This is a genomic window from Nostoc sp. (genome assembly GCF_036917435.1).
Taxonomy (GTDB): domain Bacteria; phylum Cyanobacteriota; class Cyanobacteriia; order Cyanobacteriales; family Nostocaceae; genus Nostoc.
In genome coordinates, this window is record NZ_JBALDM010000012.1 from 173,015 (window position 1) to 230,685 (window position 57,671).

A 57,671-nucleotide genomic window follows, 5' to 3' on the forward strand; every position below is an offset into this window, starting at 1 on the left:
TCGGCAAGCAGATTGTTGTGCTGTGTGTTTTCTGCCTCATTTAAAACCTGTACTTTCATTGCTGCTAATTCAGCATCCACATTAGTAGATTCCAAGGAAGTGAACTGTGTTTCCAAGTCGTCGCTACCGAGTTGGGCGATTGCAACTGAATGAGCTTCTAGTTGCAAAACTTTTTCTTCCATCCGCTCAAAGGCGCTCAGACTGCTGGTAGCAGAAACTCCGCCGAGCATTTCTTGGAGGCGAGAAGATGCTTCAGCAGAACGGGCGCGAGCAATATACATATCTTTTTTTGTTTTCGCTTCGGAAATTTTTAACTCTAGCGATCGCATATCCTTTTTTAGCCTAGCGACTATATCGTTTTGCTGCTCTATCTGGGAAAAGAGGGCTGTAGTGGTTTCTTTGTAAGCTTGGCGCTTAGTCAAAGCTTCGCGTGCTAGAGGTTCATTGCCTTGTTGCAGGGCTAATTGGGCGCGGCGATACCATTCTTCTGTTTGAGAGTTGGCAGCTGCTGCCTGTCGTTCAGTACGTTTTTGGGTTGCGATCGCTTGTGCTACACCTTGCCGCAACCGCACCAGATTTTCCTGCATCTCCAGGACAGTTTGCTCTAGAATCTTTTCTGGATCTTCTGCACCTGCGATCGAACTATTGAGATTAGCGCGAATCACCCGCAGAATACGGCTGATTAATTGCATATCGGCTCTCCATTCACTAAACTCAGTAATGAGTGCTGAGTGCTGAGTCCTGAGTGCTGAGTATAAGATTTTTTGTCATCGGATAGTTATGCAGTGGTGAATGCTCAGTTAGAGTCCTGAGTATAAGAAAGATTTTTTGTCGTCAGGTCGTAAACAAGCAAGATTTTGCCTCTATTACTTCAGCATTCAGCACTGTTATCTTATGATATCGTAGATTTTTGCAACTCATGGCTGCTGAACTCGTGCGTTAATTCCCTTTCCCTGTAACAGTTGCATCTGTTTTTGTACTTGCTCTTTAGTCTTAAAAGCACCGAGATAAATCAATTCTTTGTTAGGTGATAAATAAGCATCGGGAATTACTTGCCGTGCTGAAGCATAAGCTGCACCTTTATTATCTATCACTACATGATAGAAGCCATCTGTTCCTGGTTTGATTTCTGCATTCAGCTTTGGTGAGGTTGCAATTGGTTTAGGTGAGGTTTTTACCGTTGAAGTCGGAGGCAAATTCAAAAGAGGTAAGGGCTGTACAGTTGGTACTGGTGCTAAAGCGATCGGATTTGTCGGTTTTTGGGCTGTGTTGGGGACAGGCAATACCGCTTGAGGATTTACGGGATTTCGTGGAACAACTGGATTAGGCGCTACTGAGAGGCTTGGCTGGACTTTGGGGTTTAAACCAACTAAATCATTAGGATCTCTGACATCAGGAAACTCTTGGGCAGCTAGATTGGGATATTTGGGTATAGATGTGCTTGGTGGCTCGATCTGAGGTTGGACATTACTCCCAACTTCTTGAGTATTTTCTGGTGCGGGAGGTGAGTTTCCGTTAAACAACTTGCCTAAATTCCATTGCGGTAAGCCTTTGGGATTGAATACTACATAACCCAAGGTAAGACTTGCCAGTAATAGTAGCAACATCGAGCCGATACCCAAAGGTGATAACAGACTGTCACTAGAATTGCTTGGTCTTTTGGTTTCTGGTTGTTCTTCTGTCAGACTTCGCAGCAGTGCTTCACTAGATTCTAAATAGTCATCTGGGTGTTTAGGGGTGTCATCTGGCTGCAAAAGATTTTCACTCTTAGTATTTTTAACAATTGCTGCCACGATGCTGCTACTAAAGTTGGGTGGCGGCGGTGGAAGTTGAGTTTGTGTTTTAGCAGCGTCGGGGGTGGAGGGAACATTGAGATTATTTAGTTCTTCAGTATTTACCGTAGCTGACGCTGGATTTATCTCAGGATTCACAACTACAGAAGGTGCTGGCGGTACGTCAATTTTTGCTGTAGCTGGCGCTGGGGTTCCCTGATTTATAGGTACTGATACGGGCGGCACGTTAGTTTTGATGTCCGTTACTGATGACTGAGTTGTGCCCGATGTTGTGGGAATGGCAGTCAAAGACTGGGCTTGATTGCTCATGTAACTCGCAACACGGCGCTGATTCGATGAGCCTAAGCCATTTCGCGTGCGTCGGTATCGAGCTAACTCTTGATCTAGCGGTACTTCTAAACTCGCTAGTGCTGCTGCTAGTGCTGGTTTCAACCCAGTTGTTTTAGACGATTGAGTGCTGGAATCGTTTAGGGGGTTTTGAGTCATTGCCTCAAGCGTAGATTGTTGGAATTAACTTTATATTTGTGACAATAGTAGCGAAAATTATTTAAATAGATTGGGGATTGGGCATGGGGCATTGGGCATTGGGCATGGTTATTCTCCTTGTCTCCCCCACTCCAAACAGACGCGATGAATCGCGTCTCTACTCCTACCTTTTGTACAGACGCGATTCATCGCGTCTCCTCACTCAGAATGATGTCGTTGAAATCAATTAATGATATTTTGGGCGTTCTAGAAAAGCAGGCTAAATGGCAGGAACAACCATTTCAATGCTTACTCAAGTGTTGGACAGAACTCGTTGGGCCAGTAGTTGCCGCAAATACTCGACCATTGGCGATTCAACGCGATGTTTTGTCGGTAGCAACTTCTAGTGCTGCTTGGGCGCAAAACTTGACTTTTGGCCGCACGTCTCTGCTTTTAAAGTTGAATAAAAAGCTACCAACGCCTTTGGTTGATATTCGTTTCTCTACTGCTGGCTGGCAGATTCCATCTGTGGAGAGAAAACAGCAACAAACGGTTTCGCCCCACGAGCATCCCAGTTACCTTGGTGATGAAATTAGCCGCCCTGATGTTATACCCACCAAGGATGTAAATGCTGCTTTTGGACATTGGACGAAGATTATGCGATCGCGATCGCATGGCTTACCCCTTTGTCCTCAATGTGAATCTCCCACCCCACCCGGCGAACTCCAGCGCTGGGGAGTCTGTTCTATCTGTGCTGCTAAACAGTTTTAAAGAGAGTCAGTCTTGCTCTAAACATTGAAAGCAAAATAGTTTAGCGATTATTTCGTTGAGCAGAATTTATCGTCAAGTAATTTGCTGCTGCCATATAATAAAGTTCTAATTCTTGAGAAAAAATATTGTTTTACGGCTAAAACATGTCGAGTGTGGTGCTAAAAGCAGACTATTTATCTGGAATTATATGCCTTAAGCTATCCTTAATGAGGAAGTTAAAAGGCTAAATAAATCAAAAGCTTTAGTTTTAATCTTGATCCCTAATAAGTTTTAGCCAAAATCTATAGGTAAGCACTCTCTAAAATATTTAAAAATATAACAAGATTATAAAAATATCCTAAAGTTTACTTTTTCGTCGGGATCGCTGAAAGCTATAGAGAATAATGGCTTTTTGGCTTTTATCCGTCTTTATGTATAGAAGCAAAATAGAAGGGTGAAGTTCAGCCAGAAACGGCACTAAAGATGAATCCAAATGAAACCTATTAAATTTTTTGCATCTGCCTGTAAATATTGCCGTCATTACCAGCCAGAGGGTCGCCGTGGTGGAACGTGCCAGCAGTTGGGAGCGCCAGTTCAAGCAACTTGGAAGGCTTGTTCTTTGGCGCTCCCACCCTTTGCGCCTTCTTGGGAAACCTTGGAAGATGCTTGGACTTTGCCAGATGCAGCACCAGTTTTAGCTTGTTCTCATTCCCTAGCCTCAGATTTAGATAATGCTGCTCTTATCCCTGTAGAAGAAATAACCGCCTCTATATATTCTGAAGAGGCCAAGACTGAAGCAGTGTTTATTTAGTTATCCATTATTACTGAACCGATTTTGTAGTTTGCTTAAGATAAGATTTGTTTTTAAGATATTTAGTGCTTTAAATTTGACATGTATAAAAATCGCACCTCAAAAAAGGGTGCGATTTTTGCAATTCTAAGGTAGCCAAGGAAAAGAGCGAAAATCTGGTGGACGCTTTTCGAGAAAGGCTTGTTTGCCTTCAGACCCTTCTTCTGTCATGTAATAAAGGAGAGTGGCATTACCAGCTAGCTCTTGTAAACCAGCTTGTCCGTCACAATCAGCATTAAAGGCGGCTTTGAGACACCGAATTGCGATCGGACTTTTTTCTAAAATCTCTTGCGCCCATTGAATACCTTCCGCTTCTAGTTGTTCTATTGGGACGACACAATTAATTAAACCCATTTCTAGAGCTTGTTGTGCATCATATTGGCGGCAGAGAAACCAAATTTCTCTAGCTTTTTTTTGTCCCACAATGCGGGCGAGATAGCTGGCTCCAAAACCACCGTCGAAACTACCGACTTTGGGGCCAGTCTGTCCGAAAATGGCATTATCGGCAGCGATGGTAAGGTCGCAAATTAACTGTAGGACGTGTCCACCACCGATCGCATATCCAGCGACTAAAGCAATCACCACTTTCGGCATGGAACGAATCAGGCGTTGTAAGTCCAGCACATTCAAGCGAGGGATGCCAGTCTCATCCACATAACCCGCATGTCCGCGCACACTTTGATCGCCACCAGAACAGAAGGCATATTTGCCATCAGTGTGCGGGCCATAACCTGTAAATAGGACAACACCAATGGTAGTATCTTCACGAGCATTACAGAAAGCGTCATAGAGTTCAAAGACCGTTTCAGGACGGAAAGCATTGCGTTTGTGGGGACGATTGATGGTAATTTTTGCAATGCCATCAGTTTTTTGATACAGGATATCTTCGTAGGTTTTGGCTGTTTGCCAGTTAATTTGCATTGGTATGAAGTGCGCTGTTGTGCTTGAGAATTTTATCGCGGACGTAGGGACATGCGATACCTACGGTGGGCTACGCCTACGCTAAAATTTGTGTCTCAAGACTTTACAATCTGGTAATTGTCTGGGTGTTGAGAAATAAAAATGCGACGTGACACCATTTTTTATAAATTATTTAAGCAATTTCCCGGTTTGCTGTTTGAATTAGTAGATGAACCACCTCCAGAAGCGGAAAACTACCAGTTTGAATCAGTTGAAGTCAAGGAAACGGCGTTTCGGATTGATGGAGTGTTTTTACCTCCTGCTGATGCAGTTTCCAAAACCGTCTTTTTTGCAGAAGTACAGTTTCAGAAGGACGAAGACTTATATCACCGCTTCTTTAGCGAATTGTTTTTGTTTCTCTATCGCCACTCAATCCGTTACGATGACTGGTTTGGAGTCATAATTTTTGGCGATCGCAGCCTGGAACCTTCTTCCGCTTCGATTCACCGCGCTTTGTTAGAAAGTGGCCAAGTCAGGCGGGTTTATCTGGATGAGTTGGGAGATTTGCGAGAACAACCTTTGGGATTAGGTTTAATGTTGCTGACAAATGTTACTTCGGAAACGGAAGCAGTTGAAGGGGCGCGGTTTTTGTTGGAGCAAGCACGGCAACAATCGGAGCAAGCGATAATTGATTTAGTGACGACGATTATTGTCTACAAGTTTTCTAACCTGAGTCGAGAGGAGATTGCAACGATGTTGGGACTGAATTTGGAAGAACCACGGGCTATTCGGGAAGCGAAGGAAGAAGGAGAAAGAAAGGTCATCTTCCGACAATTAAAACGGCGCGTGGGTAATATTCCTGATGCGCTTGTGTCACAGATTCAAGGGTTATCGGTGGAACAGTTGGAAGCTTTAGGTGATGCTTTGTTAGATTTCTCTACTCTTGCTGATTTGCAAAGCTGGTTACAAGGTCAAGCAACAGGGTAAATTTCACGTAGAGAAAAAGGGCGATACCTGCGGTGGGCTACGCCTACGCACCCGGTAAAATTCTCATAGCCACAAACCTTTGATGAATGTAAAGCTGTAAGACACGCGCGGCTATCAGGAATCGGTGGAAGAAAGAGTGCGATCGCTCCTTATCCGACAATTAAATCGGCGATTTGGTGAAATTGCTGAGGAACTTTGAAAGCGTCAGCTTTGGAGTTTTTTATAGAGTTATGTGTTTTATACTTAAAAGATTGTATCGATTATGATAATGGAGATTGTAATTTGAATTCATTCAGTAGCTACAAAGTAACTGCATCTAAGTGGATTACCATATTTGACTCACCATTCTATCCAGATTCTTTAGATGAAGCTAAAATGCTCTATGAGAAAGTTTTGGAGCGTTTCATAGAATTGGTAGACGAAGCAACCAACTCGGCAAATTTACTTGAAATTATTACAAAAGAGCCTGATCCTTTACGTATTCAACTTCTTAGAGTATTTCGGAGGTATGTATCACCAGATACGACAGTAGAAATGACCAAGAAAAAACGTGATATTCCCACTATAATTAACGATTTTGGTGATAGATTTCGTAGCTTGGAAGAAGTTAGAAAAAATTTGCAAAGTCGTCCTGTACCCGATGAAACTCTTATGGCTCTTCTTTTAGAACAGAGTAAACGGGGGCAAAAAGGCTATGACTTGACAGAAGCGTTTTTCTTATGGTTTGACAGAGTATTTGGTAAAAGCTATATAATTCGGGGGCCAGTTCGTGCTGGAAAAGATGTAATGCTTGATAAGGTTTTAGATAATTGGGAAACTCAAACTCCAGCAGATATTTTTATATCTGGATTAGATGGAACCCCCTTAGTAGTTGGATTTGCTCGTTATGACTCTGATAGAGGAGGTTCTCAAGAAGATGATCGGACTGGTGGAAATCGAGATAAAGCAACTGATATTCTCAGATATGCTGATACATATAAAGTGGCTTTAAAAGTATTTTTTTTGAATGATGGCCCAGGATTACTACTAGGATCTATGTGGAATGATTATGCTCGTCTAGAAAGTTATGGTAGTGGCAAAATAATGGTATGCACTCTGAAAATGCTTGATGAGAGATTTACACAAGATTGGCTTGAAAGTTGAGTTTGCTATCCCAATCATGTATTACAGTATCAGAGATAAACTCTAATTCTGGTGTTTCTTCAATATATAAATCTAGACCACTTCGTAAAATTCTATTTATACTTATTAAGCACTTTTGTTTATGTTTGGCGGAACTATTTCCGTTAATGAAGTCACCCATTGCTTCTGTCCCTTTAACTAAACGCTGAACTATTGTAGTTATAGCAAGTTGGGAATTATCAATAGCTATCCATTTTCTACCTAAATCTTCAGCTATAGCAGCAGTAGTACCACTTCCAGCGAATGCATCTAAGACAATATCTCCTTCATTAGATGAGGCTAGAATTATTCGTTTTATCATATCTGGATTTTTTTCTGTTGGATAGCCAGTAATTTTTATATTTTGATTGTGGGCATCCTTGAAATCAAGCCAAATATCTTGGACTGAAATACCCTGACTATTATCTAAATAAACTTTTCTTCTTGGGTTTCCTGTTGGTGACCAGTAAATTTCTCCACGTGCATCCATTTCGTCTAAAGTTTTTGGAGTATATTGCCAGTGTTTACCAAGAGGAGGTAGCATTCCTTTCCAGGGTTGACCTGTTGCACCTTTTCTTACACCTGGTGCATGAACAGGAACTTTCTTATAAACTCTTCCAGTCTCCTTTTCAACATATTGATATTCTTTCTTTGCATTAGTTTCAGTCCAAGGGTTAAAAGGCTGATTCCATATATAATTATCTGTTTTTGTGTAAAATAGAATGTAATCAGAGGTGTTTCCATACTGTTTACGTGTATAGTTTTTTGGGTTACATTTTTTTCTTGTAATCAAATTGCGAAAGTTTTTAGAACCAAAAATTTCATCCATTATAATTTTGACAGCAAAAGCCATCTTGTCATCTAAATGTATATAAATAGAACCTTCATCTGATAAAAGTTCTCTTAGTAAAACCAGTCGTTGACGTAAAAACTCTAAATATTCTGCACCTTCTATTAGGTCGTGATAAGCATGGTCTCTTTGACGAGACTCAAAACTACTCCCTGTTGCATAGGGGGGGTCAATATAAATTAAACTAACTTTACCAGCGACAGTATCATCGTTCAAGAACGAACTAAGAACTCTTAAATTTTCTCCATATATTAATTTGTTTCTTGGATGTTCATCTACACTTATTATCCGGTGTAGCTTGGCTATCGGAATTTTTAATATATCTTCTATAGGAATTTTACCTTCATATTCCAGACGAAAAGGCATTACATTTTCTTTTTTATTTTTACGACTATTTCTACTAGGTATTCCTGTTGCCATCTGAGTCAATATTTTCTTCTGTTTGTTTTCTACTGTTATTCCTTTTGTAGGAACTCATCTAAGTCTTTTTTTCTGATCCGCCAAATTCTTGGCCCCACTTTTGTAGCTTTAAGATTGTTTGATGATATCCATCTTTGTACAGTTCTTTGGTGAACACGAAGAAGTTCAGCTACTTCAATAGTTGTTAAAAACGAAATATCTTCTTCACTCTCATTATTGTTATGTTCTACATTTTGTCGCATTTGTCGCTAAAATCGCTAGAGTCGTTATTGTACTACTAATTATAATATTTTGCAAGTTTCAGCATCACTAGTACTTGAAACGCTTATATAAATCACTTTTAATTTTGACACCATAAACATTTCGCAAACTTAATACCTTGCATCTCGCTATTTAGTAATATTTAACGGCAGAGTTAAATTACAATATCTGCGGCAAACTTCTGTAAATTATCTTGTCGCCACTTAGCATCTTTTTTCCGATTCGTCTGCAACTCTAAAACCCTAATTCCTGTAGTTGGTAGTGGGTTTAATCTTCTCTGCAACTGCTGCCAAGAAGTAATCAATTCATGCTGCACATTATAAGTAGCGCACAACTGAGCAAAATTAATATCCTGGGGAGTGCCAAAAAACTCTTCAAATGGTGGGTCAAATTTGGCGATGGGTAACATTTCAAAAATACCACCGCCATTGTTATTGATTAATACAATTGTGAGATGCCCAACAAATTTATTGCGGATTAAAAAACCATTGGTGTCATGTAACAGAGCTAAATCTCCCGTTAACATCACACTACTTTGCTGGCGATGGGCAATTCCTAAAGCTGTGGATAATGTGCCATCAATACCATTTGCACCCCGGTTAAAGTGCGATCGCACTCCTAAATTATTCGGTTTCCAGAAATATTCTACATCCCGCACAGGCATACTGTTGCCAATGAAGAGAGGCGTTCCCGGCGGTAAAATCTGAGAAATTAACCAAGCTGCTTTACTCTCAATTATTTCATCTATTTTCCCCATCGTCTGGTCAACAGCTAACCTAACCTGAGCTTCCGCATCACACCATTTCTTTACATAGTCTGAGGATAAAGATAAATTTCTCTCTTCTACCTTGATGTCTTCTACTGATATCCGTAAATGCGTTGTTCTTCCATGCAAAGGGTCGAGGTTTTGGTCGCTCTTGTCAATTACCCAGCGTCGCGGTTGCGTTGCATCTATCCAAGTACGCAATTCTTTACTCGTAGGCATTTCACCCACATGAATCACCATTTCGGGCGCTAGCAGCTTTGCTAATTCCTGATTTCGCAAAATCAAGTCATAAGTGGAAATCAAATAAGCGTTGAGTTCGGCATAATTCCTCACTGGGGAAAGTCCCTCAGCTAGAACTGGCCATTTGAGAGTTTGGGAAAGGTGCGCGATCGCTCTACAATACTCTTCTGGTTGCGACGGTTGGGCAACACCTGCAATAATAATGCCGCGATCGCATTCTTTCCATTCTTTGGGGATGGGGCATGGGGCATAGGGCATGGGGCATGGGTTTGTTATCCCTGCAAAAAAGTTTTCTGGGTGAAACTGCGATCGCAAATAACTCAAGTCAATTCCATCAGGAAGAGGCGCTAAGGGATCGCGAAAGGGAATATTCAAATGTACTGGCCCCTTTGTAGGAGTTTGCGTTCTTTCCCAGCTATGAATTACTGTTTGTCGCAGATAAGCTAGCATTCCCATGTCAGGGGAGGGTAAGGCTAACTCTGTTTGCCAATTTGGGTAGTTTCCATATAATCTCAACTGGTCTATAGTTTGGCCTGAGTGACAATCTCGCAATTCTGGCGGTCTATCGGTGGTTAATATCAATAGTGGTACGTGACTATATGAGGCTTCGATGACTGCTGAATAAAAATTTGCTCCTGCTGTACCAGAGGTACAAAGTAATACTACAGCGCGTCCGGTTGCTTGAGCTTGTCCCAAAGCGAAAAAGGCGGCGGAGCGTTCATCGAGAATGGAAATCGCTTCAATCTCAGGTACTTGTTGAGCAAAGGCTACTGCTAAAGGTGTAGAGCGCGATCCGGGGCAAACGATCGCACAAGTCAATCCCAATCGCTTTAGCGTCTCTGTTAAAATGTAAGCCCAAAGTTGATTAACATTCCTAAAGGCGATCGGCATTAAATCAAACATAGCTATAAAACAATCTGAAATTTTAGATTTTGTCTAGGGAAATTTAATTTAAAATCCATCTGGGAAAGTTTGGTGAAAATAAGTCCGAGGGGAGGGAAGCCGATCCTCGATACTTTGGAACCACCTTTGCGTAAGGATGGCTTGTAAACCAACCTTTCCCTAATGCGGTGATGGAACTCAACACCGCCACGCGAGTTTGGAGGAAAGAAAATCTCCAAACAAACTTGCTCCACTTTCTACAAAATGCCCAATTTGCTTTCAAACTTTTATGGACTGTATTCATTTAACCGGAATTCGCGGCTATGGCTACACTGGGTATTTACCAGAAGAACAGGTGCTAGGACAATGGTTTGAGGTAGATGTGAGGTTATGGTTGGATATCTCTAGAGCGGCCAAGACTGACGCGATCGAAGACACTTTAGATTATCGCAGCGTCATTGGCTTGATACAACATCTGGTCAAAACGTCTAAGTTTGCTTTGGTGGAGAAATTGGTAGCAACGATCGCAGATTCTATTCTCCAAGAATGCGATTTTGTAACAAAAGTCCAAGTCACTCTGACCAAACCTGCCGCACCTATTCCAGACTTTGGTGGCAAAATTAGCATCGAACTGACCAAAACTAAGTCCAATCTCTAAAGCATAAAACGTGGTTTTTATCTCAATATCTATAAGCTAGTAAAAAAAGGGGTTTATATGGAGCGTGGAAGTATCTTACAAAAGAATATTTCCTGCCATTGCCCCCAGCAAACCCTTGTTGTTAAAAAACTAGAACATCATGTAATTTGCAAATGAGCATTTAATTTGCATATTTTCAGTTCGCATAATTTTTGATTAATACTTAATCAAAAGCAATCAATAGTTCTAAAATGATATCCTCTAAATCTTCTGTGTATAGAGAATGCTTAGAGGATGTTTGAAAAGTTGTTGGTTCTATATAAAAAACTTGTATATCTTACCAAAGAAGACAGTTTCAAACGAGAGTTTATACTCCATCTGAGGCATAAACTATTTTTAGATAAAGGTATATTAAACTCTTTAATTCCAGATAATAATTAATTTTTAGTAATATTATAGTGAGTGGATACTATCATGCTATATACAACAAACTACAATTAAAATTTTCAACTAACTTGAAAACATTATTAAACAGAATTCAGGAGTCAGGAGTCAGAATTCAGCAATGAATTCTGTACGAGTGGCGGATGAATAACTGGGTTTAAGATCCCCACCCTTCGGGAATTAAAAATTAAAAATGTAAAATTAAAAACTGGAAATCAATTTTTAATTATCAATTTTTAATTGAAGCGAAGCGACAGTGGCGGGTCTGAATCCCCGACTGATTGATTCTGACTCCTGTACGCGAATAGCGGGGCGTTTAGCCCATTCTGACTTCTTCTTCAATCTTGCTTAATTTTTGTATAAATACTATACTTAATATTTATTTTCTTCAGGAAAATTATTGCATCTCCTTAAAAATCACTTTTTGATTGCTGGTAATTATATGGTAATCTACATTCTATGTTAATGGCATGATATTAACTGCATAAAGTAATCACAATTAGCTTTGACAAGCGCAGAACTTATGGGAGGTTAATAATATGATGCTATTTGCTCATGAGTAGGTATTTATATCAAGAAATACTACAGAGCAGTAAAAGATTGTTTATGATAAAATTAGAACTTTTATATAGAGTTGACACTAACAACAAAAATCTGAACCTTAGCAAACAGGTTGTTTCACCATGTTCGCCCGCAAAATCCTAGTTGTTGAGGATGAAAAAATCATAGCCTCAAATATTAGAAAGAGTTTACAAAAATTAGGCTATTCCGTTTCAGAAATTACTCAGTCTGGTGAAGAAGCAATAAAAAAGGTAGCAGAAACTCATCCAAATTTAGTATTAATTGATATCTGCCTAGCTGGTGAAATTAACGGTGTACACGTAGCAGATATTATCCAGAATCACTTTCATGTGCCTGTAGTATATATAACAGAGTGTTCCGAATGTAAAACATTATATAAAAATCAGCTAAGTGAGCCTTTTAATTACATAGTCAAACCATTTATTGAAAGTGATTTACAGTTTGCAGTTGAAATGGCTTTGTACAAACATCAGAGCAAAAAGATATTATACGAAGAAAAACAGAGGCTGGCAGCAATTATTAACAGTATGGGCTGTGCAGTGATTGTGACTTATGCAAATGGTTGTATTCAAATGATGAATTCTACAGCAGAACTAATCACTGGCTGGAAGCAAAGTGAAGCGTTAGGCAAAGATTTAATAGAAGTCGTTAAGTTAGTTGACAAAGATGTAGAAGAAACAATTGCAAATTTAGCCACAAATGTAATCGGAGCAGGTAAAATTTTAGATTTACCAGAAAACAGCACACTGATTACCAAAGACGGGAAAGAGATAGCGATTGGGGATAATCTTGCACCTATCCGCGATCGCAATGGTAATATTACTGGTGCAGTTTTAGTTTTTCAAGATATCACCAAACGTAAACAGACAGAGGCACAACTGATTCGTAATGCTTTCTACGATGGGCTGACAGCATTACCAAATCGTGTTTTATTTCTAGATCGGCTCAGACAAACAATTGAGCGTAGCAAACGCAGAAGCGATTATTATTTTGCAGTTTTATTTTTGGATTTAGATGGCTTCAAAGAGATTAACGATCGCTTTGGGCATGGAATAGGGGATGATTTTTTAGTAGCGATCGCTAGACGTTTAGAGTCGTGTTTACGCGGTGGCGATACCGTAGCACGATTTGGTGGTGATGAGTTTACTGTTCTTTTAGAGGATATTAAAGATATTACTGACGCTACCAATGTTGCTAAACGGATTCAAGAATCGTTGCGATCGCCACTTAATCTGAATGGATATGAGTTATCTACAACAGCTAGCATTGGTATTACTTGGAATTTTAGTAGTTATGAGGAGCCTGCAACTCTCCTACGGGATGCTGATATTGCCATGTACCGAGCTAAACGGCAGGGAAAAGCTACTTATGCCATATTTAGTTAATTAGTCTTTTCTGCTACCACTTAAATCAAATTACCACAATTTTCTTTACAAATTGTTAAAAGAGTCTCAAGACCCTAAATTTATTTATGCTCAAGAGAAAAATATTTATTTTGAGATATCCGATTCTGCCCACTTAAACTTATACAAAATCCAATAGTATAATTCACTTTTTGTAACTTTTTGTAACAAACTCAAACTTTATATACTTATCTTATACATCTTCAACTTGGTAATACATCATCTCAAACAGATACCTGTAATGCTACATACAGCTTAAGAGCTTACTTATAAATACTTACTAAGGAACGTAGATTAAATAAAGTGTAAAAGTAGGGTGTGAAAGCGTTGCGTAACGCACCATTCTCCGTTCCATCAGAATTAAGTTTGCATTCCTAAGCTAAAACACATCTAATTTGCATATTAAAATTTTATCAGTGTCTTGCATCTTGCCCGCCCTGATGATGCAAGTTAAATGCCGATTAGCTTATCTCAAATTACCAATTCAGATCAATACGCCTAAGCGGTGTTAACTAAGTTAACTCTTTAAGGATTTAAGGAAGGGTCGAGTCAAGATTCGGTCACGGCTAATTATGATGGGTAAAAATGATTTGTCATTAGGACTTATGCAAAACTACACGTGGTAAGGGCAATTCATGAATTGCCCCTAGCGAAAATCAAGGTTTGAGATATTTTTTGCGTAAGTCCTCATCATATTAAAGATTAGGAAAATCAATCTCACACTAATTAAGGAAGTCACTGAATTTTCCAAAGATGTTCAACATAAAAAAAGAGAAAGAACTAGAGTTACTGATAATTAGGGGATTCTGCCCAAATTGCCACTCAGTTCATTTGAAATATACCGAATACATAAGAAATATTTCCTTTGAATTTAGTTGTTCTACATGTAAATGGAAAGCTGAGTATAGATCAGAAGATTTGAGAGAAGCATCAAATAATTGGTTTTCAGGCAAAAACTAAATCGCTAATCATAACAATAAAAATTAACACTATTGTTCCTCTTTGCACTTATTACTTTGTTCTAAGGAGTCCAATACATCGTGCTAAACAATTTTGAGGCTGTATATGCTGAAGCGGATAAACTTTATTTACAGCAAGAAGCTATTAAGCGATACATACTGCTTAAAAAGTTGAAACAATCTGAACTCACTTTAGATGACAAACTCTTTATAAAAAACTTTCAGTCTGCATTGGATTTTTAGTTGGGCTTTGGACAAAAAAGATTGGTTGGCATAAATTAGGCAGTGTAGTTGTCAAAGATATACCTGAGAATGTTGTCGCTGCTGGCAATCCCCGCCGCGTCATTCGGTATTTATCCTAGAATTTAAAACTTGTACCCTCTGGCAATCCAATAGAGCCAGTCTGCGATCGCATCTTGAGTTTCAGTGTCAGCATCAATGGCTACTACTTCAGATAACTTTGCAGAATATACATCATCATCCTTACCATTAATATAAGCCACTTCAACAAACATATCTTTTAAGCACTCATCATCTGGGGCCATTCCCAGCACTTCAACTTGTTTCTCCTCGATAGAGCCTGATTTGCGTCCCTTCTTAGTCCATTTAGCCATAAAGGGAAAATTGAGAGTCTCTTCTAGGTAGTAATACCAACCCATAGCCCGGTCTTCTTTGTCTTCGGCATCTACAATGATCTCTGTTTTAATGCGATGCTCTCGGTTTTCGTCGGCTTCAACATTAGGCATAAGATAACGCTTTACGTGTATAACATTTCGATAATATTACCAAAGTCTTGGCTAGGAATAATTTTTATAGAATATACAGGACTTATACCATTTCTTTATGAGGTTGCGCCAAATTTCCTCGGCTTCCTTCCTTCTTTCTTTGTGTCCTTTGCGCCCTTTGCGGTTCGTTCCTTATATAGTTAATTGGTATTACGCATAAGAACTTTCGCAACCCCCTTAAAAAGTTGGCTATTTATGGGCTACGGTGTACATAGAAGTAGAAAAATTCTCTACCCACATTTTTGTCGCCCTCTCAACTGTCAGACTCAGCAATATCTCCTGCTCATTTAGTCCACTTAAGTGGACTTCAGCTATGAGACGCAGTGCGAGATTAATTAATAAAGATATGGCTGCCGCAAGATTTGTGTGTATACCGTAGATTTTTAAGGAAGGTTAAAGAGAGTCTAGGTTTCAGTTTCCAGTGCGTAAGTACTAGTATGTTTAAGTTATACCTTGATGTACTGATTCAATATTTTAGCCCTAACGTGTGACTACTGACTATATGTATTGATGTGACGTTGGGTTAAATTAAGGCAACGCAAAATATAGAATTTAATCAATGCTCATTAAGTAATAATCATGAGATTACTTAATTTCTTAATCATCAACGAACTTCTGGAGACATCTGTAATTCTAACAAGTAAGACTATGAAGATTTTTCATAATATCATAAAACGAATTATCCGAACCTGGTATTACTTACAAAAATTTTCCAATTCACTCGAACTATTCAATTTGTAAAAATGACATAATAAATACACAATATTGACATTACTTTAATTAAATATCAAAATAAGATAAAAGTCGGAAATCATATAGCAATTAATTTTTCTCATTTAATCCAGATGCTAGATAGCCGTTGGATAATATTTCTATACAGAAATATTAATACAATTCTGATCGGCAATTTCCGTAATTCCAATAATATCTGGTGCTATGAAAATAAGAAATCTTCTTCACCGCTTAAAGTTAGGTCTGCATAATAAGTGGTGGTTGTTGAATTACAAATTCCGAGAAATACTGATTCAACTACAGTTCTACTGGCTTCTATATCAAGGTAGTCAACAACTAAATATTAACCAGAAATCGGTAATTGTATTTTCTCCTCACCAAGATGATGAAGCACTAGGTTGTGGGGGTCTGATTGCACTCAAGCGAGAACAAGGAATACCGATTAAAGTTGTTTTTGTTACAGATGGAGGAGGTTCTCATCGAGGTCATACTAAGATTACCCGTTCAGAAATTGTTCAAATTCGTAGGGAAGAAGCACTAGCAGCTTTGAAAATTTTAGGTGTGGAATCAACAGATATTCACTTTCTTGATAAATGTGATGGTGCATTATCTAAAATGACAGAAACTGAACAACAACAAACCATTGAAGAGATGGCGCAATTGTTAGGTAGTTTTCAACCAGAAGAAGTGTACGTCACTCATAAACAGGATCGCAGTACAGATCATGAAATTACTTATCAATTAGTTAAAGCTGCTATTACTAAAGCAGAAGTGACAGTAGAACTATGGCAATATGCTATCTGGTTGCTTTGGAAGTCTTTATTGTTTAGCAGTCTCAAGTTTGATGAATTGGTAGGCGCTCATCGAGTTGCAATTCATCAAGTGCAATCTAAGAAAAAGCAGGCTATTGAAATCTACCGTTCTCAATATTTACCTATAGATGCTGAATCTAGTGCCGTACTTCCCCCTGGTTTCCTCTGGCGGTTTTTCTTGCCTTATGAGGTTTTTTTCAAATCAGACTCTGACCAGGAGTGAAAAAAGCTTTTTATCTTGTTTTTAGACTAAAATCCTGTACCTCACGAAGAAGCAATCTGTTGTATTAACTAATTGGATAATTTCACCTTTTCAAGATTTTACTCTCAAATTATACAAATATGAGTCAACAAAAATTCTGCTTTTGTACTTTAGCATTAGGCAAAGTGTATCGGGCGCTAGCTGCTTTGTTAGCAAAAGACCTAGAACTCTATTCACCTAACACTGCTTTTATAATTCTCACCGATCAGCCTCAAGAATTTAGCAAATATCCTCAAGTTTTAGCATTTGAGCATCAGCAGCAGGGTGTTAAGTGTTACCACGACAAGAGATTTGCCATTGCTAAAGCATTATCTCTATTTAATTCATGTATATTCATTGATTCAGATATGCGAATCTTGGCACCAGTTCCAGAAGATATGGAATGGCTTTTAGAGCCAGGAATAAGTGCTAGGGCTTGTATGGATATGCCGAAAAAATTTGCCAAAGCTTTGGGAACAACCAACAAAAAATTTGCTAGAGAAATTGAAGTCATTAAAAAAGCAGCACAATTTTTAAATTTAGAGCCAGAATGTGAAAATGTTATCTTTGTCCATGAATATTTATTTTCTGTCACTAAGTCAACAGGAAAAGAAATTGAATTTTTAGAAACATGGTCAATCCTTGCCAAATATTTTGAGCAAAATGGAGTTTATGAAGGCGAAGGTAATGCCATTGCTTTAGCTGCCTATAAAGCAGGGCTGCCAGTGAGATGGAGCGAGATGTCAGGTATTTCCTTTTTCAATAACAAAATTGAACTGGTTAAAATTCAAAAGGGACAGTCAAAGATGGATGAAATGTTGACTTATTTTGAAGAACACCAAAGAATTGCACATCCTAAACGCTCTATTCTGGAGAAAATTGTCTTTAAGCTTACCAATGCCATGATGCATCTTTATAGAGCAATCAAGTACAGAGTGGAATGGCACGAACAAAAGCTATAAATTATGCATAATAAGCAAACGGCAGAATTGAAACTGTGACTGTATGGAGCGTTTTAACTGATGGTTTCATCCATAGGAATCATATTTGATTTTTGAAAAAAATTAGGTATTGTAGCGTGCGTTACGAACTGCGTTCTAACACACCCTACGTATCTTTTCGGTTGGTTGAGTTATTGCTTGAAAAAACCGCTTGTCATTGACAAACGGTTTTCTAGTTATTCCCCTTAAAAGGGAATTTATTTGTTGCGCGAAGATACTAGGTTATTTATTAGCATCTTGGCGCGAAATTTTTCAGAGATTAAACAAGTCTCAAATCAGGATAATTTGCCAGTACATCATCAGATGTCAGGGTATCATTTTCAGCTTGCGGAGTCCAAAGTACTTCAATTGCCAAAAGTTTTTCGCTAGGGATACTACCAATTTGGCGCAAAGCTTGACGCAAATCATCAGCACTGTTAATTGCTGTAGGGATTTCAAACTTGCCTAATGTCGCGGCTAGCAAGGTGACGATAATATATTCACCAGGGCCTTCAGTAAATAGGCGGGTGGGATTGTCTAGTTCACCTGTCGGGGGTAAAGCTTCTTTGGCAAGGGCTGATTTTAGCTGGTTGTTGACGTTAGAAAGAGTTTCTTCGCTAAACTTGCTACGTTCTGCCAGTGACAGCCTATTAAACTGACTTTCAGCTGAATTTAAACTGGCTTGTTGAGTGCCACCACCTGCATATACAAAGTATTCGGGATGGCGGAGTAAAGCTAGGCTGGCTTCTTGCAAAATTTCTGCTCTGCCCTCTGGGGTGTTAGTATCAGCAGTTTCGGCAATGTGGTTGAGTTCATTTTGCAATTCGCGGGCTTGAGCTAACAAACCTACTTGCAAACGTGTTACAGAAACAGGAGAGTTGCTGCTGTAATCTGCTTCTGGAGTTTCACCGCTAGAGGCGCGGCGGAAAGTTTGCACTAAGAAATTAGCGATCGCAAAGAAGATTAAGATGCTGAATAGACCACCAAATCCTCCCCCAATACCCCAAAAAGGAATTAGGAAGGGAAAGCCAAAACCGCCACCAAAACCACCGCCAGGGTAGTATCCGCCTCCACCAGGAGGTGCATAAGTGCGCGGTGCATAGGTGCGGCTAGAAGGCGCTCTAAATGAGCCACCACCGATACGGCCCCCACTACGGGCTGCTAATGCGCCATCGGCGTGACTAAGAACCAAAGCTAATACCAGGCTTAGGGCTAAGAAGGTTTTTAACAGTGGTTTGATGATTTGTTGTAGTTTTTTACGCATAGTACAATCGCTTGGAAAACAGAATTTTTTATGATTTCTCCCCATACTGGTAGGAGTTTTGCGGTATGTTGCTAACGCCAGTCCGTAACAAGCAAGCGAGTTTGTAGCATTCACTTGATAAAGGCTACATATTCAATCTACCGCGTCTTATCTGGCGTAGGCAGCGATCGCATGGGGGATTTCTCGACTGGGGAACCGTACCTTAAGATATGTTCACAATTACAGAAATTTGCGAACGGGCAATTGTTGCTACGTTTTAGACTAGGCACTTCTAGACTACAGTCTTGGATTATACAGATTATTCCAATTTTTCATGATTATTTTGATTAATTTTTTAATACTTCACCCTACTGGTTTGGTTAGAAGATGAGATGATATTTCATAGACTTTAGTATTTAAATTTACATAATATAAATTATGTACTTATAGAACAAAAGACTTTAAATTGAGTATAATCCTTGCTATAAGGACTAATCAGACATCGATACCCATAAAATACTTATTCAATTTTTTGGCGTTTTGGCACAATGGAATATCCTAGATAAGATATTCTATTAAATGTAAGTAAATGTCGTAATTTTCACAACAGTTCTTCACTGAGTAATTTGACTACAAGTGCTAGATTTTATTGTTCATTATGCACAGAAATTTTCAATTAGTGAGCAATTTGCAGCAAAAATAAAATCAACACTATAAAAATAATCTTCCCGGCTAATCTCCTGAAATAAGCTTCAAATTTGTCTACCACATTCGTTTTAAAAGAAATAAAATGATAATTATGGCCTTCAAAGTAATCGTAATTGTAAATAAATTAAAAATTATTTGAAGTAAATTTATTAATTTGATTATGGAACATATTTCTCAACTAACAGCCAAAATTAGAGATAAAGCTGCATACCCAGATATCCTAGTCATCAGCCGGATATTCCGGCCGAAAGAAGCTGTAATTGGGGAATATATTTACAATCGCTGTCTTCAAGATCCAGAACGAGTTATTGTCCTGGCGGCTAGTTGCTCAGGAGATAAAGTATTTGATGAAGGTCAACAGTTTCCCGTGTATCGCTGGTCTTATCCTAGATATGGGCGTAGTGGCTTTGTGGGAAGTATTCTGAAGCCTTTTGTCAATATCGTCTGCTCATTTGTCCTAGCAATCAAACTCTATTTTCGTTATCACTACCGTTATATAGAGTGGGGCCACGGCTATGACTTTCCTTCACTGTTGCTATTGAGCTATTTTTTACCTATTCGCTTTTTTATCTATCTGCACGGGAATGATTTTCTTTGTACTTTACACAATCCCGTGTTGCGATCGCTATTTAAATTAACACTTCATAGAGCCGAAGGTATTGTTTGTAACAGTTCTTATACACAAGACTATCTGAGAACGGCTTTCCGATTAGATACTCCTACCCATGTCATTAACCCAGTAATTAGACCAGAAAAATTTGCTAATAATGTAGAGAGTCCCAGCAGCCTTGATGATTTACGTGTTCGTGTGCGTCAGGCGTACAACATTCCCGATTCATCAATAGTTATTCTTTCTATCGGAAGGTTAGTAAAACATAAAGGTTTCGACCGAGTAATTGATAATATTCCACTATTGCTAACTTTTGGGGTGGATGTCCACTATATAATCTGCGGTGAAGGGAGACATGAATCAGAACTGAAATCTTTGGCGCATCGTTTGCGGGTAGATAAGCGCGTCCACTTTGCCGGATATGTGCCTGAGCGAGAATTAGCAGGTTATTATGCAGCTTGTGATATATTTGCCATGCTGACTTTATTGGATACGAAACCTAACAATATGGAAGGTTTTGGTATGGTTTATTTAGAAGCTAGTTACTTCGGTAAGCCGATAATTGCCCCTCGCTTAGGTGGTGTTGTAGATATAGTTCAGCATGAAGAAAATGGGATACTGGTTAATCCCGATTCTGGTTATGATGTGTTTCAAGCTTTCAATCGGTTGTGCAAAGACCAGCAACTACGCGAACAACTTGGCCGCAAAGGTAAAGAATTAGCCAAGGGTCGAACCCTTCACAGGTCGCTATATAAATCAGATTTGTGATACTTTTATTACATTCCAGGGCATACACTCAGTTTTTTCTTTTCATCAGGATTAGTTACAAGGTAATCTTTAAGGCGATCGCATCCTTCATGCAACAGTTCATCTAATCCCCGGATACGCCACACTATTACTGTATGGTCTTCAGTGGCTATAGCTAGCAGTTTACCATCGGGGCTAAAACCTGCACTTCTGACAAAGCCTTGACGACCTGTAAATTCTGCTACCTGTTGTCCTGATAAATTCCACAACCTAGCTGTGTAGTTTGCTGAAGATGTAGCCAGTAGTTTACCATCTGGGCTGAAATTTATGTGTGTGACTCTGCCTTCATAAGTCTTAAATTCTTTTAACTGCTTTCCTGAAAAATCCCACAGCCTGACAGTACCATCATCTCCAGATGTAGCCAATTTATTCTCGTTAGGGCTAAAACTGACAGTGTTGACATAGCCTTTATGTCCCGTCAATTTTTTAAGCAGCTTGCCATTAATATCCCACAGCAATACTGTCCCATTTTCTCCAACTGTAGCTAGCAGCTTGCCATCTGGACTAAATCTGGTAGTTTCAACCTTGCCTTGCTGTTTAAATTCTTGCAACTTGTTTCCTTTGAGATCCCACACTTTCGCTATGCCATCATCTCCAACAGTAACAAGCCTATCCCCTTTATTGTTAAAATTGATAGTTCGTACTGCTTGAGGAAAATGCCCCTCGAAAGATTTCAAAGGTTTTAACTGTTTTCCGGTGCCCGTCCAGAGCTTTATTGTGCCATCTTTTCCACCTGTAACAATTAGGTTTTTTGCTTTGTCTGGGCTAAAACGTACAGTGATGACACCGCCTTGATTGGCTTTGAATTTTATTCCCGGCTGACCATCGAGCTTCCAAAGCCTAATATAGTCATCCTCTGAAGCTGTAACCAGTAACTTACCATCTGGGCTAAAACGAACACTATGAACGGCTTCTTCATGCTCCTCTAGTTTGATTAAGGGGTTTTTGGGTTTGATTAATGATTTTCCTGGAACTGCCCAGAATCTCACCGTACCATCATCTTTTCCAGCAGTGGCAAGAATATCGCCTCCAAGATTAAAGCGAGTGCTGACAACACTGCCCTGATGACCTTTAAATTCTGCTTCCAATGTTCTATTGAAATCTTTCCACAGCCTGACTTTGCCATCGCTACCTGATGTAGCAATCAGCCTATCTTTAATACGAACTGTCTCAACACCTTCAGAGTGAGCCTCAAATTTTTGTTCTGCTAGTTCTTTTCCTGAAAAATTCCACAGCCTGACAGTACCATCATCTCCAGCTGTAGCAAGTTGCTTTTCTTTAGGGTAAAACCAGACATTGTTAACACCACATTTTTTAGTGTCTTTGACATTGCATTGATGACCTTTAAATATTGCTATCGGTTCTGTCTGATTGATATTCCAAAGCTTTGCTAGTCCATCCTCTCCAGCCGTAGCAAATTGTTGGTTATTATCTGGGTTGGGATTAAGGTTTTTGATACTACCTTTGTGAGCAAGTATTGTTTTAACAATTTTCCCTTGGAGAGTCCACAGTCTGACGTAGCCATCATCTCCAGTTGTTGCTAATAGATTTTTATAGGCAAGAAAACGAACATTGTTAACACTACATTTATCACCCTCTTTTGCTAAGTCGTATTCTTTTTTGTCACATTGATGATGTATAGATGTTATGGCAGGTGGAGACCAATTTCGATCTGTTGATAAAAAATTCCACATCTGTGAAACATCCCACAGTTTTACCCAACCATTATTTGCAGCTGTTGCTAATATTGTTTGATCTTCGTTAAAGTCGATACTTTTGATACTGTTATTGGGCAATTTAGGATTTTTCAATGTTATCAATGGCTTTCCGTGAAAATCTCGCCATGTAACTGTGCCATCTTCTCCACCGGCAACAATTAATTCCTGTTGGTTATCCTTTTGAATAAACCGGATACTGTTTACACCTTTTTGGTAAGTATTGATTTGATTTATTTGATGAATATTATCCAGAATCTTCTGCAAAGCTAGCAGTGGACTTGTGGCTGGACAATCTTGCAAACAATTACTATTCCAAAAAGCCATCTTTTTAACTTCTTGTCCGGCTTCCATTGCTGACACCAAAGCCTCAATTTCTCCATCGCCAGACTCAAAATTTCTTAAAGCAGTGACTCCAGAGCCTTCAACCTCAGCTGTCCATCGTAGCCAAAATGCAACCATAGCTAGGATTGAGACTATTAGTAAACCACCTGTCAGCCCAAATAGAGTAAGCTTGCGACGGCGTTCTTTTTGCTGACGATCGCGATCGCGCAATGTCAAACTCTGCTGGATAAAATCTTGCTCTGTTTGGCTCAACTCATCTTGGCGCTGCTGGAGCCAATTTTCCGCTTCCCCTAGCGGTACACCTCGCAGCAATGGCCCTTCATCTTGTCCGGCATTTTCCCACTGACGCATTCTCGATCGCAATACTTCTTGCCAAGTGCGAAAAGAGCGATCGCTCTCCATCCATCTATGCAGTTGTCCCCATTCCCGAATCAAGGTTTCATGGACAATTTCTACTGTTTCTTGTTTTTTACCAGCAGTGTCATTAAGTCCAGTTACCACTAGCCGCGCATCAGCTAGACGCTTAACCAAATCCCAATTCTCTCCTACCTCATTTCTAGTAGCTAGTCGGCGTGTGTCTTCTGTCCCTTCCCCAGGACGCACTAGCTGGACAAATATTTGCTGTGCTTGTTCTTGTTCCTTGGGCTTTAGCTTGGCAAATTCGGCTTCTGCGTGGTTCGCTAAAGACTTTTCTACACCGCCAATTGCTTCATAAGCCGCATGAGTCATTTGACGATTTTGCTGTTCTGCCCATAGTTGCGTTAAAGTAAATTCTAGTAAAGGCAAATTCCCTGGTGAATCTACCACCGCTTGGAGAATCTGCTTCACAAGACCCTCTTCTAACCTTACCCCTTGCTTGTTTGCGGGTAGAGCGATCGCTTGCTGCAATTCTTCTCTGTTCATTGGCGCAAGTTTTAAATCGGCATTCTGCAAAGCATTGGCAAAGCGATAATCTAAAAGCGCATATCCCAGAAAGTCAGCCCGCAAGGTTAGCAAAAGGGTAAAATTCTCTACCAGTGTAGCCGCTTCTAATAGTTGATTTAAAAATAATTGCCGCTCTTGAATATCTGAGCAAGAAGCGTAAAGTTCCTCAAATTGATCGACTACCAGTAACAGCCGCTTATTATCGTTCTCTGACACAATTCGGGATAAAACAGTATGTGCTGTTACTTCTTGCGATCGCAACCCACAAGCTAACTTTCCCGCCTCAATATCCTGTTGCGTCTTTCCCTTCTCTGGTTCACGTAGACGCACAATTACTGCTGCAAGTTCATCTACAGGATGAGTTTTTGGGCGAAAGGACTCAATTAGCCAATTGCTTTGTTGACGTAAATTAGGAATCAAACCCGCAAACACCACACTAGACTTACCACTACCAGAAGCCCCAATTACCGCTACTAATGATTGTTTTTGTACTGTATCTACAAGTTTCTGGGTGAAAATATCTCGCCCAAAGAAAAATCGTGCGTCTTCTTCCCGAAAAGCAAATAAACCACGATAGGGACATGAAGCAATAGCTTGCTCACTCAATACAGACCATGCTATCACCAGCACCTGTGTGGGAATCATAAACCCAACCTTAGCATCTGGTTGGTTGATGTCTGCCGCTACTGCTATTCCTACTACACCCTGAAGTTCACCATCCCATATTGGCGCACCACTGAAACCTGGCTTTAATGCATAACCTGTTTGTTTCTCATCCTCTAGTTGCACCCAACCTTTACCCGTGTGTCCGCGTAAAACGCCGGTAGCCCAAACACCATCTGGCTGTCCTGCGGGAAAACCAAATACTCGGAAAGGATGTCCCGCCCATTCATCAGATGTAATTAATGGTGCTATTAGAGCCTGATTTGGGGGAGAAAGTGCTAACTCTAATCCGGCAATATCTTCTAATTCCTCACTAGGATTCACAGGTAGCCAGAAAACAACCTTAGCTTTGAGCAGTTGTTTGGGTGCAACTAACGGAAAATCCAAAGTTATTTCTGCATCTGGCATTTGGGCAGTTGTTCTGGCAAGTCCCAAAGCATCAGCTACCACATGGGCGCAGGTGAGGATATGCTTTTGAGAAACTAAGAAGCCAGCACCAATTACTTTGCCCTTGTTACTGTTAGAGTAAATTCTGACAATAGATGACTCAAGAGGTGCTACCATTTTGTGAATCTTTTTTCCACTTCAAAGTGATTTCATAGTTGACTTCACTATTGCCAGAAGCTACAACCGCCCCAAGTTGAGCGCTAATTTTGATGCCAAACTTGACTTCTACTTCATCTGCCGGCTGTTTGAGACTACCTATTTTGGTAATAATTGCATTAGCTATGGGCTTAACGGTTTCTAGGGCTGACTCGAAAGTTTGTGTAGCTTTATCAACCATTTGATCTCGCAAACCGATGCGATCGTCAATCTGTGCGGCTTCGTCTACTTCAACAAAAATGGATTCGCCACTTTCAAGAGGAAATTCTATTATTTGCTTCACAATAAATTTACAAAATTTGGGTATAAATACGTAAAATTCTATATATACAGATTATAGAGAGTTTTGTATTACTTTGAGTTCCCAGATAGTGCAACTTTTAGAAACTCACGCGCATTTTGCCAGCCCAAAAGGTTGATTCCGAAATATCCCGAAAATCCTTGAGGTTGAAACAGACTTAACCACCACCAACAATAGTTACCACTTCTAAGCGATCGCCTGATTGCACTTTTGTATCTGTCCAAAACTGGCGATGTAAAATTTCGCCATTATATTCTACAGCCACCAACCGGGGGTTAAAACCCAGTTTTTGGAGCAAATCGGGTAAAAAAGTTTCAAATGAGCAGCTATGGGTTTCCCCATTTACATGAATCGTAATTTCATTAGACATAAATTTGGTGTGGGGAATTGGGAATGGGGAATTGGGAATTGGTTACACAAATGACTAATGACAAATGACTATGAATAAATTTCTGGTTTAATGCGATTGAGTTGAGATAGCAAATATTGTGTGACGAGGGTAGGCTGTTCGGCTTGCATGAGCGATCGCACTACCGCTACCCGTTTGGCTCCGGCATCAATCACATCATTGATATTATTCGCATCTATTCCCCCAATGGCAAACCAGGGAATTGAGCAATTTTTGGCTGCATAGCTGACATATTCTAAACCTGTGGCAGCTTTACCTACTTTCGTGGGAGTTTCATAAACTGGCCCCACGCCAATGTAATCTACACCTTCAGCAATTGCCCCTTGCATTTCTTCTTTATTTGTGGTAGAAAGACCAATCAGACGCTGTGAACCAAGTAATTGCCGAGCAACAGCAATAGGCATATCTTGTTGTCCTAGATGTACCCCATCGGCATCGACAGCTAAAGCAAGATCCACGCGATCGTTAACAATGAACAAAGCACCGTAGATATGACATAACTGCCGTAATTTTCTTGCTTGTTCCAGACGCAAAGAGTCATCGGTGGTTTTGTCGCGGTATTGTAAAAGCGTTAATCCACCTTTGAGTGCAGCTTCGACGTTATTCAACAAATTTTCATTAGGGGAAGTAACCAGATACAAATGCGATCGCCACAACAATTGATGGCGCTGATGACCCATTAAACTACTTTCTAGGGTATAAACCTGATAACGCATCTGCTTACAAGCTTTAGCCATATTTGGTTGGGTTAGCTTGCTGTATTCTTCCAACACCCGCAAGGCTTCTTCCACACGGCAAAAGTTAGCTTGCAATACCGATTTTATACTAGCTCGTTCTTCTTCTTGAGGATGAGTTAACTCAGTCCCCAGATCGCCTGGTGTATCTCGCGCTGCCCGCAATTCTGAGGTATGCCACTTGGCTACATCTTGGCGCAGGCGCTTGCATTCAAGAGATAACTGGGGATTATTCAAGCCAAAGCGACACCATTCTTCAATAATTCGCAAGCCTTCACGAGCGCGATCTAAATTAGCATCTAAAATGCGGTAGACAACTTGTTGTACTTGCTCTTTTTGGCTGTATGGCTCGACCATTACAACAACCCCATTAGTGCTTTCATCAAAATGTGAATTATCATAAATCCTAGTAACCATAAGTTAATTAATTTGCTTTTCTTACTTAATTTTTGCAGAATCTACGCAAAAAGACGTAGGAGTGAGAGTTGTGATAAATTATCTCATGTTCCTATAAGCAGTGATAAGGGTAGTTTGAGGCTACAGTTTTGCACTAAGGTTAGTCAAGTATTTTAGGGTAAATGACAAGCTTACAAAGGACTAGCCGAAAGAGATATATCAGAAAATCTACAATAGGCAAATTAAACTGAGACTGCATAGATACTATTTAGTTAGAGAGTAATTGTTGAACAGGCACAATATCGTTTATTACCCTGTATTCAAAATTGCCAATCGGTCAATATATGAGTAATATTATCGACATAATACTCTCTCAGAGTATAAAAATTTATTGTAACTTCTAGGGATGGGTGTTAAATATGATTCACTGTCGGGTGTTCTATAAGTACCGTAAAGTAGATATTATGCTTGCAAAACGGAAGTTTCTGGAATCAGCAAAGCTCTTATTTTTTAGTTTATCAGTATTATCTTTGACGATAAGCATGGAAGCGGTAAGTATGGCGTTCCTGGGTAGCGCGATCGCTCAAATTCCATTGACACCAAATTCAGCACCTCAAGGTGAAACCCAAAATTCTCAGGCTAACGTGCTGTTTGTCAACCCAAATGGTGGAAATGATAGCGCAGGTAATGGCAGCCAATCCGCTCCTGTGAAAACAATTACCCAAGCTTTACGATTAGCTAACACCAATACTATAATTATGCTCTCCACAGGCACTTATAGCGCCGAGACAGGAGAGGAATTCCCCTTAATGCTGAAACCAGGTGTTTCAATTCAAGGCAACCCTAATAATCAAGGTAAGGATATTATCATTCAGGGAGGCGGTGATTACCTGAGCCGCAGCTTTGCCGGTCAAAATGTCACAATTGTGGGAGCAACCCAAGCCTTGCTAACTGGCGTAACGGTGACAAACCCTAATCGCCGGGGTTACGGTTTATGGATTGAATCTAGCGATCCGGTAATTGTGGAAAATACATTTACTGGCAGTACCCAAGATGGGATTTCTGTCAGTGGTAATGCTGCACCCACCATTAGCAAGAATTACTTCGATCGCAATGGAGCCAATGGCATCACAATTGCCGGGAATTCCAGTCCCCAAGTGAAGGAAAATGTTTTTCACGAAACGGGTTTTGGCATCAATATTGCTCAAAATGCCGCTCCTATAATTATAAGCAATCAAATTCAGAACAATAGATCGGGAATTATCGTGCAAGCAAAAGCCCGCCCGATTTTACGGAATAATATTATTCAAGACAATAAAGAAGATGGTTTAGTTGCGATCGCTCAAGCAATGCCAGATTTGGGTAGTGCATCTGAACCTGGAGGTAATCAATTTCAAAATAATGCCCGCTACGATATTAACGCCAGCGCTGCTAAACAGGTGATTTCGGCTGGTGGTAACAATCTTGTGAGCGATCGCATCACTGGCAAAGTAGATATAAACGGGACAATCGCACTAGCAACTCAAAATTCTCAACCGGCTCCGGCTCCCAACAATGTCTTACGAGAAATACCACCAACTGGGGAAATTACCTTCTCGGCTCCCGAAATATCTCAAACTACCAACGACAGCAAGACTATTTCACCTAGTAATCCTGTTCCTAGACAATTAAACAGTAGACTGCTGCCATTGTTGCCTGCGAACATACCACTTTCGGCATCCATCTCCAATCAACAGCCATCCACTTATAGAGTTGCTAGATTTCCTATTCCTAGCAGCTTATCAGCTAGACAAATACCAACTAACACTTCAAGAGTTACAACTTCTAGTCGAACACAGCCGACTAATACACCACAGTTAAATTATGTGCAAATTGCTCCTAATACCATTGAGTTTACTGCCCCTGAATACCCATCCAATTCAGTTCTCAGCACGAGGAATCAAACACAGCAGCCATTACCAACAGTAGAAGCTACTGCCCCAAATGCTTCAGCACTTTTACCACTTCCTGATAGCAATATCTCCATTAGTAATACTCCCAATATACAAACAAGTTCTGCAAGTATTCCTGATGGCGGTAACTCTGCAAGACAATTTGGTATACGTTATCGCGTAGTAGTGCCACTTGCAACTGATAAGGAGCGAGATTTAGTAAGATTCATTGCTCCTGGTGCATTTCCCACTGTTTGGCAAGGCCAAAGAGTGATGCAAGCAGGAGTATTTAGCAGCGAATATAATGCTAAAGAAATGCTAAAAACACTCTCTAGCAACGGTTTAAGGGCTATTATGGAGCCATTGAATTAATGAGTTAGGAGTAGAGACGCGATTAATCGCATCTGTACAGGAGTTAGTAATTATTCTCCCTCATCTCCCTCATCCCCCTCATCCCCCACTCCTGAAAATCCTATCCTGGCTTGTGATCCAAACGAGTGGCTTGCTCTAGTGCGGCTTTTTCTTTGGCTCGGCGGACATAAGGTTGTAATTGGGAGCGATCGCAACCTGTTAAGATAATCAGATTTTCTAAGCTGATTCCTCGCATTAACATTTCTACGCGCCAGGTTTGTTGTGCCTGAGCGATCGCTGGCGTTTTTCCTTGGGGAGTTAATAGCCTTTCACTCCATACTTGCCAACGTGCCTCAAGCTCTGATTCTGACATGGGTGTGCCTGTTTCATTCAAAAACATGGCTGTTTGAGTATCTTTACGACTTTTCAGCCATTTGATTAATGGATTATTAGTAAAAGAACCGTAGCGTTTGCCCAAAATCCACTGATTCACAGGTACTTGACGGACAAATCCAGGGATTGTGATCTGTAAAAAGTGCCCTTGAGTATCATTGATTTGCTGCGATCGCTCTAAGCAAATTACTTCTGTGGCCGATAACCCAGCCCCAAATAGCACATAAGCCAAAGCATAATCTCGGATTCCCGATTTCCTTGCTTGTTGCAGAATTTCGTTAACTAAATTAGCTGGTAAATCAACTACTTCGGTGGTATTGACCCCCCCTTGGGAACCGTTTGTTGCTGATTCTGCTGAGGATGACATGGCTCCATGTAAAAACAACTCCACCAAATTTTCCAGAAAATCATCCCGATCCTCCCAAAGTTCATGAAATTCACTGGTGAACTCAATTACGGCATATCCCAAAATCATCCCATTTAGCAAACTGGCTAATTTCTCTGCCGGTAAGTAGGTATTTAAATGTCCTTGCTGAATTACAGTAGCTAAATACTGAGCTACATAACGGTTTGCCTCTGTTACTCCCCTGCCTAGTGCGCGGCGATTTTCTGCCGGAAATTGGTCGGCTTCCCCTACCACAGATCGAACGAACTCTGGGACTCGTTCTAATGCGTGCAAGCTATCACTTGCATAATCTTTCAGAGCTTGGTAAACATTGCCGGGAGGCGTTGCCCGTCGCACCAGTGACTCACCCAAATCTTTAAAGGCTGCGGACTCTTCCAGCACAGCTAAAAGCAGTCCATGTTTATTACCAAAATTCCGAAATAGAGTCACTTCATTGACTTCGGCTTTTTCAGCAATTTGGCGGGTTGTGGTAGCGCTAACTCCCTGAGCAGAAAACAATTCAAGTGCAGCTTGAATCAGGCGTTGACGAGTAGAAATAAGGTGAGACGACATAAAAAATTGCAAGTGGCACTTGCAAGAATATCAGAGTTTTGCTAGCATTACAAATGTAAGTGATACTTGCTTTACTCTACTGTAACAAACTAGTGTGCAGTGGGGGTAAATCCCTTGTGGGATGGCTCCGAGAAAAGGCAAATTGCTTCATCATCCATCAACAGGAATTTTTATGACCGCAAATTTTGGGGCGATCGCCTCTGAGAGAGGCAACTCACCTCGACTCAGTTGGACAAACGTAATATTTTTTGGTACAATTCATGCCTTAGCACTTATGGCTCCTTGGTTTTTCTCCTGGCCAGCATTAGGTTTGCTAGTGTTTCTCCACTGGTTATTCGGGAGCATTGGTATTTGCCTGGGATATCATAGACTGTTGAGCCATAAGAGTTTCCAAGTTCCCAAGTGGTTAGAGTATGCGATCGCCCTCATCGGAGCGATGGCTTTGCAAGGTGGGCCAATTTTTTGGGTAGGTGGACACCGCCAGCATCACGCTCACACAGAAGATATAGACTTAGATCCCTACTCTGCTCAAAAAGGATTTTGGTGGAGCCATATATTGTGGATTTTTTACCCGCGCCCAGAATTTTTTGACTATGACACCTATAAAAAATATGCTCCTGATTTAGCAAAACAACCCTTTTACCGTTGGCTGGATCGCTACTTTTTGCTGTTGCAAATACCCTTCGGGCTACTGCTATACGCATTGGGAGGATGGTCTTTTGTATTCTACGGAGTATTTCTCAGAAGTGTCTTACTTTGGCACTCAACCTGGTTTGTGAACTCAGCATCACACCTATGGGGTTATCGCACCTTTGATGCTAATGATGGCGCTCGTAATCTTTGGTGGGTATCCCTGGTAACTTATGGAGAAGGATGGCACAACAACCATCATACTTATCCTCACATGGCGAAATCTGGTTTGTCTTGGTGGGAGATTGATCTTACTTGGTGGAGCATCCTATTTTTGCAGACTTTAGGTTTAGCCAAAAAAGTTGTCTCACATCCCCCTCAAGGTGCAACTCACGGCTAAATTGGAACTAAAATTATCACGGATTTATTAAGCTGATTGCTTTCCACAGTCGGCTTAATAAGCTATTACACATTCTTCTAAATACAGTATTTCATTAATTCCTAGCCAATTCTTTGCGTACCTCTGCGCTTACCTCTGCGCCCCTTTGCGTTTAAATTTCAACCCTCAATTGCCATGATTTTACGTAAAGCTGTACTAAGTTTCACCAGAAGATTCTGCTAGCTGTCATCATACCCAACCTGATTTATACTTGGATACACTACATAGACAATGCACTTTTTTTCCTCCATTTTTAAAGAACTTATGTCCAGATGATAAAGATTGAAGCCGTCAATAGGCAAATACATTTAAAATTAGATAAAGATTACGTAAACCATTCTCAATTTGATCCAAAATATCACCAGAAAAAGATTTAATTAATTTTATAAAGAATATTCTTTTGGCAAAAAGTACAAGAATAACTTTTACTGTTATCTAATTTAAAATTTGCTTAACATAAGTTTTGCTTTCACAATTTTTAGTTGGATAGACAGAAAAAATCTCAAGACTCTTTAGGTGTTCTCAAGTTAAAAGCTTGACACTTTGGCGTGCAAAAGGGAGTAGAAAAAAGTTTTTTCATCCATTGCTGGTGTATACAGTTCACGAACAATAGTTCAACAATTCTAGTTTTTTAACCAGGGGAGTTAACAAAAAAATGCCTTGGCAACTATCGTCTCAAATTCCGATTAATCCTATCCATGCTGCTTTAGGAAGAACAGGTAAGATATTGTTCTTTGGTGGTTCAGGTAACGATCCTAGCCAAACAGCCTATGACAATTCCCCTGAAGGGGTTAGGCTTTGGAAGCCTAGTGACGGAACCTTCACTACTCCCACAATCCCACGAGATAGTAGTGGAAAACCTATTGACCTTTTCTGTGCCGCTCACTCATTCCGAGGTGACGGACAACTATTTGTTGCAGGTGGAACTCTACAATATGACCCATTTTATGGTATAACCGATTCCTTTATATTTAATTTTACTGCCAATAGCGGCAACGGAGGTTGGACAAAAGTAGCATCAATGAATAGAGGCCGCTGGTATCCTACCGTATTAACGCTGGGTGATGGGAGAATTTTTACTCTATCGGGTTTAGATATAACTGGCAACCTCGATCGCAACCCAGAAATTTTTAACGGTTCTACTGGTTGGAACATTTTTACACAACAAACCAGTGCATTTGCTCTTTATGCCCACTTGGTCTTGTTGGATAGTGGCGTACTTTTTTATACAGGCGCTCAATTGGGGGGCAACAATGGTGTCTCACCATGCATTCTCATTTTACCTTCAACATTTAATGGAGCGATCGTAGAACAGTCAGTGTCTGGATTGGAAGCTCCAGATCAGGCCAACCAAGCTGCTAGCGTATTACTCCCACCCGCTCAAGACCAAAAGGTGATGATTATCGGTGGCGGTGGAGGAGGTGTAGCAACAAACCGAGTCAATATTGTAGATCTCAATGCTACTACTCCCACTTATACAACAGCACCCTCTCTCTTGAATGCCAGGATGCACCATAATGCGGTTTTATTACCCGATCGCACCGTATTTGTGTGTAATGGCAGCAGAGGTGAAGAGGACATAACACAATCTACGCTGCCAGCAGAGATTTATAATCCAGCCACGAATACCTGGACGGCAGTAGAGACACCAATTGTTAACGGCCGCGTCTATCATTCAGTTGCAGTATTGCTGCCAGATGGCAGAGTAGTTGTAGCAGGAGGAAATCCTACTCGTGGTACTTATGAAAGTCAGATAGAAATTTATAGTCCGGCGTACATATCGCAGACAAGACCCATAATTAGTAGTGCTCCCACAACAGCAAAGTATAGCAGCACAATCACCATCCATACAAATCAACCTGCAACGAAGATCAAATGGGTTCATCTAATTAGACCAATGGCAACAACTCATGGTCTAGATACAGAACAACGGCTAGTAGATACGCCGATTAACTCTAGGAGTGGCAAATCTCTCAAGGTTCAAATAACGAGTAATCGCAACATTGCACCTCCTGGCTACTACATGCTGGTTGTAGTTAACAACAATAATATTCCCTCGGTGGCAAGTTGGATTCAATTAGTATAATACCCAGCCTCCGCTTAATAGCTAATGCTCTATAGCATTCATTTCAAAAACAAAGCATTATCAGCCAATCTCGCTTGCTTACAGCAAGCCTAGAACAATGGCAAACGGCAAGTAATTCTGGGAGTTACAGATGAAACTAAACTTAACACGCAGACAATTTGGTCAGTTGGCGCTGGCAAGCACCACAGCAGCAGCGGTGGGACTTGTTTACAGTAAAGGCCTTGCACAATCCAGTACAGGCATGGTTATTTTAGGTATCAAACCTGGTATTAGCGATAACGACATCGATACCAACCTAAACTCAAATACCACCGACCTCGTTAACACAAGCCAAACCACAACAGCTCCATCAATCTTACAGCCAATCGTCGTAAAGTCTTTTAATGTCAGCACTCAGGAAATTAAGACCCTGCTGACTACCGCACCAATTTTGGAGACTTGTGAGCGGTTGAGTGGTTTTGCCTTCATAAACGGCCAACTCATAGCAGCCGCAAGCTATACCTGTACAAGAAAGAAAAAGGACAAAAAAGTTCGTTTAATCGATTTAAATTCTCTAGAAACTGTAGATATTTCGGGACTGAAAAACAATGAAGATGTTTACCAATTACTACACTTGAAAGACGGCTCACTTGCTGCTTTAGTCGGCAAAGAAAAAGGAAAGGGGTTTTCTAAGATAGTAACAATTGACTTCAAGACAGGTCAAATTACAGACCGTAGTAAAATACCCGAACAAAAGCGGGTCACTGCTGTAGCTGAGTGTTCAGATGGAAGTTTCTATGGAATCAATACTAATAAAGTAGGCGAAACCAGCTTGTCTGAGATTGGTCAAGAAGAATCAAAAAAATTGAAATCTCAAGGTAAAATTTTGAATAATGGTTGTGACGGATTAGTTTGCACTTCCTCAAACGAATTATTTGCCTTAGTTGCATTTAGGTATGAATCTCCTAAATACTTGCACAGAATCAATAAGGATAATGGAGAGATGCAGAGAATAAAAGGGTTTGATGTTGCTAAAATCACACTTGCGTAGGCATTGGTGGCAGGTAGGGGCAATTCATGAATTGCCCCTATCGCGTGTAGTTTTGCCTAAGTCCTCCAGTTGAAGAAACCGAAGGTATCCTATAACTGCTGACTCTCAAGTTAAGTAGGTGGGCAAAAATAAATCAAACTATGTTACGCAATGTAAAATTAATCAAATTGGCTCTTAGTAAGGGCTTTAGCCCTATTTTCAGGGCTAAAGCCCTTACTACAAACCTTTAATTACTTACACCCACTTACTTAAGTTGGAATCAAAACAAAAAGATACTCAACAACTTCCTGCGGGGCACTCATGTTGCCCACCCCAGAAGATTGGATAATTTATTTGTTGGAAGTCCCTAAGTCGGCGGTAAACTATATAAAGATAAATAAATCCGAAGAATGCATCTACCGAGGTGACTAAAATATTGGTGCGTAGTTTTTGGGTATTTCTGAGTTGTGAGCAAGATAAAACTCTGTTGAACCTGAAAATTACGGATAGTCAAAAATCTGTGGCTAAGTCAGGGAACGTAGAAACCCTTGACTTACTTCGTCTAAGCAAAGGGTAGTTTATTTGCCATAAAGGTAAACAAGATCCAAAAGTTAGAAAAATGAAGCCAGCAGACTCTGCTATTTTCCATTGCTATAATTTTTAATTTTTTGTATGATTTCGCTCTCTCCTATTCTCCAAGCTAGACTTTCCCAACCCTTAAAGATTGGCTCATTCGAGGTAAAAAGTCGGGTTCTCCAGTCGCCTTTATCTGGAGTGACAGATATGGTGTTTCGCCGTCTCGTGCGTCGCTACGCACCAGATTCGATGATGTATACCGAAATGGTGAATGCTACGGGGTTGCATTATGTCAAGGAGTTACCCAAAATTATGGAGGTAGATCCCAATGAACGCCCAATAAGCGTTCAATTATTTGATTGTCGTCCCGATTTTTTGGCAGAAGCAGCAATTAAGGCAGTTGCCGAAGGTGCTGATACTGTTGATATTAATATGGGTTGTCCGGTAAATAAAATCACTAAAAATGGTGGTGGTTCTTCGTTGTTGCGGCAACCAGAAGTAGCAGAGGCAATTGTTCGGGAAGTGGTAAAAGCTGTTGATGTCCCTGTGACAGTCAAAACTCGTATTGGCTGGAATGACAACGAAATTACTATTCTCGACTTTGCCAAGCGGATGGAAGATGCAGGGGCACAAATGATTACAGTCCACGGACGCACCCGCGCCCAAGGCTACAATGGTAATGCCCGTTGGGAATGGATTACTCGTGTAAAAGAAGTGCTTTCTATCCCAGTAATTGGCAATGGAGATATTTTTTCCGTTGAAGCGGCGGTGAAATGTTTAGAACAAACTGGCGCTGATGGTGTGATGTGTTCCCGTGGGACTTTGGGTTATCCGTATTTGGTGGGAGAAATCGATCATTTCCTGAAAACTGGGGAGATATTACCGACACCTACCCCGATTCAGCGTTTGGAGTGTGCAAGAGATCATTTGCAAGCCTTGTGGGAATATAAAGGCGATCGCGGCGTGCGTCAAGCCCGTAAACACATGACCTGGTATGCTAAAGGTTTCGTAGGTGCTGCCGAACTCCGAGGACAGCTAAGTTTGGTTGAAAATGTAGATCAAGGTTTGGCAATGATTGACCAAGCAATTGAAAAACTGGCTAATGGCTATGAGTTAAAGGAAGAAGCTGAAGGTAGTTTGGTGATGCTTTAAAAAATTTCTCGAAACAGAATTCAGGAGTCAGAATTCTGAATTAATTTTGTACTACTAAGGATTTTGATGAATTGCAATGATTTAGGATGCACTTTTTCTGCGGTTGCTAATAGTTTCAATCCCTAATAGGGATTTTAAGAAATTGCAATTCAGAAGCAGTATTTTTGTGCGGGCTTTCTGATGATTCAGTTTCAATCCCTAATAGGGATTTTAAGAAATTGCAATGAAGACGGATACCCCCTTCAGTTGAGCGTAAACAAAGAGTTTCAATCCCTAATAGGGATTTTAAGAAATTGCAATTGCACAAAATTGTACAAGTGATAGCTCTAATCCAGTGTTTCAATCCCTAATAGGGATTTTAAGAAATTGCAATAGAAGTAAAGCTTCTGTGATCTCGCTCCCCCACGCCTAGTTTCAATCCCTAATAGGGATTTTAAGAAATTGCAATCCAATACTTACAAGTACGAAAACAGCAGAATATATATGTTTCAATCCCTAATAGGGATTTTAAGAAATTGCAATTTTTTCAATTTTATTAATACCGCTACAGATAAAGCGGTTTCAATCCCTAATAGGGATTTTAAGAAATTGCAATTGATGCTAATTCAAAGCTGTTACCACCTGTTGTAGCATTGTTTCAATCCCTAATAGGGATTTTAAGAAATTGCAATAATTCTTCACTCATGTCTGTTGAATCGTCCTCCATCGTTTCAATCCCTAATAGGGATTTTAAGAAATTGCAATGATATTTTAAAATCAATACACCAGTCCATGTCATTGTTTCAATCCCTAATAGGGATTTTAAGAAATTGCAATTTTTTATTTACTGCTAAAGAAAAGAAAATTCTCGTTTCAATCCCTAATAGGGATTTTAAGAAATTGCAATCGCTGGGGTCTGAAAGCCCTGCTGTATTTGGTTTTCAAGGTGCAGTTGCGCGAATGGTAAAATCATAACACAGCGAATAGTCATAGCACAAGATGCAAATCGCTGAAAGCCATTCCCCATAAGGTGCGCGGATGGTTTAGAAGTACTCTTGCCCTGAAAGCTTTGTATAGATAGAGCAGCAGCCATTTTTTGCGCCTTCTCATTTTGTACACCTACCCATCCGCACATAAGGCAAGAAAATTTAGTCTAATTGCGATCGCTACTTTTATTAAAATAAGCGAACACCTCCGGTGCGCCAAAGGCGAACGCCTAATACTTCCACACCTTAACTTACCAAATCAGGAAATACCTCTTGCACAGCCGGATGAACTAAGCGATGATTCTGCACATTCACACCCTTCGCTAAGGCTGGGTTAACTTCCAAAGCCATAATTCCCAAATTCGCCAACTGGACGATATAAGGTAATGTACTGTTATTGAGTGCCTGAGTTGCTGTCCAAGGTACTGCTCCTGGCATATTGGGAACGCCATAATGCACCACGCCCTCTTCAACGTATACCGGATTTGTGTGAGATGTGGCGTGTAAGGTTTCGATACAACCGCCTTGATCTACGGCTACATCAACTATTACAGAACCAGGACGCATTTGTTTAACCAATTCGCGCGATACTAATGTTGGCGCTCTACGTCCTAATACTAAAACTGCACCGATGAGCAAATCGGCTTCAATGACTGCGGCTTCAATATGAGCAGAGTTGCTGTAAAGTAATTCAACTCTAGAGCCAAAGAGGGTTTCTAGGTAAGATAAGCGATCGACACTTACATCTAAAATCTGCACGATCGCACCCATGCCCACCGCAATTTTAGCTGCTTCTGTACCCACAACGCCGCCACCTAAAATTACTACTTTACCTGGCTTGACTCCAGGGACACCGCCTAAAAGTAATCCTTTACCACCTTGCTGACGTTCTAGGAATCTCGCCCCAAATTGTACTGCTAGCCGACCAGCAATTACGCTCATGGGGGTGAGCAAAGGGAGTTTGTTAGCACCAGGTTGTTCTACAGTTTCGTAAGCGATCGCAGTTGTGCCACAATCAATTAAATGCTCTGTCAATTTGCGATCGGCGGCTAAATGTAAATAAGTAAATAATATCTGCCCTTTATGCAAAAATTTATACTCAGATGTCAACGGCTCTTTGACTTTCACAACCAATTCTCGATTCCAAGCTGTCTCTGATGTGGGGACAATCTCAGCCCCAGCACTTCTGTAGTCATCATCTGAGAATCCAGCACCATTACCTGCTTGTGTCTCGACGAAGATGCTGTGACCATTTTCTTTCAGCACCCGCACGCTAGAAGGACTTAACCCTACACGAAATTCTTGATCCTTATTTTCCTTCGGAACGCCGATTTCCATATATAGCCTCTGATAATTTTTTTGTTTAACTTTAGCCTGCGAATCTCAAGCTTGCTACCGACTTATTACAGATAGCTGTATTAGAGATAGTTAATCTGTGTTCTAAGTTTCTTAATTTTATCTGAGTAGCCCCAAACTCAAGCCCTTGACTATTACCCCAGTATTTATACAATATATGAAGAATAGTAACAATTTATTAAAAGAGTAATTGTATAGCTCCATCTAGGAAGCTTTTGCTGAATTGATCGAGTCATCTTGGCATTCCAGCATTGCAATTGACTCATAAGTTACTAAGTGTAGGGTAAAGGTTAAGGATAAAAGAACCAGTCAATCAATTTTGGATTTTGGATTTGTTCTGCCCACCAAGGACAGGGTATGAACCAAAAAAATCTAAAATCGGCAGGGTCAATTCCTTTACCCTTCATACCTGACAACTCTTGTAAAGTCTCATATCAACATCCCGTTTGCCGAAAAAAGGTTTCTTAAAAATGACACAAACACAACCAACAATTACACCTAAACTAGAAGAGCCAAAGTTTGGCTTTAACGAATATGCTGAACGCCTAAATGGTCGAGCAGCTATGATTGGCTTTGCTTTGCTGCTGGTGATTGAATATGTCACCAATCAAGGGGTGCTATTATGGCTGGGTCTGAAGTAGTGCCACCAACCAGCATAAGGTGGAAGTTATAAGCTAGTGGTCTGTCGAACCCATTTTGTTTGATGGTTCTAGAGAGGTGATAAATCGCCGTCTCTACAGAAGATTTATTCGTAAACTAAGTAAGTGGGCGTAAATAATTAAAGGTTTGTAGTAAGGGCTTTAGCCCTATTCTCAGGGCTAAAGCCCTTACTACGAGCCAATTTAATTATTTTTACATTGCGTAACATAGTTTGATTTATTCTTGCCCACTTACTTATTTCTTGACAGACTACTAGTAGTCAAAACAGTTTCAACCAGATGGAACAACCAGTTGGTTTTGACTTTAACATTTTGATGCGAACTACTTTGTTTTAGAATGTAAGCAAGAGAGGAATCGAAATACCTATTAGTGATGGAAATATTATAGACTTGCAACTAATATAGGCAAAGCAGATTAAGTGAGTATACTTCCTACCCTACTAAAGAAAATTATAATTAATATCTGCCTTAGATGAGAAAGGCGAATTAGGGGTGAGGTATTCTTGGTAAATATACACAAAAGCTGAACTGGAACCAACCAAGCTGTGATGAATGCTGTATTACCTCGTTTTCTAAAGTCAACGTACCGAAAAGAGCCACTAATTAGTATATTAGTGACGATGGGCGCTATAGATGCTCTAATTGGTGGATTGAATGATAGCTGGTCGTTGTTCGCTTTTGGTTTAGGAACAACAGGCATAGCGCTAGCCTTTAAGTTGTGGCGTTTCCAACAGCGCCGTCCTCTACCAGAGGAGCCTGTAGTGCAACATTATTTGCCCTCTCGTTCTTCTAGTGCGCCTTTACCAATGTTAAGCGTTTCTAAGAAAAAACCACCTCTTTAAGAGTGCTGAGTTATGAGTAGAGACGCTATTAATAGCGTTTCTTGACAGTTCATAATTCTAAGTGGTTTGTTTGTATATAAAAAGTGAGGAAAAAGTGTGAGTAGTGAGGGAAGAGGTGGGGGTAATTTTTTACCGACGAATATTATCCTGGCATTTATGGCAGCTGTCGCCCTTCCAGTGATTACCTGCGAAGGGTTTTACATTCATCAAGCTCATGCTGCTGTTGAAGTAACACCAACCTCCCAAACTACCAATGGCTTTGCTAATGCCCAGCTACTTTACACACTCAGAGGACATAACGGAACTGTTAAATCCCTCGCTTTCTCTCCAGATAGTAGAGTTCTTGCGAGTGGAGGTGCAGAAAACGAGGGTATTATTCGTCTGTGGAATCCAGGAAATGGCAAAAAATTAGGGAATATTAACAAAGCACACAAAGCAGCCGTAGAGTCTTTAGTGATTTCACCAGATGGGCAAACCCTCGCTAGTTGTAGTGATGACAACACGATTAACCTCTGGAGTCTGAAAAACTTTAAATTTAGCCGCTCTTTTGTCGGACATACCAGCAATGTATTATCTTTAGCTGTGTCTCCTGATAGTAAAGTTCTCATCAGTGGGGCTTTGGATGGGATTCGTCTATGGGATTTACTACAGCAGCGCCCTCTAGGGACTCTGGTAAGCTTCGATAATTTGATTTATACTCTGGCCATTAGCCCTAACGGGCAGACCTTGGCTAGTGGTGATAGTAAGGGTGTAATCAAGGTGTGGAGTTTGACTACTGGTAAATTAATCAGTGAATTTGTAGCTCATTCTAATGTTGTTAGCGCTGTCATCTTTACACCAGATGGAGAAACATTAATTAGTGCTAGCCGCGATCGCACAGTCAAACTGTGGAATATTAATACTGGAGAATTAGTCCGCACCCTTACAGGACATAATAACTGGGTAAATGCGATCGCCATTAATCCCGATGGACAAACCCTCGCTAGTGCCGGTAAAGATGGGATTAAGTTGTGGAATGTAACTACAGGTGAGTTAATAAATACACTGAGTGGACATACAGACTGGGTAAGTGCGATCGCTTTTAGTCCAAATGGTAAAATTCTTGCCAGTGGTGGATTCGATGGACAAATCAAGATTTGGGGAACTCCACAAAAACGTAATTAACAGTGAATACTAAAACACTGATTTATTAAATAAGTTTGGGTTCTGAGTGATTTGCAGACAAGGTGATAAGTATTATGAATATTGAGCAAGCAGTCTTAGATAAATTGCGCCAGTTACCTATAGATAAGCAGCAAGAGCTATTGAATTTTGCAGAATTTTTGTATCAAAAAAATACTACTAAAACTACCTTACGTAGCATTAGAGGGTTATGTGGTGATTTAGCAGTAGATATTACTGAAAAAGACATTACTGAAACTCGTCAAGAAATGTGGGGGAATTTTCCCAGGGATATTGTCTGATGACATCATTAGTTGTAGATACACACGCTTTAATTTGGTATATTTTTGACCTAAATAGACTATCTAAAACTGCTTTAACAGCTTTAGATAAAGCGGTAAATGATGGTAATCCTATTTATGTTTCAGCTATTTCAGTAGTTGAAATTTCTTATTTGGTTGAGAAGGGACGCTTTGCACAAGAGGTATTAATAAGAATTTTAAATGCTCTGGATGACCCTAATGTGGGTATTGTATTAGCACCCTTAGACCGTAAAATTTCTGGCGCAACAAGAGAAATTGACAGAGCAACTGTTCCTGATATGCCCGATAGGATCATCGCAGCTACTGCTTTTTCTTTAGGTCTTCCCCTAGTTACTCGTGATTTACAAATTCAGGCATTAACAATTATTCAAACTATTTGGTAATAAATTTGGAAACCCGATGTCAGTTGCTCATGGGGTTTGTCCAAGACCTTTCTGGCCTACTGTGCAACTTTTCTGTTGTAATGAATACTGTCCAAGCTCCTAGTTTAATGGCGATTTTTAAATAAAAGGAAGTACAAGGTATTGCAAGCATTTGCCGGGTTTGCTAAACTCTTGTCTTGCCTTTTTAGAGTTTTTATAGTAGAAAACCAACCAAAGCTCAGATTAGATTTTGCTATAACTACCTAGAATCAATCATTATAGCAATCAAGAGCGATATCTACAATGGGCTACGCCTACGCAAATTGTTGAATAACTGTGAATACTTGATGAAAATACAGCCAAGCTAATATCTTATCCAGAAAATTACTGTAAGTATAAACATAGGTAACTTCAAATCATCTATGCAGCTACTCGCCCTCTATAATTGGAACAATTTCTGAACTTAGACAATCTTAGAACTGGTCATTGCCAGTAAATGCACTCAGGTAAAAATTACTATCTTGGCTGAAGCAAAGGTTTGTAGCGCTTAAGCGCTATTTGAAACGTAAGAGAACTTGCTACTTAAATGATGTTTAATTTTCCCAGACTGCTTTTGATCCCCATTTCGGTAGAATGACTAGGCAGAACCCTAAAACTAAAAACCGCTTTTGACTGCGACGCACATGAATCAACTGAACAATGGTTTTACGATATTTCTAAGTCTGCTAGTCGAGGCGATGCCTTTTTTGCTTCTTGGGGTTTTATTCTCTAGTTTGCTGCTATTTTTTGTTGATGAGCGCAAATTAGTAGAAAAAATGCCCAAAAATCCTCTGCTGGGTGCTTTAGTTGGCAGCATGATTGGCTTTTTATTTCCGGTGTGTGAGTGCGGGAATGTACCGGTAGCGCGGCGGTTCCTGATTCAGGGAGTACCCACACCAGTCGCTATTGGTTTTTTGCTAGCAGCACCAACAATTAACCCAATTGTAATTTGGTCAACTTGGACGGCATTTCGAGATCAGCCCGAAATAGTGGTTTTACGAGTCGTATTTTCCCTAGCAATTGCCACAATTGTTGGTTTTGTTTTCAGTTTTCAAAAGGACTTAAATCCGATAATTCAACCTGCGATCGCTCGGTATATGAAGTTTAATCCACCCGCGCAACCTGAAACCAAACGCCGTGGCAAACGTTACCAAGTACAAGAGCAAGAAGCAATACCAAATATCTTGCAATCCGGGACTTATATCTTAGGAGGAAAAGCAGGTGTACCTCTGCGGATAGATGCTAATTTGGCACAAGAAACTACGCCAATTTCTTATACCAATAAACCCCTTGTAGAGAAACTACGCTTAGTAGTAGATAATAGCGTCCAAGAATTCCGGGAATTGGGCGGAGTGATGATTTTAGGAAGTGCGATCGCAGCTGCAATTCAAGTTCTAGCCCCCCGTGAAACGATACTGACTCTGGGTGCTGGCCCTATTAGCTCGATTGTGGTCATGTTGATATTAGCAGTAGTGGTGTCAATTTGTTCTACAGTCGATTCTTTCTTTGCCCTATCTTTTGCCTCAACTTTTAGCAGTGGTTCGTTGTTAGCATTTCTGGTATTTGGGCCAATGATTGATATCAAAAGCATTGGTTTGATGTTATCTATTTTTAAGCCGAAAACTGTCTTTTACTTATTTGCTTTAGCAGCACAATTAACATTTGTGTTAACTCTTTTCCTCAACTTGCACGTTTTTTAAAGAATCAATCTTTTGTTCTTTGCTAATAACCAATGCCCAATGCCCCATCCCCAATGCCCAATGTCCATATAACTAATGGCTAATAAAAATCCCAAATCTAAAATCCAAAATCTGTTACTCCCTTGGCTAGATGCCCTAGCAATTACAGCTTGGGGCATTTTGATGGTGAGATATTGGCTAACTAACAAGCTGAACCTGTTGATTCACCCAAATTACATTTGGTTCGTGGTTGTGACTGGTATCAGCTTGATCGTTATTGGTTTCTTGAAGATGCAGGAACTTTGGCAGCACCGTCGTCGTGATGTGATGCCAAACGCCCAGCACATTAGTTTATTTCCCCCTGGTTGGGGCAGTTCTTTATTGTTGATTGCAGCGATTTTAGGTTTCATTTTTACACCACAAGTTTTTGCTAGTGACAAAGCACTCCAAAGGGGTGTAACGGCTGATTTATTGGGAACTACACGTGTTAAACCCCAAGCTTTTCGGGCTACTGTTCGTCCAGAAGAGCGATCGCTTGTAGACTGGGTACGCACTGTCAATGTCTATCCAGAACCAGACACATATACGGGGCAAAAAGTCAAAGTTCAGGGATTTGTCATCCATCCGCCAGATATAGGAAAAGAATATTTGTTCTTAGCACGATTCGTCTTAACTTGCTGTGCAGCAGATGCTTACCCAGTAGGATTACCGGTGAAACTTCCAAACAATCAAGAACCTTATTCCCCCGATGCGTGGTTGGAAGTAGAAGGGCAAATGATCACAGAAAATCTTGCAGGTAAACGCCAACTGACTATTGCTGCTACTTCTCTCAAAAAGATTCCTCAACCGCAGAATCCATATAGTTATTAGTTGATGCCCAATGCCCCATGCCCAATTCCCAATGCCTAATGACAAATGACAAATGACAAAATCTAAAGCATTTATCCAACCACTGGATCGGATAGCGATCGCACTAATGCTACTGCTAAGTGTGCTGATTGGGTTAATCATACTGCAAGGTGATGTGGTAACTGCTCGTGTGCGGGACTTTACCTGGCAAAATCAACAGATTGGGGCGGAAGACAACTCTTTCACCCTTACCTTCAGTCGCCCAATGGAAACAAAAAGCGTAGAGGATAATTTGAAAATCGAGCCACCCCTAGCAGGTAAATTTAGTTGGGCAGCGCGGCGAATGGTTTATACGCTGCTAACACCCGCACCCTATGGCACGAATTATAAATTGCAGTTACAGGGAGCCAAAGATAAGTTTGCACAGCAAGAAGGTAAAAATCGGTTGATCCAGCCCTTTACAGGGAGTTTCCACACACGCGATCGCGTCATTCTTTACATAGGAACCGATAAAGAAGAACAGGGACGATTAGTTTTATACAATTTAACCCAAGAGCAAAAAAGGGTACTTACTCCCAAAGACTTGATAGCAATGGACTTCGAGTCATTTCCTGATGGGGAGAAAATTTTATTTTCGGCTCGCGCCAGCAATAACCAAGACTTACTTTCAGCCCAAATATACACAGTGACAACAGGTGTTTCTAGTAACTCTGGACAAGAAGCAAAACCAGGAGGCAAAGTTGATCTAGTTTTAGATAGTAAAGATTATCAAAACCTGAAATTTGACTTATCACCTGATGGGCAAACTATTGTCATCCAGCGCGGAAACAAAAATAATCCCGGCGACTTTGGATTATGGTTTATGCCAGCAACCAGTGACGGTTCAGCAGAAAAACCCACCCCTAAACGCCTGAAAAGCCAACCAGGGGGAGACTTTATGATCACCCCAGATAGTAAAGCTGTAGCAGTTGCCCAAGGACAGGGAGCAGCGATTTTACCACTGCAAGGTGATGCCAGTAAACCCCTAGATTTTCTGCCGCAGTTTGGTTTGGTACAGGCTTTCTCTAAAGATGGCTCTCAAGCAGCAATGGTAAAGTTTAATACAGATTACACGCGAGATTTGTTTTTGGTGACAAACCAAGGTGTGCAGAAACAACTATTAAAAACAACAGGCTCAATTCTCAGTTGCCAATTTGATATTGCTTCACCCACCCTCTACTGCTTGCTGACACAGCTAGTATCTAAAGAACAATACATAGAACAGCCTTATGTGGTGGCAATTGATCTGAAAACCGGGCAACAGAAACCACTGCTAGTACTGCCTCCCGCTCAACGAAATGTGCAAATGAGTTTATCTTCTGACGGTTTGGGCTTGTTATTTGACCAAGTAGTGCCGCAGACAAGCCCCCCAGCATCATTACCCACAAATACTTTGAAAACTGATGATGGCGATGTCATTGCTACGAGTAGCCTGTGGTTAATGCCACTGTTACCCATTGCGGATGCTGCAACTGTTGAAATTAGACCGGAACAACTCCCTTTAGCCGGATTTCGGCCGCGGTGGCTACCTTGATAGAATAATTCGTAATTCGATTTTGGAAGATCAGTTAGGAATAAGAATTAAATAACATCCAGGTTTATGTCCGGGCCTTACCTCACCCTCAATCCCTCTCCTTATAAAGGAGAGGGATTGTGAGACAGGATGAAGTTTTGCATTTTATTTAATCCACGTTCATTAGGGACATCCAAAAATTAAATTACTCAATTCCTGCATCCAATACGACTATCAGATTTTTTCCCCCTGCTTACCAAAGGTATTGATGATTTTTTTCTTTGGAAGTCCCTTAAGGTTCTCGCCACCTGAACTGAGTTGAACCTAATGGAGTTCAGTTCCATCCTTACGGAGTAGATAGCGATCGCTAATCAACTTCAAGACGACTCTACCTATTTCTGGATGCGTTTTCTCAATGAGTGGTTGCACAACAACGCCTTCCATGATGCAATTGGGACTGACTACACTATTGGCATTATTGAACTGAGACACCGCTTCCCAAGTGTAAGCACCGATATAAAGCACAGGTATCCTTGGCAAAGCAAATTCCTCGCAAAAAGCTACAAAATCGCTGTAATTCAGAAAATAACTGCCGTGACGTACAGCAAATATAGCAATTCCAATATTGCCATTATTCAAGCCATATTTGATATCTTGTACACCGTAGATTTCCCCAAAAATCTGAGTTCCTGGCGGAAGTTTCTGTAAAACTTCGTTTTCGTTGTAAGCACGAATATAAACTAATTTTTTGTTTACTTCGTTGTTTTTCCAGAAGTAATTATGGCTGCCAATTTTAGTTGTTCCATCACCATCAACTAAGACAGTGAAGTTAGTTCCATGCAACTTCTCTGTAACAACAACTTCTTCACCTTCAATTAGGATGTTTTTGTAACGTTTCAGGTTTTCTGGACTGGGGAATTTGTAATGTCCAATAAAACTTTCTAGTTCTCCGCTCATCCCTTGAGGAATTGGATATTCGTACTTTGTTACACCAAAATACTCTGTGTAGTCGTCTCCGACATTTCCCATAAAGTTATTACCAACAGGGATAAGTAAACCCTCAGAAAAAATTCCCCGAAGTTTGGCAGCCCGCAGTTTTTTCGAGTAGTAGTTACGAATACCAAACTCATCCAAAAACTTTTCTGGAATAACACTATCAATAGGAAAATAAAAAGCTAAATCTCCAGCGTGAAGTTTACCTTTGGCTATAATTACTTGATACCCCATATCTTCAATAGAGACAATATCTAGCCTATCAGCATTTGGATGAGGATTAATACTGTTGATTTTAACAACTTCAACTTTAAAAATACTCATAGCTCACCTCTTTTGAAAAAAATATATTTTAGAAAAACTCTAAATTTAGTATATTTAAAAAATAATCAAGCAGACATATACAATTTTGACCTCTCTCCTCTTAAGAGCTACCGTGTATACACAAATAATTTAATTACCCTAAATCCTATTTTGTAGGGTGTGTTATGCCGGAGGCTAACGTACCATCCAAGATTTTCGGTGCGTTAGGACTAACGTCCATAACGCACCCTACTAGATTGAAGCTATGTATACCGTAGCCGTTGTGGAGAGAGGCTTTGAATCTTACTCCTATTCCTTTGTAGGGAAGGGGTTGAGGGTTAGGTCTGTATTGCACTCAACCCAGAAGCGCTATAGTAATTATTTGTTGATAATTTGTCCAAGCTTCCCAAAAAAGATAGATTGATAGTGTGCCTAAGAAGATACGAAGCACTAAATTCACAGTAGAATCTGGAATTTTTGGCAATGAACGAGTACTTATCTGAACACCTAAAAGTCCACCGCATCCCAAAACTATACCTTGAAGAAACAGAATATTTCCCTCTAATGCGTGTCCTGTGCAGGCAGCCAAAGCAGTGATGACAATCACACCTAAACTAGTCTGAATTGCTACTTTAATTTCTTCTCCCAGGAGTAACATTTGCAGTGGCACCATAATAGTACCGCCACCTAAGCCAAATAAACCTGCTAAAATTCCTGCTGCTCCTCCAGTGCCAATTTTAGAAACTAATGGGTTAAATATTGGGGCTGTATTCTCTATTTCTTTGAAGGCCAGTTGCTTACGAAGTTCAATCAAATAGATATTAGCGAGTAGTATGATGCCAAATGTAAAGAGTATTATATAAGATGGGATTTTATTGGCGAAGTATACACCTATTCCAGTAGTTAAGAAGGCTGGAATTCCTAAATAAATTACTCGTTTAAAGTCAAAGTAGCCCATCCACCAATTCTGCAAACTTCCAGAAATTGAAGTAATCACGATCGCAAGGCTACTAGTAGCGATCGCTTGAACGGGAGTATAACCTAGTGTGACTAAAAGAGGAATTGTGACAATACCGCCACCTATTCCTAAAAGTCCAGCTATGACTCCAGATATTAGACCCCCAGTCACTAAAATCAACCAACTAAAATCAATCATAAATCATAAATGGGAATTGGGAATTGAGCATTGGGCATTGGGCATTAATCACTTGAATCCCAGCTTTTGTACAGATGCGATAATCGCGTCTCTCCTTATCCCCGTACTGTCACCGGATGGCTGACAACGCCTCCGTAGAGCAAGCCCGAATCATTCCACGGAACTGTACTCGGTTGTGTGTTACCTAAATTGTCAGTAGCAATAGCTTGGAGAAAATATTCGCCAGGGGTTGGGTTCCATTCAATGTCCCACCGTGTCCATGCAAATGGAAAGTTTGGTTCTCTCAGTCGGGCAAATTGCCAAGTTTTCCCACCATCTAGACTGACTTCTACACTGACAATTTTTCCTTTTCCAGACCAAGAACGTCCACGTAGTAAGTGGGTTTTAGCTGAAAGTGTAGCGGGCCAAGCCAACTCAAAAGCGCTCTTAACATTTTGATAGGTAATCAGCTTACCTTTATATGGTGCGATCGCTGGATAATCTGCACCAACCAGTACCATCTGCTCCGTTACCCACTGGGTATATATCGGTGTTTCAGAAACTTCAATCCGCTCAATCCATTTAACGTTGGCGTTTCCTCCCCAACCAGGGAATAGCGCACGGCATGGCTGGCCATGATCTGGAGGTAATGGTTCTCCGTTCATTGCATAGACAACGAGTGAGTTATCTGCAAGTGCTTTGGCGATGGGAACTACATTGTTAAACTTGGATTTATTTGTGTCCTTTGAATCGAGCGAATCAAAATCTGCACCCTCAACGAGTACGTCTCTCGCTGTCGATTTCAATCCAGCCCGCTCTAATAATATACTTAGTGGTACACCAGTCCACTCAGCCACACCAATAGCCCCAAGCCTCCACCGGGTTCCAGGGAGTGGTATGTTGTAAGCTTCTTCAAAGAAGCGCCGACCATTAGCAGCACACTCTATGGCGCAAGTGACTGAGATGGAGGGCATAGCGATAATTTCATCGTAAGTGAACTCGCAAGGTGCAGAAACGCCAGTTCCATGAATTTGCAAACGCCACGTAGATGGGTCAAATGGAGGTGGTGTACTGCGGTTGTGAACATAGAACCAATCGTTTGGCACTAAATAACCACGCCCATACATCGCTTCCCAGTTCATCTCTAATGTGCCTTTGCTATGAGAGATATACCCAGGTGGCAATGGTTTAAGTATTTTACTGCCTTTGGTTTTAACAACTGCCTGACTATGAGCAGGCGCAGGTTTAGCTAACCCTCCAATGACTGTTGCGCCAACCATAGTGGCTAGTATTTTCAGAAAGCGCTGGCGCGACATACCTGCATCTGTGCTTTTTTGCCAGATGCACTCATCAACCCGTGCCTGTTGATAATCCTCCTGATCAAAGAGGTTTTCATCGCTCAAGCTATTACTCCTTGTAATTCGTAAGTCGTAATTCGTAATTAATATACAGAGCATTAGACTTGATGAAGGAGAACGGGAGATGAGGGAGTGAGGCAGAAGAATTAATAACCAATGCCCAATGCCCCATGCCCCATGCCCCAAAAATTAGCTATTTATCGCTGTCCACACACCAGTTATTTCATCTTGTGTGTAGTTGGGCAAATAGTGGTCAAATCCGTTTTTAGCTATTTGTGCGATCGCATCAATAAAGCGATCGCAGTCTTCTAATGTATTATATACTGCGAAGCTGGCGCGGATAATACTAGGAATATTGCGTGTAATTCCCCTGTCTACTTCTTGAGCAATTTCGTAGTCTTGCTCATCCGAAATATTCTTGAGTTTGCGAATGTATTCATAAGTGCAGAAAGCCCCAGCCCTAACCCCAATGCCGTATTCTTGTGCCAGAATTTCTGCTACTAAGCGTCCATCAAATCCATCAATATCAAAGGGAATAACATGGGCTAAATTATCTCCTGGGATATGTAATTGCACTCCCGGAATCAGCCTAAGCCGTGTATATGTGAATTCAACTAGAGAGTGTTCATACTGAGCAATGCGATCGCGCCCTACTGCTTCGATAATTTCAATCGCCTTGGCAATTGCGATCGCACCCATTGCGTTTGGTGTTCCAGGGTCATGAGCCCGTTCTGTATAAAAACGCTTGATCTCTAGATTTCTGGTGATATAAGGCAGATTACCACCACCAATTTGATAAGGGTAAGAACTATCAAAAAATTCTTTTGGCCCCAACAAAACCCCGGTTCCATAAGGTGCATACATCTTGTGTCCAGAGAAAGCCACAAAATCTAAATGACATGGGTCATCATCTGCACGCATATCTACTCGTTCGTGCTGAATCAACTGACACACATCTGCAAAAATCTTAGCGCCATACCGATGTGCTAAAGCTGCGATTTCGTAAATCGGCGGTCTGTAACCTGTAATTGTTGAAGCACCTGTAATTGTTACTAACTTAATTTGCTCGCCTTCAGGAAGATTTTGGTGTGCCTTGAAAATTTCTTCTATTTCTGCAACACTTACGCTTCCATCCTGTTGGGTTCTATACTGTACAACTTCGTCTCTAGTAACCCAAGGGAGTAGGTTTGATGAATGCTCAATATCAGAAACTAAGATTTTTCCAGGTTTTTTTGCCCAAAGTGTGGCAGCTCCATTAATTGCTTCTGTTGTATTCTTCGCAAAGATTACATAGTTGTTTAAAGATGACCCCACAAAGTCCCGAATAACGTTCCGGCTAGCGTCATATTCTCGTGTTGTGATGATGGACTTTTGCCCAGAACCTCTATGTACGCTGCCATAAGTATCAAGCATATCATCCACATGCTTCTTAAGGGTTGCAAAGGGGGTAGTTGTAGCTCCATTATCCAAGTTGACGTACTCAACATCGTTTCCCTTAAGGGTCTTTACCCGAAAAGATAGAGACTCATCTGTGAATAACGGTCTAATTTCTTTGTCCCAAAAACTATCAAAATTTTCTGCAACTAGCGGTAATTGGATAGCTTCTTGCTTTATATTTACACCCGTTAAAAGTATGTCGGTCATCTTTAGCACCCCTATTTTAAACTTAGAATTTCTGGAAAAGCCTAACTGCAAGACCGCTTTATGTAATGCAATAATCACATTGATCACTAGTATCTATAGTCTTTATAATTACTTGGCTACTAGTAGAAAACTCGGTTATCCCAATTATTATTTAATAAACGAATTAAAAACTCTATCCGTATTAACACTTGAGTATGGTATTCCTGCTGTTAAATAAAATACATTGTAAAAAATAATTTAAAGTACTTAAGTACGCTTCAAACAATTTTCTTATAGTCATTAAACAAACTTCATGTATTGAAGGCAAATTGATCGAAAAAGTCTTTCACTAACGAAGCCTGAAATTGCTTACTAGAACTATATTGACCGAGAAAAAGCTCGTACTAAGTTGAGATTATTCTTTAAAAAAGTTTCATAAATCTACTTACATTAAGTATTACTACTTTAAAACTATTTCATACGTGTTTACTCGTAATTATCAGGGTTCTGTTACCTTCAGTCTTAGCAGAAGACCTTGGTTGTTTGCTGGCATTAAATAGCGATCGCTCAAGATAACAAAATGATCGTTGAATAGTAGATACTTGTACTGATATCCATCCTAAGTAAGTAATAAAATGTATTCTTAAATACATTTTAAGTTAACATCTTAAGACAGATGCGATTATAAAAAATAAAGTATATAATTAGCACGCTTTTTTATATTAAAAAACTTCTGTAGGACAGAGCCATTACTGTACTAATCTCCTCTGCCCCCTGCCCGTTTCACCCTGCCTCTTCTTGACGGAAAAGAGCATCATAGTGTTATAACGGCATCAGTCTAAAGACAATAGGACTTACGCAAAACTACACGCAGTAGGGGCAATTCATTAATTGCCCCTACGAAAAATCAAGATTTGGACTATTTTTGCGTAAGTCCTTTACAAAACGGGGAACACCAATTGATGATTAATTGCTGGTGCTTGGAGAGAGTTAAACTTAGCTTTTAGAGCAAACCCTGATTAGACAAAGTTGATAAGCAATGCTAATGCCAGCACTGCTGATATTTTTAGGCAGGTGGGTCAAGAGTGATGAATGAAGCTGACACATCAAATAAGGGGGCTGTGATGGAATCCCTAAATTCTGCTAATTCGCCACAATCAGAGCAGGCGAGTTGTCCCTTTTACTCAGTTGTGCCTAATGAGAATATGACAGTTAAACAACTGCCACTCCTCATGCCAGCTGAAGATACACAATTTTCAAAAGATACCACCCAGCAGGACTGGGTTGCAGAGCCAGAAAGCGGCAAGCAAGCACTAATTGACTCAGAGTTTCAGAACCTGCTGGCATTGAACGAAGAATTGCGTGCAGCTAACAATAAGTTGTATGAACAAGTAGAGCAGCTAAAAGACAACCTAGCTGAGTCTGAAAAGGTTTTGCAGTGGCAGAAAACGCGCTCTAGCGTTACTGAGTCGATGCTCAACCAACATACTCAAGAATTAGCTGCGGCTCAAGAACAGATAAAATCCTTATTTCAACAATTAGAAACTGCTGTACAAACTGTTCAACACCAGGAAATTTTCACTGATAGTTATAAAGCACATCTGCAAATTAGCCAGCAACGCCTTGCCCAGCTAGAGCGAGAATGTACGTTGTTACACACTAATAACAGCGAACAGTCTGAGCAGTTATTGCAATCAGAAACTGTTTGCCGGGAGTTACGTACTAGACTGATGCGACAACAACGCCAGACGCTGCAATTTAAAGCGGCTTTGGAAAAATGTTTAGATACATCGGTTCCTAGCTATGACTCCTTAGAAGATACTGCCAAACACCCCAAAGACATCACTAGCGGACAAGGAAGATTTTCTAGAAAAGCTCGGTCTTTGTTTCCTAACGCCCAGCCAATTCAAGCTTGGTCAGCAGAATCAGAATCCTTAACTGAAAATGCGGATGATTCTTGGGGCGAACCTTCAGCACCAATCCCATTCCAAAGAAATCAACCGACTACGCCGCCATCTTCTTGGAACTGGTCAGTTAAGCAAAATACCCCAAAATCAGCAGAACCTACCCCCTCTCCAAAAATTGACGATTCCCCAGCTACACCGGAAGCTGTTTCAACTTCAGGGTCATCCAATTTAGATCAGCAGTTAGATAGTTTAATCCAAATGTTTTTCACCTCCCAGCCGGAATCTGCATCACCGCCGCCTGCTGCAAAAACAGATGTGGATGGTAATGATGCGCCTATCTGGGAGACTTTGGCAACAATCCTAGAAGATGATGAGGAAATAGAAAATCCACGGGAGGCGCATTTGGAGGTAGAAAGCAATCCCCCTGCAACTACCTCCAAATCTTGGACGACAGATTCTGTACCTTCTTCACCAACCAATAACTTACTAATTTCCTCTACCTCCTTCCACACTGAGCCGCCTGTTGAAGAAGCCGAAGACTACTGGTCAGAAGTTTCCCAATTGTCAGAAAATGATTTGTCGCTAGAGTCATTAGGTGATAACACTGATGATGCCAATTCACCTTCACCTGTGGTTTATCCCCAGCGTCCACCCAAGGGGCGTAAGTCATTGGCATCTGTGGAACTACCGAATTTCCGCCCTAAAGGTCAATAGAGACGCGATGAATTGGGAGAGACGCGATGAATCGCGTCTGTACAAAAAAAGGTAATGGTATCTCTAAAGGAATTGGGAGTTGGGAGTCAAGTGATTAATGCCCAATGCCCAATGCCCAATGCCCAATTCCCAATATCTAATTAAGAATCCTTGCTTCTGATTTCGGAATTATGGCTTCTGGGTTGGCTTTTGCTACTTGAGAGCGCGATCGCGGTTTGCCTGTGGCGATCGCATAATTAATCGCCAAGAGCCATAGCCACAAGCCCGGATTCCGGGGTTCTAGCCAATGACCTGCCCGATTTAAGAAGCGCCCGAACCAAGGACTTAGCAAAGCGCTAAGGAGGGCATGACGACCAAAGTTGAAATAACTACCAAGCCATCGCATTAAATCTCTAGGCCCAGCAAGTTCCCAAATCCATAAAAGTAAGGCAGGATTTTTGCTGGCGGCTTTCAGTGCTAGGCGGTTAAAGGTTAACCAATCACACCGATCTTTGATGAAGTTATCTGCTACTTCTTGGGGTTCGTCTGCTAACAGTCCAAAAAAGGTGTTGAGCATGGAGTTAATGCGCTGGGGTGGTAAGAATTTCCCAGTGGGAACCATCATCCCTTTAGAAAATAGCCAAGTTACTGAAACGTTGCTTTGGTAAGCGCGAATTTGGTTCAAATGGCGGAAACTCAACAAGTCATGTTTGAGAGCGGTATCTAACAAGCTTGTTAAGCGCTCTAAGTTGCGAACTAGGGAACCAAAACCGGTGAAGACTAGGGGAGACTGGAGTGATGCGGCATCACCGATCGCAATCAATCGATTGAAGGCAACTGTGCGATCGCTACTTCCTACACTAAAATGACCCGGTATATACCCAAATGTCGGCTTTTTCCACACCAATTTTTCCATATCGCATCTACGATACTCTGGCAAAATCGTGAAAAAGTCCTCGTACATCTCTAGCAAGGAACCGGGATTTTCAGCATTGACTTCGTGGTAATGAAATAAATAAATCGTCAGTTCATCATCTGCTGCGGGAAACAGTTCCCAAATCAACTGCCTTCCCCGCGAAATATCTCCATGACTATAAAGCACGTCCCCATATTGCGAATCCCATACCCCCGGCTCAAATCCGCTCTCAATTACTGCTCCCACCGTCGGACATACACTATCAAAGGCCCGACCACCATTTAACTGCCAAGCGATAGGTGAGGCAGTTCCCATTGCATCTATTAGCAGCCTTCCACTTACTTGTTTTTCAACCTGACTGGGTAAGTGCTTGACTTGCAACAGAACTTGTGATATATCAATATCTGCACGGATAAATTCTGTTTCATCCCAGATTTCGCCGCCTGCTGCTTGCAGCTTTTGCCCACACATTTGGAGCCATTTTTCGGAATCTAAGCCTAAGTTTAGGACTGTGGGTGTATGTAGGACTGGCGATCGCAGTTTGGATGGATTATTCGCATCAAAAAACTTATTGAATCCATCTTTGTATTCCCTGGCAATGATGGTTTCTAACTCTGCGGGGGTGACTAAACCCAGGTTAACCAAGCTTTGAATCTCATCGCGGGAAATATTCCATTCTCGGTTCATCCGGCCAAAGGGCATTCGTTCCACCAGCAGGACTTTATATCCAAGTTTTGCCATCAATGCTGCATGAATCGCTCCTAGTGCGCCACCGATGTAAATGATGTCGTATTGGGGAATTGGGAATTGGGCATTGGGAATTGGGCATGGAGCATTGGTCATTTCCCCTTTACTCTCCTGCGAAAACACAACCTGACGCGGCTGCTGCGGATTTCGTACTCCTTCGCGCCATCGTTGCTCCCACCAGTAGGCGCGTGTTAGATCGTATTCACCGTTGGGCATTTTCTGAAAATACTTGACGGTGAGGGGGTAAGCAGAGGCTAACGCGGCAAAAATCGATTGCTGGGATAAATCAATCGTTGGCGGTTCTGGGTAATGATGCGGAAAACGGCTTCTGATTTCTTTGGTTAGGCGTTGCAGAATTTTTCCCTCACTGGGAAAGGGTTGTTCTGCCCAACGAAACACTTTTAGATAGGTAGTTCGTTGCACCGACCAGACAAATACCGAAAGTTCCACAGGCAAGTTTTCGGAAACAGCCGCCCCAGCAGCTGTAGTAGCACTGGGTATTTTGAGGCGAAAGCCTTCCGAAGTAAGCACTTTTTCTCCATTTCCAGGTTCAAAATCTGTTTGTAGCCAGCTACGCACAGTTTCTATATCTGGAGTTGGAACTTCTAAATAAAGGATTTCTTTCATGTTTTCCTGACATCTCCCATCAATCTACTCACTAAGACAGATTTTCTTAAGGCACAGAGTAAGGTATACTCCGCCCTATTAGTTTCATAAAGATTCAGTGAAGAAATTTTAAGAGTTTGTCAAATTTATTGTTCATTTTGTATTTCTGTAAACCCACGCCATGAATTATCCCATTCCAGACAGCCCCCAGGAAATTTTTGCTCTACGACAACAGCCGATTGATGAAGAACTCGTTGCTGCTGCGATCGCTGGCGTAATTAAAGTTGTCCGCGCTCAGGGTCAATCTTTGGAAGAATTAACCGCTCAGTTGCTAGCAGACGATCCAATGCTGGATCGGGAACAACGTCGCTGGTTGAGCCAATTAGTTGCCCAATCCTGGGAAAAGTTTTCATAAAACGTTGCATAATTAAGTAATTTTTTGTCACAGCATTAGATTTCTAGGTTTGCACCTAAATATTAGAATATTGGCGATGCCTGCGGCGGGCTGCGCCTACGCACTTTAGGTATAAGAGTAACAATAATTATCAGTATTGGATTGGTGATTGGGTTGCTGTTTTGGTATTTATGGCACACAAGCCACTAAATTAACCATATCAGGGTTTTACATTGCTAATAAATTTTACAACGTTCTGAAAGCGAAAGACCTCTGGTTTAAGCCGTAGGTCTTGTTTTCGGTTCATGTCTCTATCGCCGCCTTAG

45 protein-coding genes and 1 CRISPR repeat array (1 of these 46 cut by a window edge) are annotated in these 57,671 nt (G+C 40.8%); of the genes, 26 read left to right on the forward strand and 19 right to left on the reverse strand.

The window, feature by feature from the left end; translation table 11 throughout:
• Both V7K98_RS05385 and V7K98_RS05390 read right to left on the reverse strand, forming a co-directional pair.
• Positions 1-692 carry the 5' portion of a PspA/IM30 family protein gene (locus V7K98_RS05385; protein WP_335019795.1) on the reverse strand. It extends 61 nt beyond the left edge of the window, so only the first 692 of its 753 coding nucleotides appear in the window; its start codon is at positions 690-692; its stop codon lies beyond the left edge, outside the window.
• Between the two features lie 225 nt (positions 693-917).
• Positions 918-2,279, reverse strand: coding sequence for a hypothetical protein (locus tag V7K98_RS05390; RefSeq protein WP_335019796.1), 1,362 nt, complete (start codon positions 2,277-2,279; stop codon positions 918-920).
• A gap of 210 nt (positions 2,280-2,489) precedes the next feature.
• Here V7K98_RS05390 and V7K98_RS05395 point away from each other — a divergent pair, with 210 nt between their 5' ends.
• Positions 2,490-3,029 (forward strand): DUF721 domain-containing protein, encoded by a 540-nt coding sequence (locus V7K98_RS05395; protein ID WP_335019859.1) that lies wholly within the window; start codon positions 2,490-2,492, stop codon positions 3,027-3,029.
• 472 nt (positions 3,030-3,501) lie between these two features.
• On the forward strand, positions 3,502-3,819 hold the full coding sequence (locus tag V7K98_RS05400) for a hypothetical protein (protein WP_335019797.1): 318 nt from the start codon (positions 3,502-3,504) through the stop codon (positions 3,817-3,819).
• A gap of 126 nt (positions 3,820-3,945) precedes the next feature.
• On the opposite strand, the gene menB is transcribed toward V7K98_RS05400, so the two are convergent.
• The gene (menB, locus tag V7K98_RS05405) at positions 3,946-4,779 is read right to left on the reverse strand and encodes a 1,4-dihydroxy-2-naphthoyl-CoA synthase (protein ID WP_335019798.1); all 834 of its coding nucleotides are present in this window, start codon (positions 4,777-4,779) and stop codon (positions 3,946-3,948) included.
• A gap of 141 nt (positions 4,780-4,920) precedes the next feature.
• Between menB and V7K98_RS05410 the strand changes: the two genes are divergently transcribed.
• The 3 genes from V7K98_RS05410 to V7K98_RS05415 all read left to right on the forward strand — a co-directional run bounded on the left by V7K98_RS05410 (position 4,921) and on the right by V7K98_RS05415 (position 6,888).
• Positions 4,921-5,745, forward strand: a complete 825-nt coding sequence (locus tag V7K98_RS05410; RefSeq protein ID WP_335019799.1) for a DUF2887 domain-containing protein — start codon at positions 4,921-4,923, stop codon at positions 5,743-5,745.
• Between the two features lie 124 nt (positions 5,746-5,869).
• On the forward strand, positions 5,870-5,944 hold the full coding sequence (locus V7K98_RS28865; protein WP_442940395.1) for a DUF4351 domain-containing protein: 75 nt from the start codon (positions 5,870-5,872) through the stop codon (positions 5,942-5,944).
• Positions 5,941-6,888, forward strand: coding sequence for a hypothetical protein (locus V7K98_RS05415; RefSeq protein WP_335019800.1), 948 nt, complete (start codon positions 5,941-5,943; stop codon positions 6,886-6,888). Before V7K98_RS28865 ends, V7K98_RS05415 begins: the two co-directional genes overlap by 4 nt.
• Here V7K98_RS05415 and V7K98_RS05420 read toward each other — a convergent pair.
• The 3 genes from V7K98_RS05420 to menD all read right to left on the reverse strand — a co-directional run bounded on the left by V7K98_RS05420 (position 6,863) and on the right by menD (position 10,346).
• Positions 6,863-8,176 (reverse strand): site-specific DNA-methyltransferase, encoded by a 1,314-nt coding sequence (locus V7K98_RS05420; protein ID WP_335019801.1) that lies wholly within the window; start codon positions 8,174-8,176, stop codon positions 6,863-6,865. The genes V7K98_RS05415 and V7K98_RS05420 overlap by 26 nt on opposite strands.
• A gap of 35 nt (positions 8,177-8,211) precedes the next feature.
• The gene (locus V7K98_RS05425) at positions 8,212-8,418 is read right to left on the reverse strand and encodes a helix-turn-helix domain-containing protein (RefSeq protein ID WP_335019802.1); all 207 of its coding nucleotides are present in this window, start codon (positions 8,416-8,418) and stop codon (positions 8,212-8,214) included.
• 173 nt (positions 8,419-8,591) lie between these two features.
• Positions 8,592-10,346, reverse strand: coding sequence for a 2-succinyl-5-enolpyruvyl-6-hydroxy-3-cyclohexene-1-carboxylic-acid synthase (gene menD / locus V7K98_RS05430; RefSeq protein WP_335019803.1), 1,755 nt, complete (start codon positions 10,344-10,346; stop codon positions 8,592-8,594).
• 268 nt (positions 10,347-10,614) lie between these two features.
• Here menD and folB point away from each other — a divergent pair, with 268 nt between their 5' ends.
• From folB to V7K98_RS05445, 3 genes are all read left to right on the forward strand, one after another.
• Positions 10,615-10,983, forward strand: a complete 369-nt coding sequence (gene folB, locus V7K98_RS05435; protein ID WP_335019804.1) for a dihydroneopterin aldolase — start codon at positions 10,615-10,617, stop codon at positions 10,981-10,983.
• A 1,106-nt stretch (positions 10,984-12,089) separates the two neighbouring features.
• Positions 12,090-13,373, forward strand: a complete 1,284-nt coding sequence (locus V7K98_RS05440) for a GGDEF domain-containing response regulator (protein WP_335019805.1) — start codon at positions 12,090-12,092, stop codon at positions 13,371-13,373.
• A 1,058-nt stretch (positions 13,374-14,431) separates the two neighbouring features.
• Positions 14,432-14,593, forward strand: coding sequence for a hypothetical protein (locus V7K98_RS05445; RefSeq protein ID WP_335019806.1), 162 nt, complete (start codon positions 14,432-14,434; stop codon positions 14,591-14,593).
• Positions 14,594-14,715: 122 nt separating this feature from the next.
• Here the strand turns inward: V7K98_RS05445 and V7K98_RS05455 are convergent, their stop codons facing one another.
• Entirely contained in the window at positions 14,716-15,096 is a 381-nt protein-coding gene (locus V7K98_RS05455) for a calcium-binding protein (RefSeq protein WP_335019807.1), read from the reverse strand.
• Between the two features lie 975 nt (positions 15,097-16,071).
• On the opposite strand from V7K98_RS05455, the gene V7K98_RS05460 reads away from it, so the two are divergent.
• Together V7K98_RS05460 and V7K98_RS05465 are read left to right on the forward strand one after the other, a co-directional pair.
• Positions 16,072-16,902, forward strand: coding sequence for a PIG-L deacetylase family protein (locus V7K98_RS05460; RefSeq protein ID WP_335019808.1), 831 nt, complete (start codon positions 16,072-16,074; stop codon positions 16,900-16,902).
• A gap of 119 nt (positions 16,903-17,021) precedes the next feature.
• A complete protein-coding gene (locus V7K98_RS05465) occupies positions 17,022-17,882 on the forward strand; it encodes a hypothetical protein (protein ID WP_335019809.1) in 861 nt (286 codons plus the stop codon).
• Positions 17,883-18,180: 298 nt separating this feature from the next.
• On the opposite strand, the gene V7K98_RS05470 is transcribed toward V7K98_RS05465, so the two are convergent.
• Entirely contained in the window at positions 18,181-19,164 is a 984-nt protein-coding gene (locus V7K98_RS05470) for a DUF1517 domain-containing protein (protein WP_335019810.1), read from the reverse strand.
• 847 nt (positions 19,165-20,011) lie between these two features.
• Between V7K98_RS05470 and V7K98_RS05475 the strand changes: the two genes are divergently transcribed.
• Positions 20,012-21,229, forward strand: coding sequence for a glycosyltransferase family 4 protein (locus V7K98_RS05475; protein WP_335019811.1), 1,218 nt, complete (start codon positions 20,012-20,014; stop codon positions 21,227-21,229).
• 8 nt (positions 21,230-21,237) lie between these two features.
• Here the strand turns inward: V7K98_RS05475 and V7K98_RS05480 are convergent, their stop codons facing one another.
• From V7K98_RS05480 to V7K98_RS05495, 4 genes are all read right to left on the reverse strand, one after another.
• Positions 21,238-25,479, reverse strand: a complete 4,242-nt coding sequence (locus V7K98_RS05480) for an nSTAND1 domain-containing NTPase (protein ID WP_335019812.1) — start codon at positions 25,477-25,479, stop codon at positions 21,238-21,240.
• Positions 25,463-25,801, reverse strand: a complete 339-nt coding sequence (locus V7K98_RS05485; protein WP_335019813.1) for a CU044_2847 family protein — start codon at positions 25,799-25,801, stop codon at positions 25,463-25,465. The genes V7K98_RS05480 and V7K98_RS05485 overlap by 17 nt, the downstream gene beginning before the upstream one ends.
• A 175-nt stretch (positions 25,802-25,976) precedes the next feature.
• Positions 25,977-26,189: a sulfur carrier protein ThiS gene (gene thiS, locus V7K98_RS05490; protein WP_335019814.1), complete on the reverse strand. Its 213-nt coding sequence runs from the start codon at positions 26,187-26,189 to the stop codon at positions 25,977-25,979.
• 68 nt (positions 26,190-26,257) lie between these two features.
• Entirely contained in the window at positions 26,258-27,379 is a 1,122-nt protein-coding gene (locus V7K98_RS05495) for a thiamine phosphate synthase (RefSeq protein WP_335019815.1), read from the reverse strand.
• Positions 27,380-27,777: 398 nt separating this feature from the next.
• Between V7K98_RS05495 and V7K98_RS05500 the strand changes: the two genes are divergently transcribed.
• Positions 27,778-29,661 (forward strand): DUF1565 domain-containing protein, encoded by a 1,884-nt coding sequence (locus V7K98_RS05500; protein WP_335019816.1) that lies wholly within the window; start codon positions 27,778-27,780, stop codon positions 29,659-29,661.
• Between the two features lie 100 nt (positions 29,662-29,761).
• Here the strand turns inward: V7K98_RS05500 and V7K98_RS05505 are convergent, their stop codons facing one another.
• On the reverse strand, positions 29,762-30,991 hold the full coding sequence (locus V7K98_RS05505) for a TetR/AcrR family transcriptional regulator (protein ID WP_335019817.1): 1,230 nt from the start codon (positions 30,989-30,991) through the stop codon (positions 29,762-29,764).
• Between the two features lie 172 nt (positions 30,992-31,163).
• Here V7K98_RS05505 and V7K98_RS05510 point away from each other — a divergent pair, with 172 nt between their 5' ends.
• The 4 genes from V7K98_RS05510 (at position 31,164) to dusB (ending at position 36,883) form a co-directional block, all read left to right on the forward strand.
• Positions 31,164-32,021, forward strand: a complete 858-nt coding sequence (locus V7K98_RS05510) for an acyl-CoA desaturase (RefSeq protein ID WP_335019818.1) — start codon at positions 31,164-31,166, stop codon at positions 32,019-32,021.
• Positions 32,022-32,715: 694 nt separating this feature from the next.
• Positions 32,716-34,146 (forward strand): galactose oxidase-like domain-containing protein, encoded by a 1,431-nt coding sequence (locus V7K98_RS05515; RefSeq protein ID WP_335019819.1) that lies wholly within the window; start codon positions 32,716-32,718, stop codon positions 34,144-34,146.
• A gap of 130 nt (positions 34,147-34,276) precedes the next feature.
• Positions 34,277-35,176 (forward strand): hypothetical protein, encoded by a 900-nt coding sequence (locus V7K98_RS05520; protein WP_335019820.1) that lies wholly within the window; start codon positions 34,277-34,279, stop codon positions 35,174-35,176.
• A gap of 651 nt (positions 35,177-35,827) precedes the next feature.
• Positions 35,828-36,883 (forward strand): tRNA dihydrouridine synthase DusB, encoded by a 1,056-nt coding sequence (gene dusB, locus V7K98_RS05525; protein ID WP_335019821.1) that lies wholly within the window; start codon positions 35,828-35,830, stop codon positions 36,881-36,883.
• 112 nt (positions 36,884-36,995) lie between these two features.
• A CRISPR array of direct repeats spans positions 36,996-37,769; the repeat unit is 37 nt; unit sequence GTTTCAATCCCTAATAGGGATTTTAAGAAATTGCAAT.
• A 325-nt stretch (positions 37,770-38,094) separates the two neighbouring features.
• On the opposite strand, the gene ald is transcribed toward dusB, so the two are convergent.
• Positions 38,095-39,186, reverse strand: coding sequence for an alanine dehydrogenase (gene ald, locus V7K98_RS05530; RefSeq protein ID WP_335019822.1), 1,092 nt, complete (start codon positions 39,184-39,186; stop codon positions 38,095-38,097).
• A 488-nt stretch (positions 39,187-39,674) separates the two neighbouring features.
• Here ald and V7K98_RS05535 point away from each other — a divergent pair, with 488 nt between their 5' ends.
• The 8 genes from V7K98_RS05535 to V7K98_RS05570 all read left to right on the forward strand — a co-directional run bounded on the left by V7K98_RS05535 (position 39,675) and on the right by V7K98_RS05570 (position 46,691).
• Entirely contained in the window at positions 39,675-39,845 is a 171-nt protein-coding gene (locus V7K98_RS05535) for a hypothetical protein (protein ID WP_335019823.1), read from the forward strand.
• Between the two features lie 566 nt (positions 39,846-40,411).
• Positions 40,412-40,705, forward strand: a complete 294-nt coding sequence (locus tag V7K98_RS05540) for a hypothetical protein (RefSeq protein WP_335019824.1) — start codon at positions 40,412-40,414, stop codon at positions 40,703-40,705.
• 96 nt (positions 40,706-40,801) lie between these two features.
• Positions 40,802-41,869: a WD40 repeat domain-containing protein gene (locus V7K98_RS05545; protein WP_442940393.1), complete on the forward strand. Its 1,068-nt coding sequence runs from the start codon at positions 40,802-40,804 to the stop codon at positions 41,867-41,869.
• Between the two features lie 74 nt (positions 41,870-41,943).
• The gene (locus V7K98_RS05550) at positions 41,944-42,168 is read left to right on the forward strand and encodes a DUF2281 domain-containing protein (RefSeq protein ID WP_335019825.1); all 225 of its coding nucleotides are present in this window, start codon (positions 41,944-41,946) and stop codon (positions 42,166-42,168) included.
• Positions 42,168-42,572, forward strand: a complete 405-nt coding sequence (locus V7K98_RS05555; RefSeq protein WP_335019826.1) for a type II toxin-antitoxin system VapC family toxin — start codon at positions 42,168-42,170, stop codon at positions 42,570-42,572. The genes V7K98_RS05550 and V7K98_RS05555 overlap by 1 nt, the downstream gene beginning before the upstream one ends.
• A gap of 662 nt (positions 42,573-43,234) precedes the next feature.
• Positions 43,235-44,290: a permease gene (locus V7K98_RS05560; protein ID WP_335019827.1), complete on the forward strand. Its 1,056-nt coding sequence runs from the start codon at positions 43,235-43,237 to the stop codon at positions 44,288-44,290.
• Positions 44,291-44,365: 75 nt separating this feature from the next.
• Positions 44,366-45,139, forward strand: a complete 774-nt coding sequence (locus V7K98_RS05565) for a TIGR03943 family putative permease subunit (RefSeq protein WP_335019828.1) — start codon at positions 44,366-44,368, stop codon at positions 45,137-45,139.
• 52 nt (positions 45,140-45,191) lie between these two features.
• On the forward strand, positions 45,192-46,691 hold the full coding sequence (locus tag V7K98_RS05570; RefSeq protein ID WP_335019829.1) for a hypothetical protein: 1,500 nt from the start codon (positions 45,192-45,194) through the stop codon (positions 46,689-46,691).
• 303 nt (positions 46,692-46,994) lie between these two features.
• Here the strand turns inward: V7K98_RS05570 and V7K98_RS05575 are convergent, their stop codons facing one another.
• The 4 genes from V7K98_RS05575 to V7K98_RS05590 all read right to left on the reverse strand — a co-directional run bounded on the left by V7K98_RS05575 (position 46,995) and on the right by V7K98_RS05590 (position 52,103).
• On the reverse strand, positions 46,995-47,987 hold the full coding sequence (locus V7K98_RS05575; protein ID WP_335019830.1) for an RNA ligase (ATP): 993 nt from the start codon (positions 47,985-47,987) through the stop codon (positions 46,995-46,997).
• 334 nt (positions 47,988-48,321) lie between these two features.
• A complete protein-coding gene (locus V7K98_RS05580) occupies positions 48,322-49,122 on the reverse strand; it encodes a sulfite exporter TauE/SafE family protein (RefSeq protein WP_335019831.1) in 801 nt (266 codons plus the stop codon).
• 95 nt (positions 49,123-49,217) lie between these two features.
• Positions 49,218-50,504, reverse strand: a complete 1,287-nt coding sequence (locus V7K98_RS05585; protein WP_335019832.1) for a sulfite oxidase — start codon at positions 50,502-50,504, stop codon at positions 49,218-49,220.
• A gap of 144 nt (positions 50,505-50,648) precedes the next feature.
• Entirely contained in the window at positions 50,649-52,103 is a 1,455-nt protein-coding gene (locus tag V7K98_RS05590) for an aminotransferase class V-fold PLP-dependent enzyme (protein WP_335019833.1), read from the reverse strand.
• A gap of 1,067 nt (positions 52,104-53,170) precedes the next feature.
• Here V7K98_RS05590 and V7K98_RS05595 point away from each other — a divergent pair.
• Positions 53,171-54,703: a hypothetical protein gene (locus V7K98_RS05595; protein ID WP_335019834.1), complete on the forward strand. Its 1,533-nt coding sequence runs from the start codon at positions 53,171-53,173 to the stop codon at positions 54,701-54,703.
• A gap of 136 nt (positions 54,704-54,839) precedes the next feature.
• Here V7K98_RS05595 and V7K98_RS05600 read toward each other — a convergent pair whose 3' ends face one another.
• The gene (locus V7K98_RS05600) at positions 54,840-56,972 is read right to left on the reverse strand and encodes an NAD(P)/FAD-dependent oxidoreductase (protein WP_335019835.1); all 2,133 of its coding nucleotides are present in this window, start codon (positions 56,970-56,972) and stop codon (positions 54,840-54,842) included.
• Between the two features lie 160 nt (positions 56,973-57,132).
• Here V7K98_RS05600 and V7K98_RS05605 point away from each other — a divergent pair, with 160 nt between their 5' ends.
• Positions 57,133-57,366, forward strand: coding sequence for a hypothetical protein (locus tag V7K98_RS05605; RefSeq protein ID WP_335019836.1), 234 nt, complete (start codon positions 57,133-57,135; stop codon positions 57,364-57,366).
• The last annotated feature ends 305 nt before the right edge of the window (positions 57,367-57,671 follow it).

Coding starts and splice junctions, on each gene's coding strand:
- V7K98_RS05505 (WP_335019817.1), bottom strand. CDS start 30,991: ATGTCGTCTCACCTTATTTCTACTCGTCAACGCCTGATTCAAGCTGCA.
- V7K98_RS05480 (WP_335019812.1), bottom strand. CDS start 25,479: ATGGTAGCACCTCTTGAGTCATCTATTGTCAGAATTTACTCTAACAGT.
- V7K98_RS05495 (WP_335019815.1), bottom strand. CDS start 27,379: ATGGTTACTAGGATTTATGATAATTCACATTTTGATGAAAGCACTAAT.
- V7K98_RS05550 (WP_335019825.1), top strand. CDS start 41,944: ATGAATATTGAGCAAGCAGTCTTAGATAAATTGCGCCAGTTACCTATA.
- V7K98_RS05565 (WP_335019828.1), top strand. CDS start 44,366: ATGGCTAATAAAAATCCCAAATCTAAAATCCAAAATCTGTTACTCCCT.
- V7K98_RS05520 (WP_335019820.1), top strand. CDS start 34,277: ATGAAACTAAACTTAACACGCAGACAATTTGGTCAGTTGGCGCTGGCA.
- menB (WP_335019798.1), bottom strand. CDS start 4,779: ATGCAAATTAACTGGCAAACAGCCAAAACCTACGAAGATATCCTGTAT.
- V7K98_RS05580 (WP_335019831.1), bottom strand. CDS start 49,122: ATGATTGATTTTAGTTGGTTGATTTTAGTGACTGGGGGTCTAATATCT.
- V7K98_RS05595 (WP_335019834.1), top strand. CDS start 53,171: ATGAATGAAGCTGACACATCAAATAAGGGGGCTGTGATGGAATCCCTA.
- V7K98_RS05470 (WP_335019810.1), bottom strand. CDS start 19,164: ATGCGTAAAAAACTACAACAAATCATCAAACCACTGTTAAAAACCTTC.
- V7K98_RS05390 (WP_335019796.1), bottom strand. CDS start 2,279: ATGACTCAAAACCCCCTAAACGATTCCAGCACTCAATCGTCTAAAACA.
- menD (WP_335019803.1), bottom strand. CDS start 10,346: ATGTTTGATTTAATGCCGATCGCCTTTAGGAATGTTAATCAACTTTGG.
- V7K98_RS05600 (WP_335019835.1), bottom strand. CDS start 56,972: ATGAAAGAAATCCTTTATTTAGAAGTTCCAACTCCAGATATAGAAACT.
- V7K98_RS05410 (WP_335019799.1), top strand. CDS start 4,921: ATGCGACGTGACACCATTTTTTATAAATTATTTAAGCAATTTCCCGGT.
- V7K98_RS05590 (WP_335019833.1), bottom strand. CDS start 52,103: ATGACCGACATACTTTTAACGGGTGTAAATATAAAGCAAGAAGCTATC.
- V7K98_RS05440 (WP_335019805.1), top strand. CDS start 12,090: ATGTTCGCCCGCAAAATCCTAGTTGTTGAGGATGAAAAAATCATAGCC.
- V7K98_RS05465 (WP_335019809.1), top strand. CDS start 17,022: ATGAGTCAACAAAAATTCTGCTTTTGTACTTTAGCATTAGGCAAAGTG.
- V7K98_RS05455 (WP_335019807.1), bottom strand. CDS start 15,096: ATGCCTAATGTTGAAGCCGACGAAAACCGAGAGCATCGCATTAAAACA.
- V7K98_RS05555 (WP_335019826.1), top strand. CDS start 42,168: ATGACATCATTAGTTGTAGATACACACGCTTTAATTTGGTATATTTTT.
- V7K98_RS05535 (WP_335019823.1), top strand. CDS start 39,675: ATGACACAAACACAACCAACAATTACACCTAAACTAGAAGAGCCAAAG.
- V7K98_RS05400 (WP_335019797.1), top strand. CDS start 3,502: ATGAAACCTATTAAATTTTTTGCATCTGCCTGTAAATATTGCCGTCAT.
- V7K98_RS05540 (WP_335019824.1), top strand. CDS start 40,412: ATGAATGCTGTATTACCTCGTTTTCTAAAGTCAACGTACCGAAAAGAG.
- V7K98_RS05420 (WP_335019801.1), bottom strand. CDS start 8,176: ATGGCAACAGGAATACCTAGTAGAAATAGTCGTAAAAATAAAAAAGAA.
- V7K98_RS05475 (WP_335019811.1), top strand. CDS start 20,012: ATGGAACATATTTCTCAACTAACAGCCAAAATTAGAGATAAAGCTGCA.
- V7K98_RS05510 (WP_335019818.1), top strand. CDS start 31,164: ATGACCGCAAATTTTGGGGCGATCGCCTCTGAGAGAGGCAACTCACCT.
- V7K98_RS05560 (WP_335019827.1), top strand. CDS start 43,235: ATGAATCAACTGAACAATGGTTTTACGATATTTCTAAGTCTGCTAGTC.
- V7K98_RS05605 (WP_335019836.1), top strand. CDS start 57,133: ATGAATTATCCCATTCCAGACAGCCCCCAGGAAATTTTTGCTCTACGA.
- V7K98_RS05460 (WP_335019808.1), top strand. CDS start 16,072: ATGAAAATAAGAAATCTTCTTCACCGCTTAAAGTTAGGTCTGCATAAT.
- V7K98_RS05395 (WP_335019859.1), top strand. CDS start 2,490: ATGTCGTTGAAATCAATTAATGATATTTTGGGCGTTCTAGAAAAGCAG.
- V7K98_RS05570 (WP_335019829.1), top strand. CDS start 45,192: ATGACAAAATCTAAAGCATTTATCCAACCACTGGATCGGATAGCGATC.
- ald (WP_335019822.1), bottom strand. CDS start 39,186: ATGGAAATCGGCGTTCCGAAGGAAAATAAGGATCAAGAATTTCGTGTA.
- V7K98_RS05575 (WP_335019830.1), bottom strand. CDS start 47,987: ATGAGTATTTTTAAAGTTGAAGTTGTTAAAATCAACAGTATTAATCCT.
- folB (WP_335019804.1), top strand. CDS start 10,615: ATGGACTGTATTCATTTAACCGGAATTCGCGGCTATGGCTACACTGGG.
- V7K98_RS05500 (WP_335019816.1), top strand. CDS start 27,778: ATGATTCACTGTCGGGTGTTCTATAAGTACCGTAAAGTAGATATTATG.
- thiS (WP_335019814.1), bottom strand. CDS start 26,189: ATGTCTAATGAAATTACGATTCATGTAAATGGGGAAACCCATAGCTGC.
- V7K98_RS05425 (WP_335019802.1), bottom strand. CDS start 8,418: ATGCGACAAAATGTAGAACATAACAATAATGAGAGTGAAGAAGATATT.
- dusB (WP_335019821.1), top strand. CDS start 35,828: ATGATTTCGCTCTCTCCTATTCTCCAAGCTAGACTTTCCCAACCCTTA.
- V7K98_RS05515 (WP_335019819.1), top strand. CDS start 32,716: ATGCCTTGGCAACTATCGTCTCAAATTCCGATTAATCCTATCCATGCT.